We start from the raw sequence: 57116 nt of genomic DNA, 5'->3' as shown, positions 1-57116 counted from the left end.
CTGGTTCGAGGACGTGGACGACGTCGAGGAGACGTTCGAGCGGATGAAGAGGTTCGCCGCCTTCCCCGCGATCTGCAATGTGACCGGCCAGCCCGCCGTGAACCTGCCCCTGCACTGGACCGTCGACGGGCTGCCGATCGGCGTCATGCTGGCGGGCCGCCTGGGCGCCGAAGGCACACTGATCTCACTGTCGGCCCAGGTCGAGTCGGCCAGGGGCGGCTTCTGGGGCGACCGGCGACCGGCGATCTGGTAGCCGTGTCGTGCCGCTGGCGTGATGGTCGGGGGCCGAGTCCGCAGAAGAAGCGGCCCATGGCGGGCTTGCGCCGCCACCCGGTCAGGCCCTCCTGTGCCCGCGCCGTCACCCGCTTCCGCCCTACCACCAGGGTCTACGCCTGCACCTCCACCTGCAGATGCGTCCGCGCCCGCATCTGCACTTGCGTCCGCGTCCGCGTCCGCATCTGCACCTGTGGCAGCACGGCCGCCCTGATCGGGGCCCGGCTCGACGGCTCTCTCGGATCGCATCCCACAGTTGAGTTGACCTTGTCTGGGGGATCTTGAGTCAGACTCTCTCACGACCGGGTCTGGCCGGACAGCCGAACCGGGATTACGTTCTTGGGTGTGGACAGCGCGCTGGAGATTCTGGCTTTTCTCTTGGGGGTTTCGCTCGCTCTGTTCGTGCTGATCAGCCTGGCGGTCATGGTGCCGGGGCGGGGTTCGGCGCGGAGGATGGAGACGGGCCCGGTGTGGCTGGGCGGTCCGTCCGGGAGCGAGCACGGCGTGAGCACCTCGGGCCTGGTGCTGGCCGACCGGGTCGCTCATTGGGCGCCGGCGCCCGAGTCCGACTGGGTCGCGATGGCGGAGACGGCCGAGCCCGGCAGGCGCGTCGGCGGCGCTTCGGCGGGATGGTGATGGCGATGCGCGGACTGACCTCGGCTCAGGCCGACGACATCAGGCAGGCGCTCCACGTCGCCGAGCGGCGCAGCGGCCTGCGCTTCGGCGCCTTCCTCGGCGCGCCGGTGGGCGGCCGGCGGCACTTCGCCGAGCGGCTGCACGCCGCGCTCGGCGAAGAGGCCGACGAGGCCGTGTTGATCTTCGTGGACGTCGCCGGCCGGGCGCTGGAGATCGTGACCGGCGAGAACGCCCGGCGGCGGCTGCCCGACACCGCGTGCCGGCTGACCGCCATGTCGATGGCCACGGCGTTCAGCGCGGGTGACCTGGTGGGCGGGCTGCTGTACGGCATCGGCATGCTGGGTGAGCAGGCCACCGCCAGGCGGTAGATCGGGCGTCGCCTGCGCCCCCGCGGTAGGCGACGCCCACCCCGCCTTTCTAAGCGAGGCGGGCGACGCGGTCAGTCTGGAGGCTTCCAGGGTGCCCCCGCCACCCCAGGCCCAGGGGGCAACGGCAACCCCAGGCCCAGAGGTCAGCGTTGGAGCAGGCCGGCGACGTGCTCGCTGACGCCCGCCAGCAACGTGGCGGGCACGATCGGGGTGCGGCCGATGGCCGAGAACAGCGCGGGCAGGCCGGGCAGCGGGAATCCGTCATCCTGGAGCGCGGCCGAGCCGATCTCGTTCTTGTCCAGCGCCGACCGGCTGCGCTGCCAGGCATCGAGCACCTCTTCCGGCGAGGGCACGCCGAAGCCGTGGCCGACGGGCGCCGCGTGCCGCAGGCGTACGAGCGGCGTTTCCGCGAACGCCAGCGCGGTGCGGGCCCGTACGTGCAGGTCGGCGCGTTCTTCCGCGTCGATCCAGTGCATCGCCGTGCACGGGTTGCGGCAGTCGGCGACGCAGACGGCCATCGCGCCGGCCACCTGGCTGTGCTGCCGGTCGAAGTACGCGCGCCAGCCCTCGGGCGGCTCGCTCGCCACCCGCAGGGTCCGGTTGGTGGCCGACTGCTCGGACTTGGTGTGGTCGCACTCGCGGTCGCCGATCACGCCGAATCTGCTGCCCGGCGCGCTCAGCCCCGCGGGCCAGCGCGCGGGGTCGCCGGCATGCCCCAGGTGCGGCTCGTAGGCCAGCAGCGGCAGGTATTCGCTGGCGATGTGGACGGCGGCGATCATCGAGCTCAGCTCGCGGCGCTGCCAGCGGACGGCGATGACCTCCAGCAGCAGCCCGTAGGCGGGCCGCAGTGACTCCAGCGCGCCGCGTGGCTGCTCGCGCGGGGTCTGCGGCATGTGGCAGGCCCGTGCCCGCCGCCGCAGGTCCGCAGGCACGGCCTTCGCCTCGACCGCGAAGTCCTCGGCGTCCAGCGAGAGCAGCCGGCTGCCGAACTCGCACACGCCGGCGATCTCCTCGGATGAGGCCAGTGCTCCGAGGTCGGAGAAGGCGTAGCGGCGGGCCAGCGCTACGAGCAGATCGCGAGTGGTATCCACCCGATCACCCTACTCACGACCGGATAGTCGCCTGTCCGGCCGAGACCGTCAGGAGGGCGGCTAGGTGTGGCAGGGCGCCTTGATGCACTGGATGGTGTCGGTCGGTGGCTCGCTGACCGGGGGCTCGATCGTGGGCGCCGTCGGCTCGGGTGTGGTGGGCTTGTCTGTCGGCTCGGGGTCGTCGGAGGTCGGGGTGGCCGTTGGGGCGGTCACGGTCGGGCGGGCGGTGGCCGTCGCGGTGGCGGTCGGTGTGCGGGAGACGATCGGCCGCGCGGTGGGGGAGCGCTTCGACGGAGGCGCCAGCGGCTTCTTGCTCGGCGTGGCGGGGGTCGAGCGTGTGCTCGAGGCGGTCGTGACGGGGGGCAGGACGCTGCCGCTCTGCTCGGCCGCCTGGTCGTCGCGGATCCACACCGACCCGGCGACCGCCACGGTCACCAGGACCGCGACGGTCACCGCCAGCGCGGCGGCCAGCGCGCGGCGGCCGCGTGGCGTCGGCGGCAAATCCGGCGTGGGTGGCAGGTCCGGCAAGTCCGGCGTAGGCGGCAGGGCCGATGAGCCCAGCGAGTCAGGCGCGTCATGGGCCTTCCTCGCCGCCTCGGCCATCAGCGTGGCCGTCGGCCAGCGCCGGTCCGGCGTCTTTTCCAGCGCTCGCGTCACGACCTGGCGCGGCCCCGGCGGCACGTCGGCGGGTAGGTCCGGGACGGGGGCGTGCAGATGCTTGTAGATGATCTGGACAGGAGTGTCGCCATCGAACGGCAACCGCCCGGTCAGGCACTGGTAGGCGACCACGCCGAGCGCGTAGATGTCGACGGCCGGGGTGACGTCGCTGGCCGTGGCCATCTCGGGGGCGCAGTAGCCGGCCGAGCAGAGCATGGCGCCGGTGGCCGTCAGCTGAACCGCGGAGACCGAGTGGGCGATGCCGAAGTCGGTGAGCGCCACGCTGCCGTCGGGCCGGACCATCAGGTTGGCCGGTTTGACGTCGCGGTGCACGATGCCCTGCGCGTGGGCGGCGGCCAGCGCGTCGCCGACCTCGGCGACCAGTCGCATGGTGGCCGCCGGGCCGAGCGCCTCGCGGCGCAGGACGCGGTCGAGCGACTCGCCATCGACGAACTCCATCACCAGGAAGCTCACCTGGCGCCCGTCGACCTCGGAGGTGCCGTAGTCGTAGACGTCGACCACGCCGGGATGCCGCAGCGTGGCCATCGCCCTGGCCTCGTTCTGGAAGCGCTGGGCGAACTTCGGGTCCTCGGTCAGGGCGGGGATGAGCACCTTGACCGCCACGGTCCGGCCGAGCACCGTGTCGGTGGCCCGCCAGACCTCGCCCATGCCGCCGCCGCCCACGCGGCTGCTCAGCGTGTAGCGATCGTTGAGGCTGGTCCCGGATCCGAGCACGTCTTCGAGGCTAACACCGCGACCTCGATGGACGCGCCGGATCCGGCGCTCAGAACGCCCCTGTGGTAGTGCCTCCCGTTCCCGAGGCGGGGCTGGTGAAGGTGGTGTTGCCACCCGGTTGCCACTGGTCGGCGGTGTCGGGGAAGTTCGTCTCCTGGCGCTTGACGCACTTCCACTCGATGGAGGTGTTCGGCGGCAGCTTGCCGATGGTTCCGGTCCAGGTCGGGTAGGCGGTCGGCGACAGTTTGACCGCGCCGGCCACCGACCAGCCGCCGAGCTGCGGGACACTGCCCACGGCGTAGACGGACTGGCCCGTGGTGGTCGTGCCGTTGTCGCACCTGAACGTCATCGACGCCGGAGCCTGCCCGAGCGTGAACGCGAACGTCTTGGCGGTTGTGACGCTCGTGCTCGCCGACTTGGCGACGATCAGGTTGCCGCCCGCGTTGTACCAGCCGCTGGTCGCGGCGTCGAAGGCCGCCTTGGTGGCGTGCTGGGTGAGCGTGGTGCCGTTGAGCGTGACGGCGGACGCCTGGGTGTCCGAGACCAGCTCGACCACGTTCGTCCTGCTCGCGGGCGCGCCGGTGTAGGTGCCGCTGGAGGCGGCCACCGTGACGGTCGCCGTGCTACCGCTGAGCTGCTGGCTCAACAGCGTCGTGCGTACGGCGCCGCTCTGGTAGCCGGTCGTCGCCCCGTCGTCCTCGTACAGGGTGAAGTTCGAGGCGGCCGGGTCGGTGTAGACCCGGGCCACCAGCTCGTTCCTGGTGGTGGCGTCGGTCCGCTTGCCCACGACGTTCATGGTCTTGTCGTCCACGTACATCTTCGGGATGATCGCCCCCGCCCTGGCGAACGCCGGCAGCCGGAACGCGCCGCCGACCCAGAGCGGCCGGTCGGTGAACCACTGGCCGGTGCTGGTGAGCTTCTCGCCCGAGGCGTAGTCGAACCAGGAGCCCGCTGGCAGGTAGACGTCCCGTTTGCGCTCGTTCGCGCCGGCTACGACGCCGACGAGCAGGTCGCGGCCGATGAGCTTCTCGTGCCCCATCTCGCGGACGTTCGCGTCGTTCTGGTACTGGTACACCAGCGGCGGCACCACGGGCTCGCCGTACAGGTAGGCCCGGTGGGCCAGGGAGTAGTAGTACGGGGCCAGCTCATACCGTTGCCGGAGGTTGGCGAGGTTGCTGGCCGTGTGCCCGATCGCGTCCGGCGAGGTCTGGGCGCAGTTGCACAGGTTCTCGGTGTGCGGCCGGATCGGCACCTCGAACCAGGCGCCGTCGGCGAACCACTGGGTGTAGAGCTCGTTCAGGTCGGAGTCGAGCATCTCGCGGCGGAAACCGCCGATGTCGGAGCCGTAGTAGTCGATGCCGGACATCGACATGTGCAGCTGCGCGTTCTGCTGCTGGGCGAGCGCGGTCAGCTTGGAGCCGATGTCGGCCGACCACATGGCCACGCCGTAGCGCTGCATCCCGGCGGCGCCGGAGCGGGCCAGCACGAACGGCCGCTTGGTGCTCGACGCGTAGCCCCTGGCGATGCTCTCGGCCCACTTGAGGTTGTAGACGTTGTGGTAGTCGGCGTGGGCGTGCTTGCCGGGCAGCACGCCGGACGTCCAGTCGGCCGCGTCGTACATCTCCGGTTCGCCCAGGTCCAGCCAGTGGCCCATGATGCCCTGGTCGATGAGCGGCTGGCGCTTGGTCGTCTGCCAGTAGTCGGCCGCGGCGTCCTGCGTCCAGTCGATCATGCCGCCGCGGCCCCACCAGTCGTTGGCGGTGAGGTAGACGGGGGAGCAGGTCGCGCAGCCGGACCTGACGAGGTAGCCGCGGTTGGCGAGGTCGGCGTGCTCGGCGAGGTTCTTGCCGACGTACGACTCCTCGATGGTCATCAGGCCGATGCCCTTGTTCGCCTGATAATTGGAAATAGTGGTCGCTGGGTTGGGGAAGTTGGCCGTGTCCCAGGAAAGCGTGCCCATGCGGGTGTTGTCGGACCCGGCCGTCACGCCGCCGAACCAGGGCAGATCCAGGACGAACCCATCCACGGGGAACTTCGCCGCCCGCAGCCCGTTCAGCCGGCTGTCGATCTCGGCCCAGTTGTCGTAGCCGAACTCCGACACCCACATGCCGAACGCCTTCTTCGGCGGCACCGGCGGCCGGCCGGTCAGCTCCATGTAGTCCTTGCGCAGATCGGGCAGGTCCGGTCCGGTCATCGTGTACCACCTGAGCTGGTCGCCCCAGGTGTCGACCGTCCACGGGTCGCCGGTCAGGTTCCACTCCTGCTTGTAGACCTGGTCGAGCAGCAACCCGTAGTTCAGGTTCGACGCGCCGACCCCGAACAGCACGGGGATCTGCGCGTTGCCCACCGGGCCGTTGTCGGTGTCGTAGGCCATGGCGTTGCCGTACGGGCCTCCCGGGGTGCGGGAGCGCCCCACCCAGTCGCCGTCGGAGCTGCCGCCCATGAAGAACTGCTCGCCCAGCCCGTACGCGTTCTGGATCGAGCCCTTGGTGATCGTCAGGCCCTTCCACGCCTGGGTCAGGTTGCGCGGGCACGCCTCGTACAGCTGCCTGACCGGGTCCGAGACCCGCACGCACAACGTGCCGGCCGTGACCTCGACCTTCATCGAGGCCGTGGTCAGCGTGTTGCCGCTCTGGCTGAACGAGGACGGACCGGTGTAGTCCTTCTTCGCCACCTGCGGCGTGGTGAAGAGCGCCGAGCCGGTGCCGGGGCTGGTCCCTGAGGCCAGCTCGAAGTGGACGAGGTCGTCGTCGAGGAACTCGACGATCAGATAGGTCGATCCGCTGGTGAACTGCACCCGCTGGACCGCCGCCCGAGCCTCCCCCGCGACGAGGAAGGTGCCCAGGAGCACCGTCAGAAGGACGAGAGCGCGTTTCATGGCCGGCCCACCACCAGGTTGTCGAGGTTGATGCCGCCGGTGTTGGCCGCGTCATAGGCGATCTTGACGGTGTGCGCGCCCGCGGTGAGGGTCGTGGTGAGCGAGGCGGTGCCCCAGGTGTCCCAGTTCGCCTGCGCGGGCAGCGTGAGCGTGCCCGCCGAGACGCCGTCGACGTAGACGGTCCTGGTGCCGGCCACCGTGGTCGAGTAGCGGAACTTGAGCTGGTGGCTGCCCGCCGCGTCCGCCTTGACCTGGAAGGTCACCGCGTCACCCGAGCTCGCGAAGTTGTCGACGAACCCGGTGCCGGTGTAGCCCGCGTGGTCGGTGTTGGTCGTCGTGCCGGTGCCCGTCCCGAACTCCGCCTCGTACGCGGCCTTGTCCACGCCGTTGAGCGTGACGGTCCTGCTGGAGGCACTGGCGGCCAGCTTGACATAGGTGAGCTGCCGCACCGGGTCCCACCACCAGCCCTCGGCCGCCGCCTGGAGCGCCGCCAGCGTGGCCCGCGCGGTCGCGCTGGTCACCGTCGTCGGCTTCGTGCTCGCCACCTGCAGCGTGCTGGTCGTGGTGAGCGTGGGCACTGTGAGCGTCACCGAGTGTCCGGCCCAGTTCTCGGCCGCGCTGATCGTCCGGCTGGCGTTCGCCGAGTCCTCGAAGTAGGAGTAGGAGGAGCTGCCCGACGGGTAGATCCGGAAGACCAGGTTCGGATAGCTCGTGACGCTGTTGCCGATCTCGCCGCCGAGCTCGTAGTCGGCGTTGAGGTTGAGCGGGATGATCGCGCCCGGCCTGGCGTAGACCGGGATCGTGTCGAGGGCCGTGGCGTAGGACTTGGTGCCGGGGCCGGTGAAGCGGCCGCCGTTCCACAGGTCGTACCACTCGCCCGCGGGCAGGTAGACGTTCCTCGTCGTCGCGCCCTGCGTGGTCACCGGCGCGACGAGCAACTGGGAGCCGAACAGATACTGCTGGTCCTGCGCCGCGGCCGTCGCGTCGCCGGGGAAGGCGAAGCTCATCGCCCGCATCATCGGCGCCCCGGTGGTCGAACTGGCCTTGGCCTCGGTGTACAGGTAGGGGATCAGGTTCATCCGGACGTTGGCGAACTTCCGGAAGGTCGGCACGACCGTCGTGTCGCCGCTGCGCGCCTGGACGTTCCACGGCGTGCGGGCCTCGGACGTGCCCGGGTTCGACTTCTCCGAGTGATACTGCATGACCGGCGAGAACGTCGCCTGCGCCGCCGCCCGCAGGTAGAGCTCGGCGCTGGGGAAGTCACCGGTGAAGCCCGCCAGGTCCCAGGCCGTGTACGGCACGCCGGACTGCCCGGCGCTGAGCTGGGCCCTGACCGCCTCCTGGAAGGCGGAGAAGCTGGAGTTCTGGTCACCGGCCCAGAAGATCGAGTTCTTCTGACCGCCGGCGGTGGCCGCGCGGCTGAAGATGACGTTGTCCGCGCTCTCGGCCTTGACGTAGTCGCTGTAGGCCTTGGTGTAGCTGTTGGGGTAGGCGTTGTGCATCTCGTCGCCCTTGCGGCCGTCGGCGAACGTGACGCCCCGGCCGAAGATCGCCTCGCTGCCGTCGGTCTTGAAGCCGTCGATGCCGACCTCGTTGATCAGGTAGTCGCGCTTGCTCATCCACCAGGTGGTCGCCGCCGTACTGGTGAAGTCGGGGACCATGCTGTCGCCGAACCACTGTCCGGTCGGAATCCGATACGGCGCGTTGGACGGATTTTTCGCGACAAAGCCCTGCGCCTGGGCGTAGCTCTTATCGTTGAGATGCTGCTGCGGCGCGGTCGGGGGATTGGTGTCGAAGTTCTCCTTGAAGACCGGGATCTGCCAGAGGATCATCTTGATCCCCTTGCCGTGGGCGTTGGCGACCATGGCCTTCGGGTTCTGCCATTCGCCGCCCGCCGGGAACGTCAGGTCGCCGTAGGCGAGCTTCCCGCTGCCGGCGCTGGGCGTGTACGTGGCGCCGTGCCACAGGTAGAACGTGGCCTCGTCGCTCCACTGCTCCAGCACCATCGCCGTGTGCGGGATCTTGTACGTCCCGACCTTGTCCAGCTCGCTCTCCACCTCGGCCTGGGTGTTCCACTCGTTGGCCGACATCCACACGCCGAACGCCCACTTGGGCGGCAGCTGCGGCCGGCCGCTGACCGCGGTGTAGTCGTCCACGATCTCCGCGGGGGTGCCGGCGAAGAAGTGGTAGTCCAGCGTCGAGTCGAGCGCGCCGCTCGTGTCGACGGTGAACCCGGCCAGGTCGGCGAGGTGGGTGTTGAGGTTGAAGATCGCGTAGCGGGTGCTGGGGAGGTAGACCCCGTAACCGGCCGAGTTCAGGAAGAACGGCACGCTCAGGTAGGTGCGCCGGGTGCTGCCCTGGTCGCGATACTGGTTGTAGACGTAGTTGTGCACGTCGGTGCCGCGCTGGTCGAGGCGGTCATAGCGCTCGCCGAAGCCCTCGAACCGCTCGCCCGACGGCGACATGAAGTGGTCCTCGATCTTGGTGACCGTGGTGGCGCCGTCGCTGGCCCAGCCGATGTTCCTGAACGTGGCGGGGTCGTACTGCCGGGTGATCAGCGTCGTCCCGTCGCCCTTGTAGACCGACAGGCGGTAGGGCGACTTCTGGATCTTCAGCACCAGGCTCGTGGTGGAGAGGGTGAGGGTGCTCGCGGAATCCGTCACCGTATAGCCGGACACTCCGGAAATGTTCAGACCCTGGCCGCTGGGGGCGATCTGCGTGCGGAAGCGGTCGAGCGCCGGGAAGGCGAAGCGGATCTTCGGCGTGAAGCTCCCCGCGCTGTCACCAGTCGTGACATCTACCGACGTGCTGTTGTTGGTGTAGCCGGTCACGTTCGTCACCGTGCTCCACGAGGTGACCGTGAACGCGAACGGGCCCGTGCTCTTCTGCCCGCCCCCGTTCACGTCCGCGTTGACCGTGTAGGAGATCTTGTCGCCTCGGGCGAAGGTGCCCAGGTTGATCTTCCAGTAGCTGTTGTTGCCGTTGTTGTGGTCCCAGGCGGCGCCGATCGGGGTCTGGGCGGTCCCGTTCTTGGTCCAGGTCACCCAGACGGTCTGGCCGGACTCGATGGGCCAGGTGGTGGCGTTGATCTGGACGGCGTCCCCGGCCATCGGGTCACGGGGAGCGCGTTCGGTCGGCTCGCTGGAGTAGAGGTCGTCGATCCCGGTCGGGTTGTGAAAGATGCCGTCGAGCGCGTACGCGGGGACGGTCACGAGGGAGGCCAGCAGGGCGATCACCGCGACGATGACGCCCGACCGTAACCGGATCACGGGGGAGCTCCTATCAGGTGGCGAACACGGGTGAGAGATGAGGCCAGTGCTCCGCCGCGCAGAGGACCGGCGGACGGTCGAGCGGCGCGGGCAGCGTGACCTCGCGCCCGCCGCGATGGGCGCGGCCGGTCCAGACATCGACCCAGTCGCCTGCGGGCAGGTAGACCGCCTGCTCCGCGACCCCGGGCGCCGTCACCGGGGCCACCAGCAGCGCATCGCCCAGCTTGTACTGCAGCGGACGCTCCCAGACGCGCGGGTCGTCCGGGTGGTCGAAGAACAGCCCGCGCATCAGCGGCGCCCCGCCGCCGACCGCCTGGCGGGCCTGACCGGCCAGGTACGGCACGAGCCGCTCGCGCACCTTGGCCAGCCGCCTGAAGACGGGCAGCACCCGGTCGTCGCCGGTCCGCTCGGCCACGTTCCACGGCGTGCGGTCCCTGAGGGGCAGGCGGTGGTGGTTGAACTCCGAGTGGTACTGCATGATCGGCATGAACGCCGCCGCCCCGGCCGCCCGCAGATAGAGCTCGGCATCGGGCAGGTCACCGGAGAACCCGGCCAGGTCCCAGCCCCAGTAGACGATCCCGCAGGCCGAGGCGGTGATCCCGGCCCTGATGGACGACTGAAACGCCGCCCAGGTCGAGTCCTCGTCCCCGGCCCAGAACACGCCGTGCGGCTGGGATCCGGCGAACCCGGCCCGGCTGAACGTCACCGGCGCCTTGCCGTAGCGCTCCAGCAGCTCGCCGAAGGCACGCGCGTAATGCACGGGGAACAGGCCGTTGCCGTCGTCACCCCTGCGCCCGTCGGCGTAGCGCAGGTCGTGGCCCCACGCATGCTCGCCGCCGTCGGTCTTGAACCCGTCCACGCCCACCTCATCCACCAGGTAGGCGCGCTTGGCCGTCCACCAGTCGCGGACCTCGGGCGAGGACAGGTCGGGCATGAGCGCCAGCGGGAACCACCAGCCCCGGTTCCGGTACGGCCGGCCGTCGGCCTCCCTGACCCCGTAGCCGCGCTCGACCAGCTGCCGGGCGTCCACGGCCGCCTGGTGCCGGGGGTGCGGGCGCATCTTCTGCAGCGGGATCTGCCAGAGCAGCACCTTGACGTCCCGCTGGTGCAGCTCGTCCACCATGCCCTTGGGGTCCGGCCACGGCCCGTCCGGCGGGAAGACGTAGTCCGCCAGCCGGTGCGGCTCCTCCGACGGCTCGTATTCGGCCCCTCGGAACGCCGTGAACGTCGTCTCGTCACTCCACGCCTCGATGACCAGCGCCCCGACCGGGATGTCGTGCTCGCGGTGCCGGTCCATCTCGGCCATCACGCGTTCCTGCGTGTTCCACTCGTTGCCGCTGGCCCACAGCCGGAACACCCACGAGGGCAGCTCCGTCGGCCGCCCCACCTCGTCCAGGAAGTCCCGCAGCACGTCGGCCGGGGTCGCGCCGTCATAGAGCCGGACCGAGGGCTCGCCGTCCGGCCCCACCTCCGCCTCCACGACCAGCCGGTCCGGGGTGGACGCGCCGACGTCGTACCAGGTCCGCCTGGAGGTCTCGACGTGGAACCCCCAGCTCGCCGCCCCGCCGACCACGAGCGCGAACGGCATCGGCAGGTACGTCCTGCCGTGCGCCCCTTGCGCCTTGTACTGCTCGAACACCACCGCGTCCAGCCGCCGCCCGCGCTGGTCCACCGCGTCGAACCGCTCGCCGAACCCCACCACGTGCTCGCCGTCGGCCAGCGCCAGCTCGAACCGCACCCGCCGCGCCCCGTCGCCGCCGACCAGCCACCGCACGCTCCCCGGCACCACCCGGTCGGCGCCGCGCACGACGAGCTTCCCGCCGCTCCGGCCCCACGCCGCCGCCGTCACCTCGAACCACCTGCTGGTACGGCTCCCGCCACCGTCCAGCGCGGCCCGGAACCGGTAGGCGTACCGGTGTCCGGCGCGCAACACGGGTGAGCGCGCCACCCATGATCCGGCGGCGGCCCGCGCCGCCCTGGCTTGCGCCGCGGCCAGATGCCCGCCGTCAACGGTCTCCGCCTCGGCTGCCTCCGCGGCCTCCGCCGCCTCCACTGTTTCCGCCATGTCCGGGTCCGGTGCGGCACCCGACCTGGCCAGCGGCAGGTCGACGGGCGCCTTCCCGTCGGTGGCCCACTCGCACACCACCGAGACGACCTTGGCCGAGGCCCGCACCCGCAGCTCCACCGCCTCGCCGTCCATCGGCCAGGCGGGCACGCGCTGGTCCTCGGTCGTGGCGTACGGGTGCCCGGACCCGTACGGCCGATGCCGGATCATGCCCGCACCCCCTGCTCGTCAAGCCCGCCCTGCTCGTCCAGCTCGTCCAGCTTGTTCAGCTCGTCGGCGAGGATCAGGTACATCCCGTGCGACCACAGCAGCGGCGTGGCCACGGCGCCCCATCGGTCCCGCCACTCCTGGAGCCGGTCGGGCGCCAGCAGCAGGTCGGACACCTGCTCGGGCAGGTCACCCTCGGCGGTCGCCTGGGCCGCCATCCAGTCCAGATACCGCCGGGCCTCCGCACGCCGCCCGGCCCGCGCGTGGTTCCAGCCGAGGAACCCGGCCAGCAGCACCCAGCGCCCGCCGCCGTAGAAGGTGTCGGCCCGGTAGCGGTACACGCCGCCGTCGACGGCGAGCTGCCGCTCCACTTCGGCCACCGTCGCCGCGCCGACCGGGTGATCGGCCGCGTAGAGCCCGAACGGCTCGACGCACGCGAGCAGACTGGCGTCCACGGCCTCGCTGCCCAGCCATTTCGTGAGATATCCGGACTTCTGAGCGGCGGAGCCCGAGACGCCCTCGGCGGCCACCAGGGCCGCGATCCCCTCCACCGCCCGCCCCGCCGCCTCTGACTCGGCCCCGCTCAGCACACCCAGCCCGACGGCCGCCCGCAGCCCGGCGTGCACCGCGCCCAGCGTCGCCACGTGCCGCTGCTCGACATGCTCCTCCCACCAGTCGTAACACGGCATGTCCCAGAACGAGGTGAGATACCGGGCCGCCGTCCGCACCCCCTTCTCCACACCCGAGACCGCCCGGCCGTGCCGGAAGGAGTGCTCGCGCAGCGCCCACAGCCACGTGCCGTACCCGTCGAGCTGGAAGTCCCACCAGTCGACGTCCCCGTCCACGCCGTCGAGTGTGAACCGCGTCGGCAGCATCTCGGCGGGCGAGACCGGTTCACCGCGTCCCGCGCGCGAGACGAGCGAGTCGACCTGTCCCGCCCGGTCGCCGATCACCCGGGCGCACCAGGTGTGGAAGGCGTCCGCGCCGGCGGCGTCGCCGTGCCTGCTCACCCCCTCGGCGATGAACGCCCCATCACGCAGCCACGAGTAGCCGCGATAAGCGGAGAAGGTGGGCGAGGCCGGGTAGGCGCCGGTGGGGGACTGGAGCCGCTGGATCAGGTCGAGGCTGTGCGAGACAAGGGACAACGAACTCTCCTAAGACAGCAGGGCGTCTACGTCGGCGGCGGCGGTCTTGAGCGCCTCCTCCACCGGCTTGCGCCCGGCGGCGGCCTCGGTCAGCTGCTTGGTCACGGCGTCCTGCATCTCCTGCTGGCGCTTGATGACCGGCGGCAGCGCGATCGACTTCAGCGAGTCGAACACCGCCTGGCGGTTGGCGGGCTTGGGGTCCTTGAGATAGCCGGACAGCACCGCCTGGTCGGCGACCGGCGGCAGCTCCCACGACGACTCGACGCGGGTGGTCGCCGCGGTGTTCGACGACGACAGGAACCGGGCCCAGGCCCAGGCCTCCTTGCCGTGCTTGGTGCCGGAGGAGGCGGCGACGGCGTTGTGGAAGACGGCGCTGGCCTTGGCGCTGTCACCGGGCTCGACGACCACGTCCCAGGTGAAGGCGGCGTCCTTCAGCCCGGCGAACTGCCAGATGCCGTTGTGCCACATGGCGAGCTTGCCGGACTTGAAGAGGTTCGTGTCGTAGTCGGCGGTGCCGCCGATCTCCGCCTCGGTCGGCATCGTCTTGCCGACCTTGGAGACCAGCCACCGCGCCGCCTTGACCCCGGCCGGGCTGTTGAACGCCGACTTCTTGCCGTCGGCCGACAGGAACTCGCCGCCCGCCTGCTTGAGCGTCTTGTAGAACTCGAAGAACTGCACCGGCTGGAAGTCGCCGAACACGCCCTTCTTCTTGTCGGTCAGCTTCGCGGCGGCGGCCTGCTCGTCGGCCCAGGTCCAGTCGGCCGTCGGCGGGGCCACTCCGGCCTTGTCGAACAGGTCCTTGTTGTAGAAGAGCACGACCGTGGAGAACGAGGCGGGCAGCGCGTACTGCTTGCCGTCGCGCTTGAACGCCTCGAGCGACTCCTTGGCGTACACCGACGGGTCGCCGTCGCCCTTCACCGTGTCCAGGTCGAGCAGGGAGCCCGCGCTGGCGTAGGTCACGAAGTTCTCGTAGTTGAGCTCGAAGGTGTCGGGCGCGGTGCCGCCGGCGATGCTGGTCTGGAGCTTGGTGAAGTACTCGTCGAAGGGGGCGGTCTCCACCACCACGTCGACCTTCGGGTTCTCCTTCTCGAAGGCCTTCTCGATCTTGTCCAGGTCCTTCACATGGTCGGGCGCGGCCGAGAACGTGAAGTAACGCAGCGTCACCTTGCCGCCCTCGCCGGACGGGGCCTTCGTCGCCGACCCCTGGGAGCAGGCGGTGGCGAGCAGCGCGGCGGCCGCCAAAGAGGCGGCGACCCTGATCTTCTGTGACATGGGGGGACTTCCTTTACTTGTGCACAACTACTTGAGCCCGCTCTGCGCGACACTGGCGATGACGTGCTTCTGCGCGAAGACGTAGAGGATGAGGATCGGCACCACGCTGATCACCGAGCCCGCCATGACCACGTCCCACTCGGTGGTGAACTGGCCGTGCAGCGTGGCCAGGCCCAGCGGCAGCGTCATGAACTCGGGCGACTTGATGATGATCAGCGGCCAGAGGTAGCTGTTCCAGCTGGCCATGAAGCCGAAGATGGCGAACGTCGCCAGGGCCGGCCTGATCAGCGGCAGCACCACGTACACAAAAATCCGGAAATGTCCGGCGCCGTCCAGCACGGCCGCCTCGTCGAACTCCCTCGGCACCTGGTTGATGGCCTGCCGCAGCAGGAACACCCCGAACGCCGAGGCGATCGTCGGCGCCAGCAGCGCGAAGTACGTGTCGACCAGGTTGAAGGTGCGCATCTCGATGAACAGCGGCACGACCAGCACGGGCAGCGGCATCATCAGCGTCGCCAGATAGACGGCGAACAGCGCGCTCCGCCCCGGGAACGGCAGCCTGGCGAAGGCATAGGCGGCCATCGCGCTGGTGAGGAGCTGCAGCGTGGTGGAGGCCGCCCCGATCCAGGCGCTGTTGGCCACGATCCGCCAGAAGGGCAGTGTGTCGAGCAGCTTGCCGTAGGCGTCGAGGCTCGCGTTGTCGGGCGTGAAGTCCGGCGGTACGGCCAGCACCGCGTCGCTCGGCGTGATCGACGTGATCACCGCCCAGGCGAACGGGAACAGCATCACCACCGAGCCGAGGCCCACCAGCAGATAGCGGATCGCCTTACCCATAAGTCACCCACCGCCGCTGTCCCCGGATCTGCACGATCGTCACGAGCAGCACCAGGGCGAACAGCAGCCACGACAGCGCCGAGGCCGCGCCCGCCCGGCCGTACCGGAAAGTGAGGTCGTAGATCTGCGACACGACGACCTGCGTCGCGCCGCCCGGCCCGCCACCCGTCATGATCTTCACCTGGTCGAAGACCTGGAAGCCGTTGATCAGCGAGATCACCACCACGAAGAACGACGACGGCGACAGCAGCGGCAGCGTGATGTGCCTGAACCGGCGCACGGCGCTCGCCCCGTCGACCATGGCGGCCTCCTGGAACTCCTTCGGGATGGCCTGCAGCCCCGCCAGCAGGATGATCATCACGAAGCCCAGGTCCTTCCAGGCCGAGGCGAAGATGATCGACGGCATCGCCCAGTCGGGATCGGTCCACCAGCCGGGCCCGCTGACACCGAACAGCCCCAGCGCCCAGTTGACGACCCCGCTGGCCGGGTTGAGCAGCCACTTCCACATCAGCGCCACGACGACCCAGCTGGTGATGACGGGCAGGAAGTAGACGCCGCGCAGCAGCCCGCGTCCCGGCATCGCCCGGTTCAGCAGCAGCGCCAGCCCCAGCCCGCCCAGGTAGACGAGCGGCAGGTAACCGGCGATGAAGTACAGCGTGTGCAGGAACGCGGCCCGGGTCCCGGCGTCGCCGAGCAGTTCGATGTAGTTGCCGAGGCCGACCCAGCGCATCTCGGTGATGAGGTCCCATTCGTGGAGGCTCGTCCAGAACGAGGCGACCATCGGGATCAGCGTGTAGAGCGTCAGCGGGATCAGGCTGGGCAGCAGGAACACGGCCACGGTCCCGGCGTACCGCCAGCGCCGCCGCGGCGCCCGCCGCTCCTGCGTGCCCCCGGCCTGCGGCCGGACGGCGGTGAGGGTCATGCGCTCGCTCCTCTGTAACTGGCTCATGGCGTCGTCCCGATCAGGCGGGCCCGGACCAGGCGGCCCTGCTCCCCGGCGGCCCCGGCGGCGTCGAAGGGGGTGGCCAGTACGAGGGCCGCCGCGCCCTGGGCCCAGCTGGTGTCGTCCCAGCTCTCCACCTCGATCGAGATGTCCCTGCGCCCCGGGTACAGCTGCGCCCTGACGGCCGGGTCGAAGCCCACCTGCCAGAGCGGCCAGTCGGCCGTCCCCTCGCCGAGCACCACCACGACCTCGGGATCGACCACGTTGATCAGCCCCGCCGCGGCCCGCCCGAGCACGGCCCCCGCCTCGGCGAACACCTCCCGCGCCGCCGGATCGCCCGCCGCCCCCAGCCCGGTAAGACCGGCCCAGCCGCCGTCCTTGGCAAGAGCTGTCGCCAGCGGCCCGGCCGAGCCGCCGTTCTTGGCGCGGGCCGCCGCCAGCAGTCCCGCCGAGCCGACGTACGCCTCCAGGCACCCACGCGCCCCGCACCCGCACACCGGCCCCGCCGGATCGACGGGCACGTGCCCGAACTCCCCGGCCCCGCCCCTGGCGCCCCGGTAGACCCGCCCGTCGGCCACGATCGCCGCGCCGACGCCGCGCCCGATGGTCAGCACCAGGAAGTCTCGGTGGGTACGCCCCCGGCCGTAGAGCCGCTCGGCCGCCGCCAGCGCGTTCACGTCGTTCTCCACCAGCACGGGCAGCTTGAGCCGCCGCCGCAGCCGCTCGCCCACCGGCATGGCCTGCCACCCCAGGGTCGGCGCGTTGACCGTACCGACCGCCTGGTCCTCCACGCTGCCGGGCACCCCGACACCGATCCCGAGCAGCGGCGGCGCCTGCCCGTGGTCGGCCGAGGCGGACGTACGCGCCGTCAGCCCGCGCCCGCTGCCCGAGACCACCGCCTCGACGGCGTCGGCCAGCCGGTCCAGCGCCTCAGGAGACGACGGGTCGAACGCGCACTCCCAGGCCCCCAGCACCTCGCCGTCGAGCCGCACGTCGACCAGCACGAGATGGTCGGCCGTCACCTTCACGCCGAGCGCGCGCCCCGCGCTGCCCACCAGCCCGAGCCGCTGGGCCGGCCGCCCGCCGCGCGACGGCTTGAGGTCGAGCTCCTCCAGCATCCCGTAACCCATGAGCTCGCGCGTGAGCTGCGTGACGGTCGCCGGGCTCAGGTCCAGCTCGCGCGCCAGCTCGGTGCGGCTCAGCGGCCCGACGGTGCCGAGGAGCGCGAGGATCGCCGTCCTCGTGAGATCACCGCGATCAGTGCCTGCCATGTGATGAGAACGACTTTCTTTAGAAATAAAGTTAGTGGTGAAAATATGAAGCCGCAGCACGCCGCTGTCAAGGGTCCGGGAACGCGAAAAGGGGCCTCCGTCGCCGGAGACCCCTTCTCAAGAGCTGTTCGCTAGGACGCGTCCTTCGCGCGGTTGCGCAGCGCCCGGCTGACGCCGTCGGCGCCCTCCAGGATCATCCGGCGCAGCGCCTGCGGCGGCTGCTCCTTCTCCAGGTAGGACTCCGCCGCCCGCACCGTCTCCGGCTCGATGAGCAGCGCGGGGAAGCAGCCGACCGTGAACGTCTGCGCCTGGTCGAACGTCCACTCCCGGTAGATCCGGCCGATCTCCGCGAAGTACTTCTCCCGGTAGGGGGCCAGCAGCTCCGGGTGGTGCGGATCCTGGAAGCCGTTGACCGTCGTACGGGCGATGTGGTTGGCCAGCTTGCCACCCACGATCGAGGCCCACGCGGCGGCCTTGCCCTCGGCCGTCGGGATGGCCGCCCGGCACAGCGCCGCGGAGCGCTCGCCGGTGGCGGTGGCGTCACGCGCCAGCTCGGCGTCGATGTCGGCGCCGTCCAGCCGGCCGCCCACCACCAGCGCGTGGACGAGCGTCCAGCGCAGGTCGGTGTCGACGGTCAGCCCCTCGGGTACGGCCGAGCCGTCCAGGATGCCGGCGATGATCGCCAGGTCGGCCTCGGAGGTCGCCGTGGGCGCGAACGCCTGCAGGAAGGCGAGCTGGTGGTCCGAGCCCGGCTCCGCCGTGGCGAGCAGCGTGCGCAGCTCGGTGGCCAGCAGCGACAGGCCCTCGGCCCGCCACGCCGGGTCGGCGTACTGCTGAATGGCCATCCGCGCCTGCCGGAGCACGGCCTGCAGGACCGTGATGTCCTTGACCGTGCCGACGCCCGAGACGACCAGCTTGACGTAGTCGCGGGTGGACATCTCGCCGTCGCGGGTCATGTCCCACGCGGCCGACCAGCACAGGGCCCGGGGCAGCGACTCGGTGAAGCCGGCGATGCCGCCGTCGACCAGGGTACGCAGCGACCGCTCGTCCAGCCGGATCTTGGCGTAGGTCAGGTCGTCGTCGTTGACCAGGACCAGGTCGGGCTGCTCCTCCCCGACCAGCTCCGCGACGCTCGTCTTGGCGCCCACCACGTCCAGCTCGACCCGCTTGGTACGCGTCAGCACACCGTCGGCCAGCGAGTAGAGGCCGACCGCGACCCGGTGCGAGCGCAGCGTCGGGTAGTCGGCCGGCGCCTCCTGCAGCACCTCGAAGGTCTCGAAGCGGCCGTCGGCGACCGTGAACGACGGGCGCAGCGTGTTGACCCAGGCGGTCTCCAGCCACTCCTTGGACCACGACGACAGGTCGCGCCCCGAGGTCCGCTCCAGCGCCCCGAGCAGATCCTTCAGCTCGGTGTTGCCCCAGGCGTGCTCGCCGAAGTAGTCGCGCACCCCGGCCAGGAAGTTGTCCAGCCCGACGTACGCGACCAGCTGCTTGAGCACCGAGGCGCCCTTGGCGTACGTGATGCCGTCGAAGTTGACCTCGACCGCCTGCATGTCGGGGATGTCCGCGGCGATCGGGTGCGTGGACGGCAGCTGGTCCTGGCGGTAGGCCCAGGACTTCTCCACGTTCGCGAACGTCGTCCAGGCGCCCTTGCCCCAGCGGGTCGCCTCGGCCTGGGCGAGCACCGACATGTAGGTGGCGAACGACTCGTTCAGCCACAGGTCGTCCCACCAGCGCATGGTCACGAGGTCGCCGAACCACATGTGCGCCATCTCGTGCAGGATCGTCTCGGCGCGCCGCTCGACGACGGCGTCGGTGACCCTGGACCGGAAGACGTAGTCCTCCAGGAAGGTCACGCAGCCGGCGTTCTCCATCGCGCCCGCGTTGAACTCCGGCACGAACAGCTGGTCGTACTTGCCGAACGGGTAGCGGACGCCGAACACCTTGTGGAAGAAGTCGAAGCCCTGCCGGGTGACCTCCAGGATGTTGTCGGCGTCGAGGTGCTCGGCGAGCGAGGCGCGGCAGTAGATGCCCAGCGGGATGCCGTCGTGCTCGGAGGTCACCTTGTGGTACGGCCCGGCCACCAGCGCGGTGATGTAGGTCGACATGACGGGCGTGGCGGGGAACAGCCAGCGCCTGGCCGCCTGCACCATGCCGTGCTTGCCGGCCTGCTCGGGCAGGTACTCGACCGAGGAGGCGGCCGCGTTGGAGACGACCTCCCAGTCGGCCGGGGCCAGCGCCGTCAGCTGGAAGCTGGCCTTGAGGTCGGGCTGGTCGAAACAGGCGTACATGCGGTGCGCGTCGGCCGTCTCGAACTGGCTGTGCAGGTAGACCTTCTGGTCCACCGGGTCGACGAAGCGGTGCAGCCCCTCGCCGCTGCGCATGTAGACGCAGTCGGCGTCGACGCGCAGCTCGTTGGACTCGGCCAGCGAGGGGAGCGGGAAGCGCCCCTTCTCCGCGTCGTAGGTGGAGACGTCGAGGTCGGCCCCGTTGAGCGTGACCTTGCGAACGTGCGCGCCGTGGAGATCGATGAACGTGGCCGAGCCCGGGCGGCTGCTGCTGAACCGGACGGTCGTGACACTCTCGAAGCGCTCGTCTCCCTCGGTCAGATCGAGTGCGACCTCATACGACTCGACCTTCAACAGCCGGGCGCGCTCGCGAGCCTCGTCCCGGGTCAGGTTGCCTGCCAAGTTCCACTCCTTTTCGCACTTCTTTTCGCCACTTTATGGAGGTTTGTCGGTATCCTGCCACGCGGGGAATAGGACATCGACACCCCAGGTTATGGCCCTCGTGACTGACACGACCCCCGTAGACCTTTGGTTCGATCCTTTCTGCCCATTTGCCTGGGTGACGTCACGATGGCTGCTCGAAGTCGAGAAGGTTCGACCGATCGAGCCTCGCTGGCGCATCATGAGCCTGCAGGTCCTCAACGAGGACAAGGACGTCTCCGACGAATACCGTGCGTCGTCCGCCCGGGGCGCGAAGCTCATCAGGGTCATCGCCACCGCCGCCGACCGCTTCGGCGAGGAGTACATCGGCCGCCTCTACACCGAGTTCGGCACCCGCCTGCACAACGAGGGCCGGGGCCGAGACATCGATACCCTGCGCCTGATCGCCGAGGAGTCGCTCGAGGCCGTGGGTCTCGACAAGGGCCTGGCCGCCGAGGCCATGGAATCGACCGAGTACGACGACGCCATCCGCAAGTCGCACAACGAGGGCATCACCCTGGTCGGCCAGGAGGTCGGCACCCCCGTCATCCGCGTCGGCTCCAACGCTTTCTTCGGCCCGGTGGTCACCACCATCCCCCGGGGCGAGGACGCGGGCCGGCTCTGGGACGGCGTGCTGCTGGTCACCGAGTTCGACGACTTCTTCGAGCTCAAGCGCTCGCGTACCCGGCGGCCGAGCTTCGACTGACTTTCACCTCGCAGTGACTTGTAGCGGCGCAATCCGCGCCTATCCGGTGTGTCCGGCCGTACTCTTCTGAAAGAGCAGCACCCTTCTGAAAGATGCAGCCGAACGAGGCGCCACGCCCTCGCTCAGCGACGGCCGGCGCGCAAGGATGGGGGCTATGCGTCAGCTGTACATCGGCGGTGTCTGGACCGCTTCGGTCTCCGGCGAGCCCATCGAGGTCGTCAACCCGGCCACTGAGCAGATCATCGACCGGGTGCCGGCCGGCGCCCCCGACGACGTCGAGGCGGCCGTACGCGCCGCCCGGAGCGCCTTCCCCTCCTGGTCCGCCACTTCCGCCGCCGAGCGCGGCAAGCTGCTGGCCGCCGCCGCCGAGCTGCTGACCGAGCGCGCCGGCGACATCGCCAAGACCATCGCGACCGACATGGGCTCACCCCTGGGCTTCGCGCTCAAGGTGCAGACGCTGATGCCCGCGGGCGTACTGGCCGGCTACGCCCGGCTGGCCGAGAGCCATCCGCGCGAGTCGCGCGTCGGCAACTCGCTGGTGCTCAAGGAGCCGGTCGGCGTGGTCGCCGCCATCACCCCGTGGAACTACCCGCTGCACCAGATCGTCTGCAAGGTCGCCCCGGCTCTGGCCGCCGGATGTACGGTCGTGCTCAAGCCGTCCGAGGTGGCGCCGCTGGCGGCGTACGCGCTGACCGAGATCTTCCACGAGGTGGGCCTGCCCGCCGGCGTGTTCAACCTGGTCAGCGGGCGCGGACCGGTGGTGGGCGAGGCCATGGCCGCGCACCCGCAGGTCGACATGATCTCCTTCACCGGCTCGACGGCCGCCGGCCGCCGGGTGGCGTCGCTGGCGGTCGAATCGGTCAAGCGGGTGGCGCTGGAGCTCGGCGGCAAGTCCGCCAACCTGATCCTGCCCGACGCCGACCTGGGCGCCGCCGTCAAGGTCGGCGTCGCCAACTGCTTCATCAACGCCGGCCAGACCTGCTCAGCGTGGACCCGCATGATCGTCCACCGCGACCAGTACGACGACGCGGTCCACCTCGCCGTCGACGCGGCGCGCCGCTACACCGTGGGCGACCCGTTCGACGAGGCCACCCGCATCGGCCCGCTCGTCTCCGAGGCCCAGCGCGACCGCGTGATCCACTACATCAACCGGGGCCAGGAAGAGGGCGCCAGGCTGGTGACCGGGGGCACCGAACGCCCGCACCCGCGCGGCTACTACGTCGAGCCGACCGTCTTCGCCGCGGTCGAGCCGGGCATGACGATCGAGCAGGAGGAGATCTTCGGCCCGGTCCTGTCGATCATCCCCTACACCAGCGAGGACCAGGCCGTCCGCATCGCCGACGACACCCCCTACGGCCTGGCCGGCGCGGTGTGGGCGGGCACCCAGGAGCGCGCCGTCGCGGTGGCGCGCAGGCTGCGCACCGGGCAGGTCGCGATCAACGGCGGCGCGTTCAATCCGCTCGCACCGTTCGGCGGCTACAAGCAGTCAGGCATCGGCCGCGAACTGGGCGAGCACGGGCTGGAGGAGTTCCTCGAGGTCAAGTCGCTGCAGCTCTGAAGCCGTCGCGGCTCCGCAGTCGTCGCACCGCGGAAGCCGTCGCACCGCGGAAGCCGTCGCACCGCGGAAGCCGTCGCGGCTCAGAGGAGCAGCCCGCCGGCCGCCAGCAGGTTCTGGCCGGTGATCCACCGCCCGTCGGGTCCGGCCAGGAACGCCACCACGGCCGCGATGTCGTCCGGCTGCCCCAGCCGTCGCAGCGCGGTCATCGCGGGGATCTGTTCGAGCGCCTCCGGCGGATTGCTGCCGTGCAGCATGTCGGTGTCGGTCGCGCCGGGCGAGACGATGTTGGCCGTGATGCCGCGCCCGCCCAGCTCACGCGCCGCGACCTTGGTGAACTGCTCGACGGCCGCCTTGCTCCCCGCGTAGAGGGAGATCCCCGGGCCGGGCACGCGCGTGTTGAGCGTGGAGATGTTGATGATCCGCCCGCCGTCGCGCATCACCCGCCCGGCCCACTGGATGGCCAGGAACACCGAACGCGCGTTGACCGTGAACACCCGCTCGTAGGACTCGTCCGTGATGTCGGCGATGAGCCCCTGCCCGGTCTCCGCCGCGTTGGCGACCAGGATGTCGAGCCCCGGCAACAGCTCCTCGGCCGTGGCGAACAGCCGGTCGAGATCCGCCCTGCTCGCCTGATCGGCTTGTACGGCATGCGCTCCGGTCGCCGTGGCCACCTCCTTGGCCAACTCCGCGTTGCCGCGATAGGTGAAGACCACTTCGGCGCCGTCGGCGGTCAGCCGTTCGACGATGGCCCGGCCGATGCCCCGGGAGCCACCTGTGACCAACGCGCCTTTCCCCGAAAAAACTTGTCCCGAAGATTCACTCATACCGCCAACCTACGTTCTGAGCATGATCTTGCGCGCCTCCGGCTTCGGCAGCCGGTCGACGTACAGCCGCCCGTCGAGGTGCTCGGTCTCGTGCTGGAAGCAGCGGGCCAGTGAGCCGCGTGCCTTGACGCGCTGCGGGCGGCCGAGCCGGTCGAACCCCTCGACGGTCACCCCCGCCGCCCGCGCCACCGGGGCGTAGATCGGCGTGCCCGTCTGCCGGTCAGGCACCGACAGGCAGCCCTCCTCGTCCAGCACCTCTTCGGGATCGTCCACGGTCAGCACGGGATTGATCATGTGACCTTTGCGGCGGTTGATGTCATAGACGAACAGCCGCCGCGGCACGCCGATCTGCGGGCCGGCCAGGCCGACGCCGTCCACCGCGTACATCGCCTCGAACATCTCGTCGATGAGGCGGCGCAGCTCGCGGTCGAAGCCTTCGACGGGCTCGGCGGGTGTGCGCAGCACAGGATCGCCGAGGACGCGGATCTCGCGCATGATGCTCTACTTCCGTAACTTCCGTAAGGGATGGATAACCGATGAGGTCCTTACTCTAGCCAGCCGACGCGCTGGTGCGAGGCCCGTGTGCGGCGCTGTGGAAGACTGGGCGCGTGCGTGTCTATATCGGTGCCGACCATGCCGGCTATGAGTTCAAGAACCACCTTGTGTCCTGGCTCAAGGACAACGGGCACGAGGTGACCGACTGCGGTCCGTTCGTCTATGACGCCGAGGACGACTATCCGGCGTTCTGCCTGCGGGCCGCCGAGGGCGTCGCCGGCGATCCGGGCAGCCTGGGCGTCGTCATCGGGGGGTCGGGCAACGGCGAGCAGATGGCCGCCAACAAGGTGCGCGGCATCCGGGCCGCCCTGGCCTGGAGCCAGGAGACGGCCAGGCTCGCCCGCGAGCACAACAACGCCAACATCGTCTCCATCGGCGCGCGCATGCACTCCGACGACGAGGCGACCGGCTTCGTGGAGACCTTCCTCGCCACGCAGTTCTCCGGCTCGGAGCGGCACGCCCGCCGCATCGCGCAGGTGGCGACCTACGAGACGATCGGCCAGCTGCCCTCTCTGCCCTAAGCCCGCCGCTTGGGCTCGCGTCTGGGCATCTCGTCACGCAGGGGCCGCCTGTCGGCGGCCTCCTGCTGCTCCTTCGAGGGCCGCGACACGTCGCGGGCCCGCATCGCGGTGATCGCGGTGATCTGCAAGCTCTGCAGTGCCATGCCCGCGAGCCTACGTCAGAGGGGCCTGTGTCGGATGGGACGGCGTCAGAAGGACAGTCCGCCCCACGGCTTCGGGCTCCACGCCATGGCGGCGTCGAGCCTGCGCACCGAACCCGCCGAGTGCTCGCGCAGGAGCCCCGCGTCGAGCTGCGCCGAGAGCAGGCCGTCGCCCATGTACGCCGAGCCGAGCGAGGAGACCCGCAGCGACATGTCGGGCTCGTCCTCCACCGGCTTGCACTCCGCGCCGGAGGTGTCGGCGCTGAGCCGCCAGCGGCGGGCGTTCCACGGGCACACGTCGTCCTCGACCTCGATCACCACGTCGACGGCCGACGAGTACGCCCGCGAGGTCAGCGCCCGGTCCACCTCCACGAGGCGTACCCACAGCTCGTCGGTGCAGCTCGCCCGGAGCTGCCGTGGGTCGGCGAGCAGCGCGAGGAGCGCGTCGTCCACCGGCCGGCTGCCCTCCACCCGGGAGATCAGGTCGCGGTCGAGCACGCTGCGCCACAGCAGCGCGCGGGCGGCGGGGTCGGCCGCCTCCAGCTCCGCCAGCTTCAGCAGGCCGTTGGGCACGCCGTTGTCGTCCCAGCTCGCCTTGACCCTGAACAACGCGTAACCGCGTACGCCCCGGTCGTCCTCGGCGATCACCGAGCGGAGAGCCCCGTCTCCATGCCGGTCGAACTCCTCGTCGGCCAGTAGACCATCCCAGAAGTGCTTGTTACGGAGATAGCGCCCGGGACAGGCGGTCACGACGGAGGCGAACAGCCGCTCGAACTCGGCTCGGGCCTCGGCCGGCTTGGCCACCCTGAGGCGCAGCGCGGGGTCCGTGGGGGCGTTCGCCACGAACGCCGAGCCGTGCTTGGCGACGCTGAATCCCATCTCGGTCGACGCCCTGCCGTACCCGAACCTCCCATAGATGACGGACTCCGAGGCGTACAGGGCGGCGACGGACTCGCCCCGGTCGCGCACGTCGGACAGCTGCCTGCGCATCAGGCTCGACAGCACGCCGCGACGGCGGTGGGAGGGGAGCACACTGACGGCCGTCACTCCCGCGACGGGTATCTGCGCGCCGGGGACCGTCATGGTGAAGGAGAAGACGGCGGTGACACCGGCCATGACATCGCCGTCGAACGCGGCGAGCGTCCGATCGAACTCGGTCTGCGCCTTGGCTCGTTCGAATTCCTGGGGATGCGGCGTCCAGTTGAAGCCTTCGGAGAGCACGTCGGCGAACTTCGGCCACTCGGCCTCGTCCACCGGACGGATCGGATACGTCATCCGTCCACGGTAGGAGCGGGCAAAGGGGAGGGGCCACCCAATATACGTGCTTAATGATCAAGGCCTTGGTCAAGTGGGCTGCCCAAAGGGAGGCCAGAGCGCTACAGTCAGGCGCATCATGAGTTCCCGTTCGGCGCTGCAGATACCGCCACGGCTCCGCGCGCTCCTGGTGCGGGTGCCATTTCTGGTGTCCGTCGTCCGGTTCCTCAGGAGAGGCTCCTTGGCCCGAGACCGCAACCTGCTGGTCACGTTGACGATGCTCACGCTCGTCATCGGGCTGCTGGCCGCGCAGATCTCGACCGAGTGGTTCTCGCCCTCGCTGCTCATCCTCATCCTTCTGGTGGGCGGCCTGCAGCTGCGGCTGAACAGCCTGATCAAGCTGCTCGTCGCGGTGATCATCTCGCTCGGTTACATCGCCGGCACCCTCGGGGTCGGCCAGATCGGCCTCGGGCTCATGGTGACGATCGGCTTCACCACGGTGCTGGCGGTGCTGATGGCCCGCACCCGGGGCAAGCTCGGCGTGCAGGGGCTGCGCGGCGACGCCATGCTGCTGGAGCTGCGCGACCGGCTCAGGAGCCAGGGTGAGCTGCCCGCGCTGCCCAAGGACTGGGGCGGCAAGGTCGTGCTCAAGCAGGCCGGCGGCTCCTCCTTCGGCGGCGACTTCCTGGTCTCCATGCGCGACGAGGACAAAGTGGAGATCGCGCTGGTCGACGTGTCGGGCAAGGGCGTCGACGCGGGCACCAGAGCGTTGCTGCTGTCCGGAACGTTCGGCGGGCTGCTCGGCTCGGGCGTCGACTTCCTGCCGGCCTGCAACACCTACCTGCACCGCCAGCGCGGCGACGAGGGGTTCGTGACGGCCGTGCACGTACGCCTCGACCTGGCGACGGGCGACTACACGATCACCTCGGCCGGCCACCCGCCGGTGGTCAAGTTCGACGCGGGCACGGGCAACTGGCAGGTCGCCACGGCCAAGGGCGTCGTCCTCGGCGTGGTCCCCGACCTGCACTGCGAGCCCGACAGCGGCACCCTGCGCAAGGGCGACGCGCTGCTGCTCTACACCGACGGGCTGATCGAACAGCCGGGGCGCGACATCGACGCCGGGCTCGACAAGCTGCTCGGCGAGGCGGAGCGGCTGCTGCCCTCGGGTTTCCGTGACGGCGCGCGGGCCCTGGTCAACGCCATGGCGTCGGGCCACAACGACGACTGCGCGCTGGTGCTCATCTGGCGTCCGTGACGAATCACACGGGTCAAGGCGTGAACAAGGTCACTGGCAGCGCTTGATCGACTTTGAGATCCTCGAAGAGTTCACCACTCCGGGTCCCGGCGGAGCGGCGCGGCTTCACCGGGATCCGGTCTTCGCCTCCGGCTCTCAGAGCCAGCCTGAGTCGCTCGCGATGCGTACCGCGTCGAGGCGATTGCGGGCCCCGGTCTTGCACATGATGCGCGACAGATGGTTGCGTACGGTGCCCACCGACAGGAAGAGCTGGTCGGCGATCTCCGTCGACCGGGCCCCGCCCGCCGCGATCCGCAGCACGTCGAGCTCGCGCCTGGTCAGCGGGTTGGCGACCGACTGGAGGGCGGCGATCGCCAGGTCGGAGTCGACCGCGCGGCGTCCGGCGGCGACCAGCCGCAGGCTTTCGGCGAGCTGCTCGGGCGCTACGTCGAGGCTCATGAACCCGAGCGCGTGCGTGGCGAACGCCCTGCGCACCTGGCCGGGATTGGGCTGCGCCGACAGGATGAGTACGTGACAGCCCCGCTCGCGCAGTCGCGCCGCCGGGAACAGGCCGCCTCCGCCGGGCAGGTCCAGATCGACGATCGCCGTGTCGGGCGCGCACGCGGCCGCCGCGGGCAGGACGCCGTCCGCGTCTCCCACCTCGGCGACCACCCGCAAGTCGGGCTCCGCGTCGAGCGATGCCACCAAACCGCGCCGGACCAGCGGCAGATGCTCGGCGACCAGAATCCGGATCAAGGCTCCCACCTCCGTCATCTCCCAGAGTGATCGCCCGATCGCGTACTGTCAACGGAATGTGGCGCTGCGGCAAAGGGTGCGCAAGCCATCGAGGTGTGATGACTTCGACTACTCTGGGGCTGTCGGGACCTTCTGTCTGCCCTGGAGCGGGACTAGATGAACTGGCTTTACCTCGCGGGGATCGTAGTCTTCCTGATCGGGCTGATGGCGTCTGTCGCGTTGCACGAGCTCGGCCACTTCGTGCCCGCCAAGATCTTCGGTGTCAGGGTGCCCCAGTACATGGTCGGCTTCGGCTCGACCGCCTGGTCCATCCGGCGAGGTGAGACCGAGTACGGCATCAAGTGGATCCCGCTGGGCGGCTACATCCGCATGATCGGCATGCTGCCGCCACGGCCCGGCGACGATCCCACCAAGCTCAGGGGTTCCTCCACCGGCCCGTTCCAGGGGCTCATCGAGACCGCCCGCGACGCGGCACAGGAAGAGGTGCGGCCGGGCGACGAGGAGCGGGTCTTTTACCGGAAGAAGTGGTGGCAGAAGGTCATCATCATGTCCGGCGGCCCGTTCATGAACTTCGTGCTGGCCTTCATCCTCTTCTCGGTCCTGCTCGTCGGCATCGGCCTGCCCGCGCTGACCCCGGTGGTGTCCCCGCAGACCAACACCTGCGTGATCCCGATCAGCGAGCAGCGCACCGACTGCCGCGCCTCCGACCAGCCGACGCCCGCCGCCAAGGCCGGCATGAAGCCCGGCGACCGGCTCGTCTCCTTCGGCGGCCAGAAGATCGCCTCCTGGGACGACGCCACCCGCTTGATCCGCTCGCACGGCGCCGGCCCCGTCGCCGTCGGCATCGTCCGCGATGGCAAGCCGATGACCCTCAACGTGACGCTCATCTCCCAGGACCGGCCGTCGCCCACCGACCCGACGAAGATCGACAAGAACGTCGGCTTCCTCGGCGTCATGCCCACCGAGGTCATGGAGCAGCAGAGCCTCGGCGTCGTGATCGGCTACATGGGCCAGCTCACCGGCCGGGTCGCCGACTCGCTGCTGAACCTGCCGCAGAAGATGGTCGGCGTGTGGCACGCCGCGTTCTCCGGCGACAAGCGCGACCCCGAGGGCCCGGTCGGCGTCGTGGGCGCCGGACGCATGGGTGGTGAGATCCTCTCCTCTGACCTGTCGGGCGAGAAGAAGGTCGCTTTCCTGGTGAATCTGCTGGCCGGGTTCAACCTGGCGATCGGCATGTTCAACCTGATCCCGCTGCTGCCGCTCGACGGCGGCCACATCGCGGGCGGCCTCTGGGAGGGCCTCAAGCGCGCCTTCGCCCGTGTCACGCGGCGTCCCGAGCCCGCGTACGTGGACATCGCCAAGGTGCTGCCGCTCACCTACGCCCTGGCCTTCGTCATGATCATCATGGCCGGCCTGCTCGTCTACGCCGACCTGATCAACCCGCTCACGCTCACCGGCTGACCGTCGCAGAGCACCCCTTCACGAACTTCTCCAATGCCTTCGAGAACACCCGCGCTACGTCGATCTCGGTGTCCCCACTGGTCGGCGGGCTGCCCCTCAACGTTGCTGTGAGCTAGATCACGGTTGAGGTTGACCTTGGGTCAGGGTGGAAGCTCGGCGCAGCGGCACGACGCCGCCCCGGACGTAACACTCTCGAAGGATCGAACCACCATGACGATCACCCTTTCCGACCAGGACAAGAGCACCCTGCGGACTGCCGCGTACGGCGCCGTGTCGCTGATGGCCGCCGCCGGCGCCGCCGGCAAGCCCCACAAGATCGCCGCCAACGGCGGTATCGCGCTGGGCTCGGCCACCGGTCTGATCGGACACGTGCTCGCCGACTACCCCAAGGGCAAGGACCTGGCCGGCAAGTCCGTGGCCGAGATCGCCGACCGCGTGCTGCCGGCCCTGACCGAGGCCATGAGCCTGCTGAGGAAGCAGGACCCGGCCGAGGCCGACAACTTCCGCGGTACCGTTCTCATCGCTGTCGAAACCGCCCAGATTCACCAGGACCAGCCGAGCCCTGCCGCGGTCGAGATGGCCCGCAAGATCACGGCAGCCCTCGACGCCGCAAGGGTAGCCACTGCCGACAACGGTGCGGCTGCCGGGCAGGATCGCCCGGAGCTGCGGAAGGCAATCGAGGAGATCGTCGAGTCCGGATTCGTCGGGGTGTCGCTGCGCGTACACGATGAGCGGGGCGAGTGGGCCGGTAGCGCCGGGGTGGCCGAGCTGGGCGGGACCGCCAAGCCGCCGGTCAACGGGCATGCCCGGATCGGCAGCAACACCAAGACCTTCACCGCGACCCTGGTGCTGCAACTGGTGGCCGAGGGCAAGATCGAGCTGGACGCCCCGGCGGCGGACTACCTGCCCGAGTTCGTCTTGGACGAGCGGATCACGGTGCGGATGCTGTTGCAGCACACCAGCGGGCTGTTCAACTTCACCGGCGAGGTATACGAGGACGGGTCGATCGTGCACGGGATCCCCGTGCCCTACGGCACCACGGGCAAGGAGTGGGTGGACAACCGGTTCCACACCTACCGGCCCGAGGAGCTGGTATGTCGGGCGCTGTCCAAGCCGGCCCGGTTCGAGCCGGGGACGGGCTGGAGCTATTCCAACACCAACTATGTGCTGGCCCGGCTGCTGATCGAGAAGGTCACCGGCCGCTCGCTGGCCGAGGAGATGCAGCGGCTGATCCTGGGGCCGCTCGGGCTGTCGGGCACGGTGGTGCCGGACGCCTCGCCGGAGCTCCCTGAGCCGCACGCCCACGTCTACTACCGCTACGAGGAAGCCGGCCGGCAGAAGACGATCGACATCACCCGCCACAACCCCTCCTGGGTCTCCACCGGCGGTGACATGATCTCGACCAGCCAGGACCTGGCCACGTTCATCTCCGCGCTGGTAGGCGGCAAGCTCCTGCCGGCCCCGCTGCTGGCCGAGATGTGCACCCCGCACGCCACCGGCCTCCCGAACATGGACTACGGGCTGGGAGTGTTCGTCCAGAAAACGGATTGCGGCGGCACCGTCATCACCCACAACGGCGGCACGGTCGGCTCCATGACGCTGATGTACAGCACGCCCGACGGCAGCAAGACCCTGACCGCCGTACTGAACTGGGTGGACGACGCCGACCTGTCCATAGCAACAAAGGTCCAGAACGCCCAGCAACGGCTCGTCAACGAGGTGTTCTGCGGCGAGCAGGCCGATCCGGCTCAGCCGTCGGACTGAACACCTGTGACCCGCACGCCTCCAGAGGCACCCCCTTCCGGTTGTGCATCAGGGAGAAACCCGAACGGGGCCACGCCGAGCTCGTCGACCTCGGCGTGGCCTGTCCACATGCTCGGCTGTGATCCGCCTAGTCGCCGAGCTCGAGCACAAGGCAGGATTGCGCAGATGAACGGAGTCACGATCGGGCAGGCAGCGGCATTCGTCGGCGTCACAATGAAGACGGTGCGCCACTACCACAAGCTCGGCCTGGTCAAGGAGCCGGAACGCGACAGCTCCGGCTACCGCAGGTACGGATCGGCCGAGCTGTTGCGGCTGGTGCAGGTCCGGACGCTGGCCGTCGCCGGGGTGCCGCTGGCCGAAGTCGGGCCCCTGCTCGATGCCGACGCCGCCCAGTTCGCCGCCGCGCTCGCCGACGTCGAGCGGCAGGTCACCGAACGGATCGAGGAGCTGATCGCGCGCCGTGACATGCTGCACCGGCTCGCCGACGGAGACCGGGCTCTGCTGCCCGACCGCGCCGTGGCGCTGCTGGAGCGGATGTCCGGCCTCGGCCTCCCCACGGAGGAGGTGGCGGCCACCAGGGAGGGCTGGGTGCTGGCCAGGGCCCTGGTTCCCGAGGGCTTCGACGACTTCCTCACCCATGTCGAGCACGCCCTCGACGACCCCCGCTTCGTCGCGTTGATCAAGCGCGCCACCGAAGCCACGGCATGGCAGCCGGACGACCCGCGCCTGGCCGAACTCGCCACTGCCATCGCCGACCACTTCCTCGCCAACCCCGCACACCTGAAGATCGTGACCGGCCTGCAAGCCCGCACCGACGCCGCGGCCCGATACCACCTGATCGCCCACTACGGCGAAGAGCAGGGATCGGCCACGGCCCAGGGGATCGCGCTCGTCGAGACCAAGCTCCGCGCCGCCGGCGTCCACATCCCCAGACCAGGCACCCACTGACTGACCTGCTCCTGCGACCGACGGTTCGGCGGCCATAGGGGAAGAGCCGCCGCTGGCGGAGGGTCTTATTCAGAGCGTGGGAATTCTTAGGTCGGCCGAAAGCCGAGCGTGACTCAGTCTCAGCTGTGGATCGGGTAAGCGGCCTGGAAGGTCAGCCTATGGTCAGCGGTGTCGCCGATGTGGGTGAGGAGTTCGTCGAGGGCGGCGTATTCCTCCCACGGCTGCCGGCCGGTCGCCTGGGCCAGGTGGGTCACGATGAGGTCTTCGAGGTCCGGGACGCGCTTGTTCTTCCAGATCTTGTCGGCGAGGCTCACCAGCAGGTCTTCGAGGGTGATGTCGGTGTCTGCCCAGGACGCGTGAGTGGCCGCGAAGCGAGCGCGGGCGTCATCGAACCCGTAGCGGATCAGCAGGTCCCGGCCGGCGGGCTCGTGCGCCGAGCCGGGGCCGGAGAGTTCGGCGACGTGCAGGGACTTGCCGATGTCGGGCGTAACGGTGGCCCGGCGGGGTCATTCAGTGCGTGTGCGAGTGCGGCGGAGTTCGTCGCCGTGGGCTCGTTCAGCCCGGGCCGGGCGAGGTGCTGTCTGGCCTGGATCCAGATCGCCTCGAACTCCTGGCGGGTGATCTCGGCGGCTTGATCGGCGTCCTGCCAGCCTTCGAGGCTGCCTTCGGCGAGAACGCCGAAACGATGCTCGTAGGCCTGAAGCTCGGCCAACCCGTGCTGATCGCGAAGCCGGAACACTTCGTCGAGGGCTGCCGCTGCGGTGGGGCGCTGGTCAGGGCCTTGAAGATCGATCTGTCGGACGGCCCATTCCTGGTCATCAAGTTCGTAGTAGAACCAGGTGTCTTCCGCAGGATGATAGAGGCGTATCCATCGAGCCATGGCGCCATGGTGTCACGACCGGACGCCCCTTCAGCGTCCGGTGAGCACCAGGTACGCCGCGACCTACGTCACCCCGAACACCCCCTCACACCAGATGCGAGAAGGTGCCCGGGCACCCTAGAACATCGAGATGTGCACGTGGTCGAAGTGGTTCTGGGTGATGCTGCCGCGATCGGACATCGAGCTCCACCCCGAGCCCTGGTTGATGCGCTGCTTCCAGATCACGTACTTGACCCCGAGCTTGTCCTTGTTCTCCAGCGCCCAGGCCGCCACGCGGTCGCCGAGTGCCTGGTTGGCCGCGCTGGGCATGCTGCCGCCGGTGCTCATCATGAAGTCGCACGCGCGCCCCAGCGGGTGCTCGCCGCCGCCGCCCGAGCGGAAGCAGCCCACCTCGTACGGCAGCGCGAAGTCCTTCTGGATCAGCCCGCGGATCACCCGCATCCGGGCGGTGATGTTGTCGGTGCCTGAGGGCAGTTCGGGCGCCCAGCTGCCGTCCGAGCGGCGGCCGGGGCCGAACGGGATGAGGCCTTTCAGCTTCTTCTGGATGTCCTTGATGACGCCCTGCGCGTCGTCGCGTTGCTTGGCGACATTGGCGGCGTCCTCGCGGATCTTCGCCTCGAGGGCGGCCGCCTGGTCCGCGGCCGCCTTCTTCTCGTCCCGAGCGGTGGCCACGCCCTGCACGACCGCCTGTTGCTCGGCCGCGAGGTGGTCCAGCAACGCCGCGCTGGAGGCATCGGTCGGGAGGGTGAGGTTCGGCAGCGCGCCGGTGCCGTTCTGGTACTGCAGGCGCGCGAGTTCAGTGACGCGTTTCTGGGCGGTGATGAGCTGGGCCTCCGCCGTGGCCAGCCGTTTCTTGGTCGTTTCCGAATCCTGTTTGGCCTTGGCGAGTTCGACGCGCTTGAGGTTGTAGGTCTCGATGAGCTTGTCGACCTTCTTGTCCAGCTGCTTCAGCTCCGCGCGGAGCTGGGCCTCGCTGGGCTTGGGGGCGGCAGCGGCGGGCGTGGCCGTGAAGGCGCCGAAGGCTATGGAAGCGGTGGTGATGAGAGCGATGGCGAGACTCGAGGGGGACGCAGCCGCCACGAAGGGTTTCCTCTCCCTATGCCGGCCGGGTTAGCTGACGGGTTCGGGCAGGGAGATGCCGCCTTACCACCTGAGTGGATTCACCCCAAGACGCGATGGGTCCCCGGCTCCCGGGCCACGCACCCGGGATTAGGCCAGCACCGACCGTTTCGGTCGGCGCTGAAAAGGGATATTAGTGGTAAAACCAAGGTCATGCGACTCCAAGCGGCAACCAATTAGAGATCTACCTGTGATTTAAGCATGCGTGCGGCTTCCTCCGGCAGGACATCGTTGACGAACGCGCCCATAGCCGACTCCGAGCCCGCCAGATACTTGAGCTTCCCGGGCGCCCGTCTGATGCTGAACAGCTCCAGGTGCAGATAAGCCAGGTCACGATCCTGCCGCACCGGCGCCTGGTGCCAGGCTGAGATGTACGGCATGGCGACGCCGAACAACCCGTCGAGCGCTCGCAGCACAGAGGTGTAAAGCGGGGCGAAGGCGGCGCGTTCCTCCTCCGACAGCGCGGCCAGGTCCGGCACCTGCCGGTGCGGATACACATGCACCTCGAACGGCCAGCGGGCGGCGGCCGGCACGAAGGCCGTCCACAGCTCGTTGGCCGCCACCACGCGCACCCCGGCGGCCCGCTCGGCCGCCAGCACGTCGGCGAAGAGGTTGCCGCCCCGGTGCCGGGCGGCCGCGCCGAGCTGGAGTTTGGTCCGCGGGGTCACGTACGGGTAGGCGTAGATCTGCCCGTGCGGGTGCGGCAGCGTGATGCCGATCTCCTCGCCCCGGTTCTCGAAGCAGAACACCTGCTCGACGCCCTCGATCGCGGACAGCTCGGCCGTACGGTCGGCCCACGCCTCCATGACCAGGCCCACCTGCTCGTCGGAGAGCCGCGAGAACGACGACGAATGCTCAGAGGTGAAGCACACCACCTCGCACCGCCCCACCCCCGGCCGGACCTCACTCAGCCCCCCGACATCCCCGTAAGTCCCGAAATTTCCGGAAAACGAGGGGAAGCGGTTCTCGAACACCGCCACGTCATAGTCGTACGCCGGGATCTCCGAAGCCCTCGTCTCGGACGACGGGCACAGCGGGCACTCATTGGCCGGAGGCAGGAACGTACGCGTCTGGCGGTGCCCCGCCATCGCGATCCACTCCTCGGTGAGCGGGTCGTAGCGCAGCTCCGACGCCATCGGCCTGGGGTCGAGCGCTCGCCGGTCGATCGCGCTCCGGTCGGCGTCGTCGCGCCGGTCGAAGTAGATCAGCTCTCGGCCGTCGGCCAGGTGGGTGATGGTGCGTTTCACTGCGAGTCCTCCGCGATGATCAGTTCGCCGGCGCGTTCGCCCAGCTCCATGCGTGCTTCCTCAGGTAGTCCCGAGTCGCTGATGACCGCGTCTGCCTCGGTCAGATCGGCGATCGTGCTGATGCCGACCGTGTTCCACTTGGTGTGGTCGGCCGGGATGACCAGCCGGTGCGCCGCGTGCACCAGCTCCCTGTCGGTCTCCGACTCCAGCAGGTTGGGCGTGGTGAACCCGGCCCGCACGCTCATCCCGTGCACGCCGAGGAACAGCGTGTCCACGTGCAACCGCCGGATCGCGGCCACCGCGATCGGGCCGACGAGGGCGTCGGACGGCGTGCGTACGCCGCCGGTCAGCACGACCGTGCGGTCGGCGCGCGGGTTGCGGTGGAAGACGTCGGCCACCGGGATCGAATTGGTGATGACCGTGAGCTCGGGCACCGAGATGAGGTGGTGGGCCAGGGCCCAGGTGGTGGTCCCGGCCGACAGGGCGACCGCGGTGCCGGGCCGGACGAACTGGGCGGCGCGGCGCGCGATGGCCTCCTTCTCCTGCTGCTGGCGGGCGGACTTGGCGGTGAAGCCCGGCTCCTCGGTCGAGCCGGGACCCAGCGCGGTCGCGCCGCCGTGCACCTTCTCCAGCAGCCCGCGCTCGGCGAGCACCTCGAGGTCGCGGCGGACCGTCATGTCGGAGACGCCGAGCTCGCGAACGAGGTCGGCCACCCGAACGCCGCCGCTGCTGCGCACGCGTTCGAGAATCGCCTGCTGGCGCTGCTGTGCGAGCACGCCCCCGCTCCTTCCAACAGATTCCACCAAATTATGACACGGCTTTGTTGGGGAATGTTAGGTCGTACGGGTTGTGCGGTAGACCACAGCGCGAGACGTTGGGAAGCGGACCGATCACTGGAGGTATCCATGGCGAAGCGATCTCGCAAGACCAAGGCGCGCAAGAAGAAGAAGGCCAACCACGGCAAGCGCCCGAACGCGAACTGACGGCCGGCCGGCCGCGGTGAGCTCCTTCACCTCGGCCGGTGCGACGGCTCAGCTCGGGAGACCGTGCAGGGCCTCGTCGATGCGCTCCTGCGGGAGCGGGTAGTCCTCCATGCGCCCCGACAGGTAGCGGTCATAGGCGGCCAGATCGAAGTGGCCGTGCCCGCACAGCGCGGTCAGGATCACCTTCTCCTCACCGCTCTCCCTGCACCGCAGCGCCTCGGCTATGGTCTCGGCCAGCGCGTGCGTCGGCTCGGGCGCCGGGACGATGCCCTCGGTACGGGCGAAGCGCACACCAGCCTCGAAGCACTCGGTCTGTGACTTGGTGACCGCCTCGAACAGGCCCAGCTCGTACATGTGCGACAGCAACGGCGACATGCCGTGGTAACGCAGCCCGCCCGCGTGGATCGGGTCGGGCACGAACCCGTGGCCGAGCGTGTGCATCTTGAGCAGCGGAGTGAAGCCCGCCGCGTCGCCGAAGTCGTAGGCGTAGACGCCCCGCGTGAACGACGGGCACGCCTCGGGCTCCACGGCGCGCAGCGTGACGTCGAGATTCCCGGCCAGCTTCTCGCGCAGGAAGGGGAAGGTGAGCCCGGCGAAGTTCGAGCCGCCTCCGGTGCAGCCGATGATCAGGTCCGGCATCTCCGCCAGCTGGGCCAGCGCCTCCTCGCCGATGACGGTCTGGTGCATGAGCACGTGGTTCAGTACCGAGCCGAGCGCGTAACGGGCGTCCGGGTTCGCGCCGGCCACCTCAACCGCCTCGCTGATCGCGATGCCGAGGCTGCCGGGCGAGCCGGGGTCGTCGGCCAGCACCTTGCTGCCCGCCCCGGTCACGGTCGAGGGGCTGGGGTACACCGTCGCGCCGTACACCTGCATGAGCGAGCGCCGATAGGGCTTCTGGTCGTAGGAGGCGCGGACCATCCAGATCTGGCACTCCAGATCGAACTGCGCACACGCGAACGCCAGCGCCGACGCCGGCGCGCCCGGATGCAGCGGCGGAGGCGGCGGCGCCGGCAGATCGGGCACGACGTTGTACCAGCGACTGGGAATGCTGGAGCTCATGGCCTCAGTGTGCGCTGGTTACCGTCCGTCCTCAATCAGGATGGCCATTCGTCCGGGATGGTCCGCGCGTACGGCCACATCGGCGGTCCGCAGCGGATCGGCCTCCCGCTCGTAGCGCGCGTAGGCGGGCAGCCGCCACCGCTCGTCCTCCCCGGTCATGCGCCCCAGCGCCCCCTCGGACAGCCACAGATGCGCACTCACCTCGAACGGCAGCCCGCGGCCCAGCAGCAGCGTCCCGTCGAGCAGCAGCACAGCCCCCTGAGGCAGCGTCTGGTACGGCAGGCGGTACGCCCGGTCGGCCCGGCTGTCCCAGAGTGCCGGCAGCACCTTGCCGGTCCCCTGGGGCCCCAGCGGCCCGAGCACCTCGCGGGTCAACCCGCCGGTGTCGAGCCAGTCGTCGTAGAAGGCGTCGGGGTCCGTCCGGCCGTACTCGAGCCTGAGGGACGCGGGCCGCAGGAAGTTGGCGGCGGACACCCGCAACACGGCCCTGCCCCGCGTCCTGAGCGGCGCGACCAGCTCGTCCGCCAGCCGTTCGGGATGGGCGGGCGGGGCTCCGTCGACGGCGACCCGCGCGTAGGAGTCGCGCGGCAGGCCCGCGATCCGCTCGGCCAGCTCCTCGACCAGGGCCTCTCGGGAGATCGCTCGCGCACGCATCACCCAGAGCCTACGCGCTCACCTCGCGACTCAACCCAAGCCCAAGCGCTCGTCCCGCGACCGCTCAGGTGGCGCCGGGACCGCTGGGGCTCTCTCCGGGGCCACTCGGGCGGTTGCGGGACCGCTCAGGTGGGCCCGGGACCGCCCAGGCGGTGGTTGGGGGCCGCTCAGGCGGTGCCGCGTGACCACGAGGGCCTTCAGGCGGTGCCGCGTGGCCAGGTGGGCCCGTCGTCCTGCCTGGCGTGCCGCCCTCGGCGCACGCAATCGGGGCACACAGGTTCCCGCCGCGACCGAGCCAGGGCTTCCGGCGTGGGCTCACGCTGTGTACCTGCGGGAGCTGAGGTGTCGAGGTCGACCAGGAACATCGTGACGCGTTCCGGGTCGTAGCCGAAGGTGCGCTTGCAGCCGTAGCACCGGCCTATCGTCGTGATCCCTTTGTCCGCCATGCGGCCTCCCTATCGGGCACGCCCGGTACCGAGATCAAGAGCGTAACCGAGCTTGACTCACGAAGTGCGATATCAGCCGAAACCACCACAAGATCGTCTGGCACGGACCGCGTGCGCGGGAGGCCTGACGCGCGCACTCGCATGATGGCTACGTTGATCTCTATGCGCTCACTGACTTTGGCGGATATAACCACGGCATTAGACATGGCGCTCGAGGCGCTCGGAGCTGCGAACGCCAACCCGGCATATCGCGTGTGCGGCACAAGCGCCGCACTCCTGCAAGGCGTCCCACTCCGCGCTGGGGACATCGACATCCTGCTCGCCAGCCGAGAAGACGTAGAAACGTTCGCCGGGGCGCTCTCCTCGTTCCCCTGCCTGAATGCCGCCTCATGGCTCCCCGAATCTTCCCAATACTTCACCAGGTTCGAGGTGAATGGCGTCGAAGTGGAGCTCAGCACCGTCGAGCGGCAAGTCGATTCGGACGGTTGGGAATGTGTGGGCAGCGGCCCATGGCAGCATTACGTCCTGGTCGCCTGCGGCTCTCACCAGGTGCCGGTAGTCCGGCTGGAGCTCCGGTTGGTCACGGAGCTCCTACGAGACCGGGCTGATCGATACGACCCGCTCCTCGACCACATGAGCACGCACGGATTCGATTCCGCTCTGTTGCAACGGTCGATGAACGCCCACCACATCCCCGCTCACCGCCGGCGTCAGGTCCAAGACCGCCTCACGCGGTCTTCCCATGGCACCCCGTCCCTGCCCCCTGCCTGACGCTTCCCGTCTGCCTGGACATGGCGGCCGGTCGCAGGAGCGCGACCGGGTCATCGCACAAGTGCTCGAGGCCGATCGGCCGCACAACGGGCGAAACAGAACGAAGATCGCAAAGGCCAGGCTCCCCGTACTGGATGACCTGGCCTTTTGCCGTTACCGTCCTGCACCGTCCACACTGTGCGGTGGGATGCGACATCGCGAAAGAACGCCGCCGCCTGTGCCCCACTCTGACTCACTCCGACACGGTACCTATGACCGAAGTCGTGCGTAATGCACGCATCGGTTGCACATAGGAGCGTCAGGCCTCACCTCAGCCACTCATCCACCGGTCACCGATGGTCGCGATCATCCCGGAGCCGAGCGCCCCCGCCGGAGGCATGGTTGTCCTTTCGCCGTTCGGTGACTGCGCAAACGAGCGCTCCGAGCATCATCCCGAATCCCACCTTCACCGTAATATCGAGGGTTTCATCGCTGGCGGCGAAGGAATTACCGAACAAGCCAGATGAGCTGACCAGGGCAAGAAGAAACAAAGCCACGCCAGCGCCGAGGAAGCCGGTTCGGAAGGTCGTAACTACGGCGCCAGGATTCTTGCCAGCGCGCCATATGGCGTTGCCGAGAGCGGTCAGAGGGAGAGCGACGAGGAGCACGTCAAATAAGGTCGTCACGGCGGCTGATCGTAGGGCAATGGTGCCGGGACCGGAATAGTGGAGGAAGGTAGCGCATCCCGATTGCGGCCCGAGTGGCGGACCGCACGCGAGAACGGTCCCCAGACCGCACGCGCAGCACGCGGCCCGAAGGGTGGCCGGCTGCGCCGCTCGGCCTTCCGGCGCATCTGGAACAAAGTCCAGATCACGGTGAAGCTGCCCGACCTTCACTTCCATGACCTCCGGCACGCGCGAAACACCCTCGCCGCGTCCACAGACGCGAGCCTCCGCAAGCTGATGACCCGGATGGAGCACTCCTCCACCCGAGCGGCGCTGATCTACCAGCACGCGACACAGGACCGTGACCAGGCCATCGCGCAGGCGCTCGGCAAGGCGCTGAAGGAGCACGGAAAGAAGGCATCGGGCACGCGACAGGCACGGAAGATCGAGAAGAAGTGGCGGAGATCGCAAAGGCCAGGTCGCCTCATGGGGCTGACCTGGCCTTTCGCCGTGAGAGCGGACGACGGGAATCGAACCCGCGTAGCTAGTTTGGAAGACTAGGGCTCTACCATTGAGCTACGTCCGCGCGAACCGGTCGAAGTCTGGTCTAGACTTCATCCGGTCGTCAGGGCGTAAGCGTACCGGAGTCACGGAGCGCGTGCGTACCCGGCGAGACGGGGCGTGGCGCAGCTTGGTAGCGCGCTTGCTTTGGGAGCAAGAAGTCGCAGGTTCAAATCCTGTCGCCCCGACCAGCCAGAAGGCCACCCACCAGGTTGGTGGGTGGCCTTCTGCGTGACTATCGTTCCGCGCCGGCCAGGGTTCGGGGTCTATCTGCGGACGTATCGCGCTGGGCATGGAACGGCTGATCGCAAGGCCCTGGACCCGCAGCCGGGACGCGGTGTCCCGGCGGGGTGTCGTCGCCACCGGCTACGGGGTGGACTGACCGGTGTCTCCCGGCGGGGTCTCTTCGTCGGCACCCTCATCGGTGGCGGGATGTTCGCTGCGCCGCCTGCGTCCGTGGTACTCCGAGTCAGGGTCGCTCTCCGCCGGGGCGAAGGGGTCGAACGGGGAGGTCTCCGGGAGGTTGACGACGCTATTGCTCGGTTCGGAGCTGAAGAGCGACTCCAGGGGGCCGGGGGGATTGAGGGGCTCGAATGCTGGAGTCCAGGCGGCGGTCTCCTGAGGGTCCGTGGCGGAGCCGAGTACCGGCGAACTGCTCTCGGGTCGCGGGTTCTCCTGTCCGTAGCGTGCGTCGGGTAGGACATTTTCCCGTCGGTCAGCGGCGGCGGCCTCGATGGCTTCCAGGAGTTGCCGCCTCCACTGGTCGCCCTCGTCGGCCTCGGCGGTGCTGTGGTGGGGGGTGGACATGGATGGGATGGGTTCCACGTATCCGGCGGTGGCCAAGCGCGTCCTGTGGCGGGCCTTGGCCACAAGCACGGTGAGCACAGCCAGCAGGGCCGCCACGACCACCACGGCCGAGGTGATCATCGTTGGAGTGGACAAGCTCGGCAGCGGGTCGGTGACCGCGGCGTTGACGTGTGTGGGGAGTGCTCTTTGAGCCATGGTGCTGGACGACGTCGGCGTGGCTGGGGTGTCCTCCGCAATGGCGGGCTCGGTTGTGGAGCTCGTGGTTGGCATGGGCGAGGACGAAGTCGTGGTCGTCGCCTCAGCGGAGGTGGCGGCCGGCTCGGCTTCGGAGGTGGCTGTGGCTGACGGCGAGTCCGACGTCGTGGCGGTATCCGAGGGCGAGGGCGAGCCGGATGTTGTGGGGGTGGGGGTGACTGACGATGAATCCGACGGCGTAAAGGTGGGGGTGGATGACGGTGAGCCTGACGATGTAGGGGTGGCAGCGGGGGAGGACGAGTCCGACGCGGTGGCGGTGGGCGTGGAGGAAGGCGTATCGGAGGTGGGGGTGGCAGTCGGTGCATCTGAAGTTGGCCGTGGAGTAGCCGTGGTTGAAGATGCGTCGGATGCCGAGGTGGGTGTGTCTGAGGAGGGCGTCGGTGCGGTCGCGGATGGCGGCGTGTCCGAGGCGCGGGTCGGTTCAGGTGTGGGGCGGGTCGCGCTCGGCGACGGGTTGACGCCCTCGTGGTGGGAGCCGTTTCGGCTGGTGCCGTCTTCGTCGGGGCTCGCTGGGCCGGTCGGCTTCACCTGAGTGCCCTGACGGTTCTCGTGAGAATCCTGGCGGCCTCCGGCATCCGTAGGCGGTTGCTGAGAGGGCTGGCCCGCCGGCTGGCCCGCGTGGTCATCGGCTGCCTGTGGAGCGGTCGGGGCAGTTTGGTGCGTCATGGAGTCGTGGGACCTCCGGGACGAGGCCGGATTTACCCATACAGATCCTGACAGAAGTGATGACTATGGACTGATGTGGCTAAACCGGAAGCTTGTGGTAGGGCGAGAGTACCTCGCCGTTTCCGCAGGTCAAGTGCCTCTAAAGAGGTAGCTGGGGGCTCTGTCGAGAGTAAAAGACCAGGTCAAGGACTGTGTCGGAAATATCGTATAACGGGAAGTATGTGTAGAAGATCTACCAATTTTTCGTAGCCCCGCACCCGTCATCAGCAACCCGTAGACACGTGGGCTCTTCATTTGGAGATCGCCCGGCATCAAGCTTCCCGGCCTTTCGCTCCAAGGCAGCACCGAGAGACAACCTCGCGCCCGAGTTGGCCCGGGGAGTGAGTGACAAGCAGCGCGGACGATCATGGACGTGGGCGTACGCCAGGGCCCCGCTGACGTCTGTTCCAACAGCTCAACCCACGATCGAGCGCGCATTCGATCGATCCTCCTACATGTCGTCAAAGCCGCCGCCCGATGGGGCGGCGGCGCGGGCGTGCGGCCTCTCCTAGCCGGTTCGCCTCGACCGCTCCGCCGTACATCGACCGCAGACCCTGTGCCGTAAATAGGCATGAACCCTCGCATCCCGCAGTGTTACGCTCCGCACATCCCGACAACAGGCGCACGAGGGCGCCCGAGGCTTCGGCCGAACCGGTGGGTGTAAGAGGCGGTAGGCGGGAGGTCCGCGCGATCGAGGCGCACGACCGGCGCTCTGAGTAGTCCCCTCCGGACCTCGCCAAGCCCCAGGAGCCCACGGCGGATCGCGGACCTCTCCAATCTGGAGCAGCGCTTGTCTAATGCCTTAAGACCTCTGACGCCGTCCGCTTGCCATTTGCCAGACGTCGCGGCCTTCTACGTCGCTCAAAGCGGCTTTTCCACGCCAGGCGGGCTGGCCACGCTCTATGCCGACCTGCCGATGGATCTGGCCCGGCTCGCAAGCATTGTCCGCGGTCTCATGATCCATCGATGGGAGGGCGACCGCTTCCGGTACGACATCCCGAGGGATCGGCTCCACAATGATGCCGAGACGCGCTATGCCGACGACATTCTGGCGATCATCGTCGGACGGAACGATGAGCCCTTGGCGCGGCGTCGCGAGCCTGATGACCGGTTCGTTGGGGTCTGCCGGGATTTCGCGCTGCTGTACTGCTCGTTCCTGCGTCACGTGGGGATACCCGCGCGTCTACGGTCCGGCTTTGCCGCCTATCTCGGCCCCGCAGGCTTCCATGTGGACCACATGGTTACGGAGTACTGGGACGACGAGCGTGGCTGGTGTTTGTCTGATCCGCAACTCGCCGACGTAATGATCGCTGAGCCGCTCCGGGTGGACTTCGACCCCCTGGACATCCCGCGCGACCGCTTTCTCGTCGCAGGCAGAGCCTGGCGGATGCTTCGTACGGGTGAGGCGGATCCACGAGCCTTTGGGCTCCACTTTCCGGGCCGGATCATGTCCGGGGAGGGCTTCGTGGCCGGGAATCTGCTGCTCGACATCGCAGCGTTGAACAAGATGGAGACGCTGTTATGGGACGTCTGGGGCGCGATAGCCGACATCGACCATGGGATCACGGAAGCCGACAGGGAACTGTACGACCACATCGCGGCGCTGACGGCCGACGATGTGCCGTTCGGTGAGGTGCGGAAGGCGTTCGTGGAGAACGAGAGGCTGCGGACCCCGGCAATGGTGCTGTCGCTGGCGCCGTTCAACGGACCGCGCGACGTGACCCTCCGCGAGGAGGTCTTTGCGGATGTGTGACGCCGGGCGCGCCATGCCGTCCGCAGTCCTACTCCGCCACAGTGATCGACAAATGTTCGTCGAGGGCAGAGATGAGCCGGTCAGCCAACCCTGGGGCGGCGGCGGTGGCCCATCGCTGGGCGAGGTCGAGGAATCCGGTGAGTCGCTGTTGTGCCGTGGCGAGCAGGTCTGAGAGCTCGCTGCGAGTGATCTCGATGGGGACGCCCTGATCGTCTTGCCGGAGTTGGATGGGCGTCGGTCATGCCGGCGGCGTGGACGACTGGGATGTGGTTGTAGCTGAAGATGACGGCCATGGCCGTTCCGACTTCGGCGGGGGACATCTGGCCGGAGAGAGCGAGCAGACGGTCACTCGACGGCTCTGCGATCGGCCAGGCCGTGAAGTCCACCGCGTCGTAGGTTTCCAAGACGACGTCGACGATGACCATGACCGCCAGTATCCAGTCATCCCGCGCATGGACGGCAACGAAATGTCGGAATCCGTGTCGCGGCTGTCATCCGGTTCAGGCCCCCAGAGAGTAATGACCGGTGATGGATGGATTCGCGGAGTATGTGACAGCCCGCTCGGGCCGGCTGCGCCGTACCGCCTACGTGCTAACGGGCGACTGGGCTACAGCCGATGACCTGGTGCAGACCACCCTGGCCAGGGCATGGCAGGCGTGGCGCCGCATCAAGGGCGACCCCGACCCGTACGTCTACCGCATCCTGACCAACACGCACGCCTCCTGGTGGCGCAGACGATGGCGCGGCGAGGTGCCCACGGAGTCGCTCCCCGACACGAGCGCCCGCGGCGACTTCGCCCGCGAGCTCAGTGAGAAGGACGCGCTCTGGGCGGCGATCAGAGGGCTGTCGGACCGTCAGCGGGCGGTCATCGTCCTGCACTACTTCGAGGACCTGACGCTGCCGCAGTGCGCCGACGTGCTCGGCTGCTCTCTGGGCACGGTGAAGACCCAGCTCGGGCGGGCGCTGACGCGGCTGCGGGTGCATCCGACGATCCAGCTGATGGGGGTGGAGCAATGAACCATACCGAAGATGATCTGCGCGAGCTGCTCGTCGAACGTACGACGTACGGACCCGGAGGGGACATGGACGTGGCCGAGATCGTACGGAGAGGCAGGCGCGGCCGGTTTGCCCGGTGGAGCGTGGGCGCGGTGCTGGCGGGGGCCGCCGCGACCGCCGTGGTGTGGGTGCTGCCGGTCCCGGCGCCCGCACCGGTGGCTCAGTTCGTCGCTCCGGCCAACCCGTCGAGCGCGGCCTCCACGCTACCGTCGCGCGTGCCCGATCTGCCGGCCACTCTGGACGGACTGACCAGTATCGGGGCTGTGATGAACTCGATGTCCGCGACCGGACATGACCTCCAGATCAAGCCGACCAGCCACGCCACCACCGTGGCCGTCATCTGTGCGAACCCGCGGTCGTGGGTGGTCACGGCCGTCAGGGGCAGCCGCGCGGGACAGGTCAGCCGGTGCCAGGGCGGCACGGCCCGGCACACCTACAACCGGCGGTCGCTCCCCTCCGGATGGTTGAACGGGAGCCAGTCCATCCGCGTATGGGTCTTCCCTCCCACCGAGCTCATCGGGCAGGCGTCACTGGACGGCTGCGCCGTGCCCGACAAGCGGAAGGGGACCTGCAACGGCAGGTACGCGGCCCAGGAGCTGATCAGGTACGACGTCGCCCTGGAATTGGCCGCCGACCTGGGAGCCAGGCCCGGAACGTGGTCCGCCGGGGTCTACGACAAGAGCTGAGGGAAATGACGCTTACCAGGAGTTCTATATCGCCATAAAGCATGACGTACTACCGTGGCGCGGTGCATTCGATCATTTCCCTCTTACTCACCGCGGCGGTAGCCGTGCCGGGCGCACCCGACAAGGGGCTCTCGGAGCCGGTGGCGGACCCGGTCTACCCCGCCTACGGCAACCCCGCGATCGACGTCCTCCACTACGGGCTGAAGCTGGACTGGAAGCCGTCCAAGCGCCTGCTCACCGGCACGGCCCGGCTCACCGTCAGAGCCGTCAAGAAGATAGACAAGATCTCGCTCGACTTCGGCCGCGCGTTGCGCGTGGACGGGGTGACGGTCGCCGGGAAGACGGTCAAGGCCCGGCACCCGGGCGACCACCTGGTCATTCCACTGGCGATGGCGGCGGACAAGCGGGTCGAGGTGTCCGTCCGCTATCACGGTGTTCCCAAGCCTGTACGCACGGGGCAGTACCGGTCGGACACGAGCAAGCTCGGCTTGCGCTCGGCCGCCGACGGGTCGGCGTGGGCGCTGCAGGAGCCGTACGGGGCCTTCACCTGGTTCCCCGTGAACGACCACCCGTCCGACGAAGCCCGCTACGACGTGGCGGTCACAGTGCCGCGCGGGTGGGCCGCGGTGGCGCACGGACGCTTCGAAGGCCGTAAGGGGAACACCTACCTCTGGCGGTCGACCGAGTCGGTGGCCAGTTACGTCACGCTGCTCGCCGTCGATCGCTACCAGCGCTTCGACGCCAAGGGGCCGCGCGGGATCCCGATCACGTACTGGCTGCGCCGGGGTGACCGGAAGGAGTACCTGCCCGTCGTACGGCAGACGCCGGCGATCCTGCGCTGGCTGGAGAAGCGGCTCGGTCCCTACCCCTTCAACAGCGCGGGGGTGGTCGTCACCAGCGACTCCGGGATGGAGACCCAGCAGATGGTGACGCTGGCCCCCGAGTTCCTCACCGCCAATGTGGTGGCGCACGAGATGGCGCACCAGTGGTTCGGCGACGCGGTCACGCCCCGGACCTGGCGTGACGTCTGGCTTAACGAGGGCTTCGCGATGTACTTCGAGTGGGCGTGGTACGCCGACCACGGCGGCTCGAAGCTGGAGAGCTACCTCCGCGACGCCCGGGCGCTCGACGGGAGGCTGCGCAACCAGTTCGGGCCGCCCGGGCATTACCAGGCGAGCGCGTTCGGGGCGAGCAACGTGTACTACGGTCCGGCGGTGATGCTGCACGAGATCCGCAAGCGGCTCGGGGACGAGCGGTTCTTCGCGACCCTGCGTGCCTGGGTGCAGGAGCACAAGGGGACCACGCAGGACCGGGCGTCGTTCGTGAAGTGGCTGAACGAACGGACGGGGGACGACTTCACCGCCCTGGTCGACGACTGGCTCGACTCGCCGACCACACCGACCGTCCAGTAAGAGGGACTACCCCATGAGCCGCCGCACCCGTACGTGCACGTGCGGGTGCGTGGCCATCAGGGAGCCCTTCTTCGTACGGCAGGCCACCAGCCCCAACGCCGGCACCCCGCGCCGCAGGTCGGTCAGCGGGATGCCGTCCTCCGCGTGCACCTTGAGCAGCGCCGAGGCGAGCAGCCCCGGCTGGCCGAGCAGGTCGGCGGCGGCGCGGTCGGCGGCCAGCTCCCTGGAGCGGCTGAGCCAGCGCAGCGGCAGGTGCGCGAGGTAACTGGCCAGCCCCGCGGCGGCCCCGCCCGTCAGGATCGCCAGCCCGACGAACAGCCCGAAGGGGAACTCCTCGAAGAACAACCCCGGAGCCTCCACCGCCGCCCGCCCTGTGCCCTTGGCGAACGCCGCCAGCGCGATCGCGAACGAGCTCGCCAGCGTCATCACCGCCACGTCCCGGTGCTGGATGTGCGCGATCTCGTGGGCGAGCACCGCCGTCAGCTCGTCGGCCTCCAGACGGGCGCGCAGCCCTTCGGTGACGATGATCGTCGCGCTGCGCCGCGAGCGGCCGACCGTGTAGGCGTTCGGGGCGGGGGAGGGGCTGATCGCCAGCCGCGGCTTGGCCACGTCGCTCAGCGCACAGAGCCGATCGAGTACGGCGTGCAGCTCGGGCTCCTGCTCGGCCGTGACGTACCGGGCCCGGGTCATGCGCCGCGCCAGTACCTCGGTGTACCACCACTGCACGAGCAGAATGAGGGCCGCCCCGAGGGCGACGTACACGACCGGAATCCCGAGCAGCACCAGACCGGCCAGAACGGCCGAGTAGATGGCCGCGAGCAGGGCCATGGGGATGAGCATGCGCACCTTCGGAACCTCCAGCCGACGACGATGGGCCGGAAGGTCTCCCTCGCCACACAGGGCCCACCTGACCGGGCCGCGCGGGCCGTCATGACGATCAGGCGTGTTCGGAGGTACTCCCCTTCACTCCAAGAAAGAGTAATAAATCAGGAGTCAGTACGGAAGAGGGCCCACACGGCTTTGCCGCCACGAGCCAGCGGGTCCCAGCCCCAGCATTGGCTGTAGGTCTCGACGATGTAAAGGCCACGCCCGTTCTCGGAGATGAAGTCGGGCTCCTTGGGCGTGGGAATCTTGTCGCTCGGGTCGGCCACGGCCAGCAGCACGTGGGGGACGACCCGCATCAGCAGCAGCTGGATCTCTCGCCGGCCACGCGCGTACATCGCGTACCTGACCGCGTTCGTCACCAGCTCGGACACGACCAGGGCGGCGTCGTCGCCCAACTCCGGCAGGCCCCAGCCGCGTAACGTGGAACGGGTCACGTCCCTGGCGGTCTTCACGGAGTCGGCCTGGAAGGGCAGCGGACACGAGGTCGTGTACGGCTTGCCCGAGCTCAACAGGCTGTCGAACCCCACTTCACGGGTGATCTGCAGGCAATCGGCAGTGGCCAAAGGGTCCTCCACCATCCCGCCGATACCTCCCGATTGTTCCTGGGTTCGTGCATGTTTGGCCCAATATGCACTAGGCCATCATGGATCACGATCCCCGGCCGCTGCAAGACCCAAATGCACGTGCATGTGCAATGTGCAGCAGCATGAGCGGCTACGGGTAGGGGTATCCGAATCGGACACCAGGTTGAGACCTTGTCATACCCGGCAATGTGGTGTCACTGTGTGTGCGGACCTTGATAGGAGGCAGAGTGACGCAGAACCAGCCGGGTTCCGGCCCTACGGCGCTGCGCATCCTCCTGGGCTCCCAGCTGCGCAGGCTCAGGGAGGGGAAGGGCGTCACCCGCGAGGAGGCAGGCCACCTCATCAGGGGCTCCGAATCCAAGATCAGCCGCATGGAGCTGGGACGCGTCGGCTTCAAGGAGCGCGACGTGGCTGATTTGCTGACCCTTTACGGGGTGGTGGACACCCAGGCGCGCGCAGCCGTACTCGACCTGGTGGCCACGGCGAACGAGCCCGGATGGTGGCACCGGTTCAACGACATCCTGCCCACGTGGTTCCAGGCCTACGTCGGGCTCGAAGAGGCCGCGGCCAGGATCAGGACCTACGAGGTCCAGTTCGTGCCGGGGTTGTTACAGACCAAGGAATACGCCCGGGCGGTCGTCACGGCCGGCTCGGCAGGCATCGGCGCGGAGGAGATCGCCCGCAGGGTGGACCTCCGGCTCGAACGCCAGCGCATGTTCGACCGGCCCGACGGCCCGGTCTTCTGGGCGGTCATCGACGAGGCCGCGCTGCGCCGCCCCATCGGCGGCGCCGAGGTGATGCGGGCCCAGCTCGAACACCTCATCGATCTGATGCGCCAGCCCAACATCACCATCCAGGTCATGCCGTTCAGCTTCGGGGGCCACAGCGCCGAGGGCGGCGCGTTCAGCGTCCTGCGCTTCCCCGACCACGACCTGCCGGACGTGGTGTACGTCGAGCAACTCGCCAGCGCCCTCTACCTGGACAAACGCGAGGACGTCGACCGCTACACCGAGGTGATGGAGCGGCTCTGCGCCGTCAGCACGACGCCGGACGAGACCATCGAGCTCCTGCGGGTGATCGCCGAGGAGTTCTGAGGGTCGTCACGTCGTTGTTGGGTACGCATCTACCCTAGACTGGCGAACGGCGCTTGGATCCCGCCAAGGCGGAGCATGCCCAGCGCCGCTCATGTGGGCGCGGCGCGTGAGCCGTACCAAATCTGGACGCGCCCGCGATCACTCGAAGCTTGATCAAGGAGACCACCCCGTGAAGACCGCTGTCGAGGAGCTCAGCCCGACCAGGGTGAAGCTCACTGTCGAGGTGCCGTTCGAAGAGCTGCGCCCGAGCCTGGATGCGGCGTACAAGAAGGTCGCGCAGCAGGTGCGCGTCCCCGGGTTCCGCCCTGGCAAGGTTCCGGCCCGCATCATCGAGCAGCGCTTCGGCCGCGCGGTGGTGCTGGAGGAGACCCTCAACGACGCGGTGCCCAAGCTGTACGGTCAGGCCGTCGACGAGGTCGACCTCTTCCCGGTCAGCCAGCCCGACATCGAGATCACCAAGATCGAGGATGGCGAGCAGGTCGAGTTCACCGCCGAAGTCGACGTCCGGCCCGCCTTCGAGGTCCCCGACTACGCGGGCACCGAGGTCACGGTCGACTCCGCCGAGGTCGCCGACGCGGACATCGACGCCCAGCTCGACGCGCTGCGCCAGCGCTTCGCCACGCTGACCGGCGTCGAGCGCGCGGCCGCCGCCGGCGACTTCGTCGTCATGGACCTGCGCGCCGAGATCGACGGTGCCAACATCGAGGAGCAGCAGGCCAACGAGGTCTCCTACGAGGTCGGCGCCGGCTCCGTGCTGCAGGGTCTCGACGACGCCCTCGCGGGCATGTCCGCGGGCGACGAGAAGACCTTCAAGACCGAGCTGGTCGGCGGTGAGAACGCCGGTGAGGAAGCCGACGTCATCATCAACGTCAAGACGGTCAAGGAGAAGGTCCTGCCCGAGCTGGACGACGAGTTCGCCCAGCTGGCCAGCGAGTTCGACACGCTCGCCGAGCTGAAGGACAGCATCCGCGAGCAGGCCCGCCGCAACAAGCTGGTCGACCAGGTCGTCCAGGCCCGCGAGAAGGCCCTCGACTCGCTGCTCGACAAGATCGAGATGCCGATCCCCGACAGCGCGCTCAAGGCCGAGGTCGACGCCCGCAAGCACAACCTCGAGCACCAGATCGCCGAGAGCGGGCTCAGCCGCGACGCCTTCTTCCGCCTCTACCAGACGACCGAGGAGGAGCGCTTCGCCGAGTTCGACAGCAGCTCCGCCAAGGCCATCAAGGTCGGGTTCGTCCTCGACAAGATCGTCAAGAGCGAGGACCTGGGCGTCTCCGAGCAGGAGCTGACCAACTTCGTCGTCCGCCGCGCCATGGAGATGGGCGTCCAGCCCAACCAGCTGGCCCAGCACCTGGCCGACAACGACCAGCTGACGCTGGCGATGGTCGAGATCGTCCGTGACAAGGCCAAGTCCGTCATCGGCGACGCCGCCAAGGTGGTCGACACCGACGGCAACGAGGTCGACCTCAAGGCCATCTACACCGAGATCAACGGCGAAGAGCCCACCGAGGAGCCGGCCGACGAGCCGGCGGCCGAGGAGAAGGCCGACGCCTAGCCCCAGAAACGGCACCAAGCCCCCGATCCGGACGGTTCGGGGGCTTGGCGCTGCTCTGGGCGGCCTTACCTGCGCCGTCAGCGAACAGTAGGCAGACCGGGCATGAGCTGTGTGCCCCGCGCGTTAGGGTCACAAGCAAAGCCAATCGATTACGACGCATCGGAAGGTGACGCTGTGACCAGCCCGCCGACCTTCTATCAGCCTGAGTCGCGAGGCCGTGAGAACGGCTCGTCCTTCCGGCTTGAGGACCAGCTTTACCAGCGCCTGCTGCGCGAGCGCATCATCGTGCTGGGGCAGGAGGTCAACGACGAGATCGCCAACCGCATCTGTGCCGAGCTGTTGCTGCTCGCGGCCGACGATCCCGACCGTGACATCTGGCTCTACATCAACTCGCCTGGCGGGTCGGTGACCGCCGGCATGGCCATCTACGACATGATGGAATATGTGCCCAACGACGTGGCCACGGTCGCCATGGGGCTGGCCGCCTCCATGGGGCAGTTCCTGCTGTCGGCGGGCGCGAGAGGCAAGCGCTACGCGCTGCCCCACGCGCGCATCATGATGCACCAGCCGTCCGGTGGCATCGGCGGCACCGCCGCGGACATCGCCATCCAGGCGGAGCAGATGCTCTATGTGAAGAAGACTCTGGCCGAGCGGATCGCGCACCACACGGGCCAGTCGCTCGACCAGATCGAGTCCGACTCCGATCGAGACCGCTGGTTCACGGCCGAAGAGGCCAAGGACTACGGCTTCATCGACCACGTCGTGCGCAGCGCGAGGCAGGTGCCCTCGCAAGGCGCCGTCTCCTAGGGGAGTTGAAGTGAACATCGAAAGCCGGTACGTTCTCCCCTCCTTCGTCGAACGCACGTCCTATGGCGTGAAGGAGATGAATCCGTACAACAAGCTCTTCGAGGACCGCATCATCTTCCTCGGAGTGCAGATCGACGACGCGTCGGCCAACGACGTGATGGCTCAGCTGCTGACGCTGGAGTCGCTCGATCCCGACCGTGACATCAGCATCTACATCAACTCGCCGGGTGGCTCCTTCACCGCCATGACGGCGATTTACGACACGATGCAGTTCGTCCGGCCGGAGATCCAGACCGTCTGCCTGGGGCAGGCCGCCTCCGCCGCGGCCGTGCTGCTGGCCGGCGGGACTCCCGGCAAGCGGTTCGCGCTTCCCAACGCCAGGGTGCTCATCCACCAGCCGTCCACCGAGGGCGGCGGCCAGGGAAGCGACATCGAGATCCAGGCCCGCGAGATCCTTCGCATGCGCTCCCTCCTGGAGGAGATCGTGGCGAAGCACTCCGGAAAGCGCCCTGCGGAAGTCCGAAAGGACATCGAACGCGACAAAATTCTCAACGCGGACGAGGCAAAGGCGTATGGTCTGATCGACGACATCATCCCGTCGCGGAAGAAACGAGCTCAGGCCGTCGCTTCCTGATGAGATGTGACGCACCGGAGCGCTGCCCAATAGGGCACGTTCCGGTGCGACTCGCCGCCAGGGGGCTCACTGAGGGCCCAGAAGACGGTAACGTCGAAACCTGAGCGGTTCGGACCCGGTCCGGAGGATACGGATCGCGGGAGCAGGGCGGTCCCACGCAAAGGAGTATCTGGGGTGGCACGCATCGGCGACGGGGGAGACCTGCTGAAGTGCTCTTTCTGCGGGAAGAGCCAGAAGCAAGTCAAGAAGCTCATTGCCGGTCCAGGCGTCTACATCTGCGATGAGTGCATCGATCTCTGCAACGAGATCATCGAAGAGGAGCTCTCGGAGTCCTCTGAGCTCAAGTGGGACAACCTGCCCAAGCCGAGGGAGATCTACGAGTTCCTCGACGCCTACGTCATCGGTCAGGACAAGGCGAAGAAGGCGCTCTCGGTGGCGGTCTACAACCACTACAAGCGGGTGCAGTCCGGCGACCGAGGTAGAGACGACGGTCTAGAGCTGGCCAAGAGCAACATCCTGCTGCTCGGCCCCACGGGCTCGGGCAAGACGCTGCTCGCGCAGACGCTGGCGAAGATGCTCAACGTGCCCTTCGCCATCGCCGACGCCACCGCGCTCACCGAGGCGGGCTACGTCGGCGAGGACGTCGAGAACATCCTGCTCAAGCTCATCCAGGCGGCCGACTACGACGTCAAGAAGGCCGAAACCGGCATCATCTACATCGACGAGGTCGACAAGATCGCTCGCAAGAGCGAAAACCCGTCGATCACCCGCGACGTCTCCGGTGAGGGCGTCCAGCAGGCGCTGCTCAAGATCCTGGAGGGCACGACCGCGAGCGTGCCGCCGCAGGGCGGGCGTAAGCACCCCCACCAGGAGTTCATCCAGATCGACACGACGAACGTGCTGTTCATCTGCGGCGGTGCCTTCGCCGGTCTGGAAAAGATCATCGAGTCGCGCATCGGCAAGAAGGGCATCGGCTTCAACGCCATCATCCGGTCGAAGGAAGAAGTCGACATGGCCGACATCTTCTCCGACGTGATGCCCGAGGACCTGTTGAAGTTCGGCATGATCCCCGAGTTCGTCGGCCGTCTGCCGGTCATCACCTCGGTGCACAACCTCGACCGCGAGGCGCTCATCCAGATCCTCACCGAGCCGCGCAACGCGCTGGTCAAGCAATACCGCAAGCTGCTCGAGCTCGACGGCGTGGAGCTGGAGTTCACCGACGGCGCGCTCGAGGCCATCGCCGACCAGGCGATCCTGCGCGGCACCGGCGCGCGCGGCCTGCGCGCCATCCTCGAAGAGGTGCTCCAGTCGGTGATGTACGAGGTGCCGTCGCGCCAGGACGTGGCCCGCGTGGTCATCACCCGCGAGTCGGTGCTCGAACACGCCATCCCGACGCTCGTACCCCGCGACCAGCTCGCCGCGAAACAGCAGCGCACGCCGCGGGAAAAGTCCGCCTGATCCTTCCCTTACGGCAAGCGCCCCGCGGAGACAAACTCCCTGGGGCGTTTCGCTTTCCACCACCTCCCTAGAATTGGTCACTGTGACAACGCCAGAGCTGCCCACCCAGTACACCCCGGCCGACGTCGAGACCCGGAGCTACGAGCGCTGGGTATCCGAAGGCTATTTCCACGCAGACCCGGGCAGCCCGCGCGAGCCGTACAGCATCGTCCTCCCCCCGCCCAACGTGACCGGCGTCCTGCACATCGGGCACGCGCTCGACCACTCCATCCAGGACGCGCTCACCCGCAGGGCCCGCATGCAGGGCCGCGAGACGCTTTGGCTGCCCGGCATGGACCACGCCGGCATCGCCACCCAGAACGTCGTCGAGCGCGAGCTGGCCAAGGAGGGCCTGTCGCGCCACGACCTCGGGCGTGAGGCGTTCGTGGAGCGTGTCTGGCAGTGGAAGGAGGAGTCCGGCGGCCGGATCCTCGGCCAGATGCGCAAGCTCGGCGACGGTGTCGACTGGGAGCGCGAACGCTTCACCATGGACACCGGCCTCTCACGGGCCGTCCAGACCATCTTCAAGCGGCTCTTCGACGACGGCCTGATCTACCGGGCCGAACGCATCATCAACTGGTGCCCCCGCTGCCTCACCGCGCTGTCCGACATCGAGGTCGAACACAGCGAGGACGACGGCGAGCTCGTCTCCATCCGCTACTCCGACGAGATCGTGGTGGCGACCACCCGCGCGGAGACCATGCTCGGCGACACCGCCGTGGCCGTGCACCCCTCCGACGAGCGCTATGCCCATCTGGTCGGCACGCTCGTCGAGGTGCCGCTCACCGGCCGGCAGATCCCCGTGGTCGCCGACGAGCACGTCGATCCGGCCTTCGGCACCGGCGCGGTCAAGGTGACGCCGGCCCACGACCCCAACGACTTCGAGATCGGCCGGCGGCATTCCCTGCCGTCGCTGACCATCATGGACGAGCGCGGCGTGATCACCGCGCACGGACCGTTCGAGGGGCTCGACCGGTTCGAGGCGCGACCCGCCGTGGTCGCCGCGCTGCGCGCCGATGGCAGGATCGTCGCCGAGAAGCGCCCCTACGTCCACTCGGTCGGCCACTGCTCGCGCTGCAAGACGGTGGTCGAGCCGAGGCTGTCGCTGCAGTGGTTCGTCAACGTCTCGCCGCTGGCCAAGGCCGCCGGCGACGCGGTGCGCGACGGCCGCACCCGCATCCACCCGCCCGAGCTGGCCAAGCGCTATTTCGACTGGGTCGACGACATGCACGACTGGTGCATCTCGCGCCAGCTGTGGTGGGGGCATCGCATCCCGGTCTGGTACGGCCCGGCCGGCGAGGTCGTGTGCGTGGGCCCCGACCAGGATCCGCCCGCCGGCTACGTCCAGGACGCCGACGTGCTCGACACCTGGTTCTCCTCGGGCCTGTGGCCGTTCTCCACGCTCGGCTGGCCGGACGCGACACCGGAGCTCGCGCGCTTCTACCCGACCTCCGTGCTGGTCACCGGTTACGACATCCTGTTCTTCTGGGTCGCGCGCATGATGATGTTCGGCCTGTACGCCATGGACGGCGAGCCGCCTTTCCGCGTGGTGGCGCTGCACGGCATGGTTCGCGACCAATACGGCAAGAAGATGTCCAAGTCGTTCGGCAACGTGGTCGACCCGCTTGACTGGATCGAGCGCTTCGGCGCCGACGCCACGCGCTTCACGCTGCTGCGCGGCGCCAACCCCGGCGCCGACGTCGCGGTGAGCGAGGAGTGGGCGGGCGGCTCGCGCAACTTCTGCAACAAGATCTGGAACGCCACCCGCTTCGCGCTGATGAACGGCGCGACCACCGGCTCCCTCGACGGCCTGGACCTGACGGCGGCCGACCGGTGGATCCTGTCCCGGCTCCAGAGCGTGATCTCCACGGCCGACGCGGCCTTCGAGGAGTTCGAGTTCGCCAAGGCGTCCGACCTGCTCTACCACTTCGCGTGGGACGAGGTCTGCGACTGGTACCTGGAGCTGGCCAAGATCCAACTCGGTGAGGGGCTGGAGCACACGCGGCTCGTGCTGGGTCACGTGCTCGACACACTGCTGCGGCTGATGCACCCGCTGGTGCCGTTCGTGACCGAGGAGCTGTGGCGAGCCGTCACGGGCGGCGAGTCGGTCGCCGTGGCAGCATGGCCGCAGGTCGATGCCGCCCGGACCGATCCGGCGGCCGAGGCGGAGATCGTCGCTCTGCAGGAGCTGGTGACGGAGGTGCGCAGGTTCCGTTCGGATCAGGGGCTGAAGCCCGGTCAGAAGGTGGCCGCGCGGCTCGGACTGACCGGCACGGCTCTCGCGGGGCAGGAAGGGGCCATCCGCTCACTCCTGCGGCTCACGGAGCCGTCTGACGCCTTTTCCGCCACTGCCCGCTTCACTGTGGGCGGGGTGACCGTGGAGATCGACACCGCCGGCGCCATCGACGTGGCGGCCGAACGCAAGCGGCTGGAGAAGGATCTGGTGGTCGCGCGCAAGGAGGCGGCTCAGGTCGCGGCGAAGCTCGGCAACGAGCAGTTCATGGCCAAGGCGCCCGAAGATGTCGTTGCCAAGGTCAGGGGGCGTGCCGAGCAGTCGGCGGCCGACATCGTGCGGCTCGAGGCGCAGCTCGCCAGCTTGGGTGTTTGAGCGAGACACACCGGGGGAAGACCTATTCGTTACCGAAGTTGGGTCTTCTCCCGCACCAGGACTGCTAGAGTCTTCAACGCGGGGCAAGTTAGCCCGGCAAAACCCAGTGATCTCTCCCGAACTTCGGGCTGTGTCCGCATGTGATTGGACATGAGTCAGAACTTCAGGTAAGTTAGCAGGGTTGCCCGGAACGTACCGGATCGGCCGATTTGACAAGGATCGCGCGGATCTGATAAACTGGGCGAGACGAAATGTGCGCCTCTCGCAGGTTGGGGAGTACGCGTCCGTTTCTTGAGAACTCAACAGTGTGTTAAAAGCCAGTGCATGATGCACAACCCCGT

Annotated in this window: 51 protein-coding genes, 2 tRNA genes and 1 riboswitch (1 of these 54 running past the window's edge); of the genes, 25 read left to right on the top strand and 28 right to left on the bottom strand. The window is 68.8% G+C overall.

What is annotated here, in order from left to right:
- The 3 genes from ACGFJ2_RS11260 to ACGFJ2_RS11250 all read left to right on the top strand — a co-directional run.
- Positions 1 to 253: the 3' end of an amidase gene (locus ACGFJ2_RS11260; RefSeq protein WP_393467113.1), read on the top strand. 1154 nt of this gene lie to the left of the window's left edge; only the last 253 of its 1407 coding nucleotides appear in the window; its start codon lies beyond the left edge, outside the window; the stop codon is at positions 251 to 253.
- Between the two features lie 365 nt (positions 254 to 618).
- Positions 619 to 909, top strand: coding sequence for a hypothetical protein (locus ACGFJ2_RS11255; protein ID WP_357953528.1), 291 nt, complete (start codon positions 619 to 621; stop codon positions 907 to 909).
- A gap of 5 nt (positions 910 to 914) precedes the next feature.
- Positions 915 to 1277, top strand: coding sequence for a DUF5130 family protein (locus ACGFJ2_RS11250; protein WP_357953526.1), 363 nt, complete (start codon positions 915 to 917; stop codon positions 1275 to 1277).
- 143 nt (positions 1278 to 1420) lie between these two features.
- On the opposite strand, the gene ACGFJ2_RS11245 is transcribed toward ACGFJ2_RS11250, so the two are convergent.
- From ACGFJ2_RS11245 to pepN, 11 genes are all read right to left on the bottom strand, one after another.
- The gene (locus ACGFJ2_RS11245) at positions 1421 to 2368 is read right to left on the bottom strand and encodes a hypothetical protein (protein WP_357953524.1); all 948 of its coding nucleotides are present in this window, start codon (positions 2366 to 2368) and stop codon (positions 1421 to 1423) included.
- Between the two features lie 60 nt (positions 2369 to 2428).
- The gene (locus tag ACGFJ2_RS11240; RefSeq protein WP_393467108.1) at positions 2429 to 3760 is read right to left on the bottom strand and encodes a serine/threonine-protein kinase; all 1332 of its coding nucleotides are present in this window, start codon (positions 3758 to 3760) and stop codon (positions 2429 to 2431) included.
- 49 nt (positions 3761 to 3809) lie between these two features.
- The gene (locus ACGFJ2_RS11235; RefSeq protein WP_393467105.1) at positions 3810 to 6638 is read right to left on the bottom strand and encodes a TIM-barrel domain-containing protein; all 2829 of its coding nucleotides are present in this window, start codon (positions 6636 to 6638) and stop codon (positions 3810 to 3812) included.
- Complete coding sequence (locus ACGFJ2_RS11230; RefSeq protein ID WP_393467102.1) at positions 6635 to 9907, bottom strand: TIM-barrel domain-containing protein; 3273 nt, start codon at positions 9905 to 9907, stop codon at positions 6635 to 6637. The genes ACGFJ2_RS11235 and ACGFJ2_RS11230 overlap by 4 nt, the downstream gene beginning before the upstream one ends.
- 13 nt (positions 9908 to 9920) lie before the next feature.
- Positions 9921 to 12182, bottom strand: coding sequence for a TIM-barrel domain-containing protein (locus ACGFJ2_RS11225; RefSeq protein WP_393467099.1), 2262 nt, complete (start codon positions 12180 to 12182; stop codon positions 9921 to 9923).
- Positions 12179 to 13324 carry a glycoside hydrolase family 15 protein gene (locus ACGFJ2_RS11220; protein WP_357953513.1) on the bottom strand — a complete coding sequence of 382 codons (1146 nt, stop codon included), beginning with the start codon at positions 13322 to 13324 and terminating at the stop codon, positions 12179 to 12181. Before ACGFJ2_RS11220 ends, ACGFJ2_RS11225 begins: the two co-directional genes overlap by 4 nt.
- 9 nt (positions 13325 to 13333) lie before the next feature.
- Positions 13334 to 14596 carry a sugar ABC transporter substrate-binding protein gene (locus ACGFJ2_RS11215; protein WP_357953511.1) on the bottom strand — a complete coding sequence of 421 codons (1263 nt, stop codon included), beginning with the start codon at positions 14594 to 14596 and terminating at the stop codon, positions 13334 to 13336.
- Positions 14597 to 14623: 27 nt separating this feature from the next.
- Positions 14624 to 15430: a carbohydrate ABC transporter permease gene (locus tag ACGFJ2_RS11210; protein WP_357953508.1), complete on the bottom strand. Its 807-nt coding sequence runs from the start codon at positions 15428 to 15430 to the stop codon at positions 14624 to 14626.
- Positions 15423 to 16352, bottom strand: a complete 930-nt coding sequence (locus tag ACGFJ2_RS11205; protein WP_357953506.1) for a sugar ABC transporter permease — start codon at positions 16350 to 16352, stop codon at positions 15423 to 15425. Before ACGFJ2_RS11205 ends, ACGFJ2_RS11210 begins: the two co-directional genes overlap by 8 nt.
- 23 nt (positions 16353 to 16375) lie before the next feature.
- The gene (locus ACGFJ2_RS11200) at positions 16376 to 17644 is read right to left on the bottom strand and encodes an ROK family protein (protein WP_393467094.1); all 1269 of its coding nucleotides are present in this window, start codon (positions 17642 to 17644) and stop codon (positions 16376 to 16378) included.
- A 131-nt stretch (positions 17645 to 17775) separates the two neighbouring features.
- Positions 17776 to 20334 (bottom strand): aminopeptidase N, encoded by a 2559-nt coding sequence (gene pepN / locus ACGFJ2_RS11195; protein ID WP_357953502.1) that lies wholly within the window; start codon positions 20332 to 20334, stop codon positions 17776 to 17778.
- Positions 20335 to 20425: 91 nt separating this feature from the next.
- Between pepN and ACGFJ2_RS11190 the strand changes: the two genes are divergently transcribed.
- Both ACGFJ2_RS11190 and ACGFJ2_RS11185 read left to right on the top strand, forming a co-directional pair.
- The gene (locus ACGFJ2_RS11190; protein WP_393467091.1) at positions 20426 to 21058 is read left to right on the top strand and encodes a disulfide bond formation protein DsbA; all 633 of its coding nucleotides are present in this window, start codon (positions 20426 to 20428) and stop codon (positions 21056 to 21058) included.
- A gap of 154 nt (positions 21059 to 21212) precedes the next feature.
- Entirely contained in the window at positions 21213 to 22616 is a 1404-nt protein-coding gene (locus ACGFJ2_RS11185; RefSeq protein ID WP_357953498.1) for an aldehyde dehydrogenase family protein, read from the top strand.
- An 80-nt stretch (positions 22617 to 22696) separates the two neighbouring features.
- Here ACGFJ2_RS11185 and ACGFJ2_RS11180 read toward each other — a convergent pair whose 3' ends face one another.
- Positions 22697 to 23398: an SDR family oxidoreductase gene (locus tag ACGFJ2_RS11180; RefSeq protein WP_357953496.1), complete on the bottom strand. Its 702-nt coding sequence runs from the start codon at positions 23396 to 23398 to the stop codon at positions 22697 to 22699.
- Positions 23399 to 23449: 51 nt separating this feature from the next.
- On the bottom strand, positions 23450 to 23935 hold the full coding sequence (gene def / locus ACGFJ2_RS11175; RefSeq protein ID WP_357953494.1) for a peptide deformylase: 486 nt from the start codon (positions 23933 to 23935) through the stop codon (positions 23450 to 23452).
- Positions 23936 to 24048: 113 nt separating this feature from the next.
- Between def and ACGFJ2_RS11170 the strand changes: the two genes are divergently transcribed.
- A complete protein-coding gene (locus ACGFJ2_RS11170) occupies positions 24049 to 24516 on the top strand; it encodes a ribose-5-phosphate isomerase (RefSeq protein ID WP_225292568.1) in 468 nt (155 codons plus the stop codon).
- Here the strand turns inward: ACGFJ2_RS11170 and ACGFJ2_RS11165 are convergent.
- Positions 24513 to 24659 carry a hypothetical protein gene (locus tag ACGFJ2_RS11165; protein WP_357953492.1) on the bottom strand — a complete coding sequence of 49 codons (147 nt, stop codon included), beginning with the start codon at positions 24657 to 24659 and terminating at the stop codon, positions 24513 to 24515. The genes ACGFJ2_RS11170 and ACGFJ2_RS11165 overlap by 4 nt on opposite strands.
- A gap of 45 nt (positions 24660 to 24704) precedes the next feature.
- On the bottom strand, positions 24705 to 25931 hold the full coding sequence (locus ACGFJ2_RS11160; protein WP_393467086.1) for a GNAT family N-acetyltransferase: 1227 nt from the start codon (positions 25929 to 25931) through the stop codon (positions 24705 to 24707).
- Between the two features lie 118 nt (positions 25932 to 26049).
- Between ACGFJ2_RS11160 and ACGFJ2_RS11155 the strand changes: the two genes are divergently transcribed.
- Entirely contained in the window at positions 26050 to 27165 is a 1116-nt protein-coding gene (locus ACGFJ2_RS11155; RefSeq protein WP_358183124.1) for a PP2C family protein-serine/threonine phosphatase, read from the top strand.
- 135 nt (positions 27166 to 27300) lie between these two features.
- Here the strand turns inward: ACGFJ2_RS11155 and ACGFJ2_RS11150 are convergent, their stop codons facing one another.
- Positions 27301 to 27909 (bottom strand): response regulator transcription factor, encoded by a 609-nt coding sequence (locus tag ACGFJ2_RS11150; protein ID WP_357953486.1) that lies wholly within the window; start codon positions 27907 to 27909, stop codon positions 27301 to 27303.
- Positions 27910 to 28056: 147 nt separating this feature from the next.
- Here ACGFJ2_RS11150 and ACGFJ2_RS11145 point away from each other — a divergent pair, with 147 nt between their 5' ends.
- The 3 genes from ACGFJ2_RS11145 to ACGFJ2_RS11135 all read left to right on the top strand — a co-directional run bounded on the left by ACGFJ2_RS11145 (position 28057) and on the right by ACGFJ2_RS11135 (position 32073).
- Entirely contained in the window at positions 28057 to 29361 is a 1305-nt protein-coding gene (locus ACGFJ2_RS11145) for a site-2 protease family protein (protein WP_358183122.1), read from the top strand.
- A 210-nt stretch (positions 29362 to 29571) separates the two neighbouring features.
- Positions 29572 to 31125, top strand: coding sequence for a serine hydrolase domain-containing protein (locus ACGFJ2_RS11140; RefSeq protein ID WP_358183119.1), 1554 nt, complete (start codon positions 29572 to 29574; stop codon positions 31123 to 31125).
- Positions 31126 to 31290: 165 nt separating this feature from the next.
- The gene (locus ACGFJ2_RS11135) at positions 31291 to 32073 is read left to right on the top strand and encodes a MerR family DNA-binding transcriptional regulator (protein WP_393467081.1); all 783 of its coding nucleotides are present in this window, start codon (positions 31291 to 31293) and stop codon (positions 32071 to 32073) included.
- Between the two features lie 119 nt (positions 32074 to 32192).
- Here ACGFJ2_RS11135 and ACGFJ2_RS11130 read toward each other — a convergent pair whose 3' ends face one another.
- From ACGFJ2_RS11130 to ACGFJ2_RS11110, 5 genes are all read right to left on the bottom strand, one after another.
- A complete protein-coding gene (locus ACGFJ2_RS11130; RefSeq protein WP_357953479.1) occupies positions 32193 to 32387 on the bottom strand; it encodes a hypothetical protein in 195 nt (64 codons plus the stop codon).
- An 89-nt stretch (positions 32388 to 32476) separates the two neighbouring features.
- A complete protein-coding gene (locus tag ACGFJ2_RS11125; protein ID WP_393467078.1) occupies positions 32477 to 32953 on the bottom strand; it encodes a hypothetical protein in 477 nt (158 codons plus the stop codon).
- A gap of 117 nt (positions 32954 to 33070) precedes the next feature.
- On the bottom strand, positions 33071 to 34033 hold the full coding sequence (locus ACGFJ2_RS11120) for a coiled-coil domain-containing protein (protein WP_393467075.1): 963 nt from the start codon (positions 34031 to 34033) through the stop codon (positions 33071 to 33073).
- A gap of 5 nt (positions 34034 to 34038) precedes the next feature.
- Positions 34039 to 34179: riboswitch (cyclic di-AMP (ydaO/yuaA leader) on the bottom strand.
- Between the two features lie 69 nt (positions 34180 to 34248).
- On the bottom strand, positions 34249 to 35319 hold the full coding sequence (gene galT / locus ACGFJ2_RS11115; RefSeq protein ID WP_358183112.1) for a galactose-1-phosphate uridylyltransferase: 1071 nt from the start codon (positions 35317 to 35319) through the stop codon (positions 34249 to 34251).
- Complete coding sequence (locus ACGFJ2_RS11110; protein WP_393467072.1) at positions 35316 to 36095, bottom strand: DeoR/GlpR family DNA-binding transcription regulator; 780 nt, start codon at positions 36093 to 36095, stop codon at positions 35316 to 35318. The genes galT and ACGFJ2_RS11110 overlap by 4 nt, the downstream gene beginning before the upstream one ends.
- A 129-nt stretch (positions 36096 to 36224) precedes the next feature.
- On the opposite strand from ACGFJ2_RS11110, the gene ACGFJ2_RS11105 reads away from it, so the two are divergent.
- Complete coding sequence (locus ACGFJ2_RS11105; protein WP_372455117.1) at positions 36225 to 36302, top strand: 50S ribosomal protein bL37; 78 nt, start codon at positions 36225 to 36227, stop codon at positions 36300 to 36302.
- A gap of 48 nt (positions 36303 to 36350) precedes the next feature.
- Here the strand turns inward: ACGFJ2_RS11105 and ACGFJ2_RS11100 are convergent, their stop codons facing one another.
- From ACGFJ2_RS11100 to ACGFJ2_RS11090, 3 genes are all read right to left on the bottom strand, one after another.
- Positions 36351 to 37361, bottom strand: a complete 1011-nt coding sequence (locus ACGFJ2_RS11100; RefSeq protein WP_393467069.1) for a TrpB-like pyridoxal phosphate-dependent enzyme — start codon at positions 37359 to 37361, stop codon at positions 36351 to 36353.
- Between the two features lie 18 nt (positions 37362 to 37379).
- A complete protein-coding gene (locus ACGFJ2_RS11095) occupies positions 37380 to 38015 on the bottom strand; it encodes a uridine kinase (RefSeq protein ID WP_393467066.1) in 636 nt (211 codons plus the stop codon).
- 197 nt (positions 38016 to 38212) lie between these two features.
- Positions 38213 to 38461 (bottom strand): hypothetical protein, encoded by a 249-nt coding sequence (locus tag ACGFJ2_RS11090; RefSeq protein WP_357953459.1) that lies wholly within the window; start codon positions 38459 to 38461, stop codon positions 38213 to 38215.
- A 162-nt stretch (positions 38462 to 38623) separates the two neighbouring features.
- Between ACGFJ2_RS11090 and ACGFJ2_RS11085 the strand changes: the two genes are divergently transcribed.
- Positions 38624 to 39232, top strand: a complete 609-nt coding sequence (locus tag ACGFJ2_RS11085) for a hypothetical protein (RefSeq protein ID WP_393467063.1) — start codon at positions 38624 to 38626, stop codon at positions 39230 to 39232.
- A 704-nt stretch (positions 39233 to 39936) separates the two neighbouring features.
- Entirely contained in the window at positions 39937 to 40437 is a 501-nt protein-coding gene (locus ACGFJ2_RS11080) for a tyrosine-type recombinase/integrase (protein WP_393468495.1), read from the top strand.
- Here the strand turns inward: ACGFJ2_RS11080 and ACGFJ2_RS11075 are convergent.
- Positions 40392 to 40462: transfer RNA gene (locus ACGFJ2_RS11075), tRNA-Gly, on the bottom strand. The two genes, ACGFJ2_RS11080 and ACGFJ2_RS11075, sit on opposite strands and share 46 nt — an antisense overlap.
- An 89-nt stretch (positions 40463 to 40551) precedes the next feature.
- Between ACGFJ2_RS11075 and ACGFJ2_RS11070 the strand changes: the two genes are divergently transcribed.
- Positions 40552 to 40628: transfer RNA gene (locus ACGFJ2_RS11070), tRNA-Pro, on the top strand.
- A 175-nt stretch (positions 40629 to 40803) separates the two neighbouring features.
- Here the strand turns inward: ACGFJ2_RS11070 and ACGFJ2_RS11065 are convergent.
- Positions 40804 to 41439, bottom strand: a complete 636-nt coding sequence (locus ACGFJ2_RS11065; protein ID WP_393467060.1) for a hypothetical protein — start codon at positions 41437 to 41439, stop codon at positions 40804 to 40806.
- Between ACGFJ2_RS11065 and ACGFJ2_RS11060 the strand changes: the two genes are divergently transcribed.
- The 5 genes from ACGFJ2_RS11060 to ACGFJ2_RS11040 all read left to right on the top strand — a co-directional run bounded on the left by ACGFJ2_RS11060 (position 41438) and on the right by ACGFJ2_RS11040 (position 47111).
- Entirely contained in the window at positions 41438 to 42031 is a 594-nt protein-coding gene (locus ACGFJ2_RS11060) for a hypothetical protein (RefSeq protein ID WP_393467057.1), read from the top strand. The genes ACGFJ2_RS11065 and ACGFJ2_RS11060 overlap by 2 nt on opposite strands.
- 1005 nt (positions 42032 to 43036) lie before the next feature.
- Positions 43037 to 43957 carry a transglutaminase-like domain-containing protein gene (locus tag ACGFJ2_RS11055; RefSeq protein WP_393467054.1) on the top strand — a complete coding sequence of 307 codons (921 nt, stop codon included), beginning with the start codon at positions 43037 to 43039 and terminating at the stop codon, positions 43955 to 43957.
- Positions 43958 to 44485: 528 nt separating this feature from the next.
- Positions 44486 to 44974: a SigE family RNA polymerase sigma factor gene (locus ACGFJ2_RS11050; RefSeq protein ID WP_393467051.1), complete on the top strand. Its 489-nt coding sequence runs from the start codon at positions 44486 to 44488 to the stop codon at positions 44972 to 44974.
- Positions 44971 to 45699, top strand: a complete 729-nt coding sequence (locus ACGFJ2_RS11045) for a hypothetical protein (RefSeq protein ID WP_393467048.1) — start codon at positions 44971 to 44973, stop codon at positions 45697 to 45699. Before ACGFJ2_RS11050 ends, ACGFJ2_RS11045 begins: the two co-directional genes overlap by 4 nt.
- 62 nt (positions 45700 to 45761) lie before the next feature.
- Positions 45762 to 47111: a M1 family metallopeptidase gene (locus ACGFJ2_RS11040; protein ID WP_393467045.1), complete on the top strand. Its 1350-nt coding sequence runs from the start codon at positions 45762 to 45764 to the stop codon at positions 47109 to 47111.
- 6 nt (positions 47112 to 47117) lie between these two features.
- Here the strand turns inward: ACGFJ2_RS11040 and ACGFJ2_RS11035 are convergent, their stop codons facing one another.
- Both ACGFJ2_RS11035 and ACGFJ2_RS11030 read right to left on the bottom strand, forming a co-directional pair.
- Positions 47118 to 47951 carry a M48 family metalloprotease gene (locus ACGFJ2_RS11035; protein WP_357953440.1) on the bottom strand — a complete coding sequence of 278 codons (834 nt, stop codon included), beginning with the start codon at positions 47949 to 47951 and terminating at the stop codon, positions 47118 to 47120.
- Positions 47952 to 48097: 146 nt separating this feature from the next.
- On the bottom strand, positions 48098 to 48559 hold the full coding sequence (locus ACGFJ2_RS11030) for an ATP-binding protein (protein ID WP_357953438.1): 462 nt from the start codon (positions 48557 to 48559) through the stop codon (positions 48098 to 48100).
- Positions 48560 to 48807: 248 nt separating this feature from the next.
- Between ACGFJ2_RS11030 and ACGFJ2_RS11025 the strand changes: the two genes are divergently transcribed.
- The 6 genes from ACGFJ2_RS11025 to ACGFJ2_RS11000 all read left to right on the top strand — a co-directional run bounded on the left by ACGFJ2_RS11025 (position 48808) and on the right by ACGFJ2_RS11000 (position 56775).
- Positions 48808 to 49674, top strand: a complete 867-nt coding sequence (locus ACGFJ2_RS11025) for a helix-turn-helix transcriptional regulator (protein WP_225292604.1) — start codon at positions 48808 to 48810, stop codon at positions 49672 to 49674.
- A gap of 169 nt (positions 49675 to 49843) precedes the next feature.
- Positions 49844 to 51229, top strand: coding sequence for a trigger factor (tig, locus tag ACGFJ2_RS11020; protein ID WP_358183090.1), 1386 nt, complete (start codon positions 49844 to 49846; stop codon positions 51227 to 51229).
- A 174-nt stretch (positions 51230 to 51403) separates the two neighbouring features.
- A complete protein-coding gene (locus ACGFJ2_RS11015; protein WP_357953434.1) occupies positions 51404 to 52036 on the top strand; it encodes an ATP-dependent Clp protease proteolytic subunit in 633 nt (210 codons plus the stop codon).
- Positions 52037 to 52046: 10 nt separating this feature from the next.
- Entirely contained in the window at positions 52047 to 52670 is a 624-nt protein-coding gene (locus tag ACGFJ2_RS11010) for an ATP-dependent Clp protease proteolytic subunit (RefSeq protein WP_214637437.1), read from the top strand.
- Between the two features lie 174 nt (positions 52671 to 52844).
- A complete protein-coding gene (clpX, locus tag ACGFJ2_RS11005) occupies positions 52845 to 54128 on the top strand; it encodes an ATP-dependent Clp protease ATP-binding subunit ClpX (protein WP_225292608.1) in 1284 nt (427 codons plus the stop codon).
- A gap of 73 nt (positions 54129 to 54201) precedes the next feature.
- Complete coding sequence (locus ACGFJ2_RS11000; RefSeq protein WP_393467038.1) at positions 54202 to 56775, top strand: valine--tRNA ligase; 2574 nt, start codon at positions 54202 to 54204, stop codon at positions 56773 to 56775.
- The last annotated feature ends 341 nt before the right edge of the window (positions 56776 to 57116 follow it).

Source organism: Nonomuraea sp. NPDC049028, assembly GCF_043197735.1.
Taxonomy (GTDB): Bacteria; Actinomycetota; Actinomycetes; order Streptosporangiales; family Streptosporangiaceae; genus Nonomuraea.
The sequence above is the reverse complement of the archived record's forward strand: the minus strand, read 5'-3'. Positions and strand labels throughout refer to the sequence as shown.

Excerpts from the sequence above, each read along its gene's own strand:
- ACGFJ2_RS11200 (WP_393467094.1), bottom strand. The coding sequence starts at position 17,644 with ATGGCAGGCACTGATCGCGGTGATCTCACGAGGACGGCGATCCTCGCG.
- ACGFJ2_RS11235 (WP_393467105.1), bottom strand. The coding sequence starts at position 6,638 with ATGAAACGCGCTCTCGTCCTTCTGACGGTGCTCCTGGGCACCTTCCTC.
- ACGFJ2_RS11165 (WP_357953492.1), bottom strand. The coding sequence starts at position 24,659 with ATGGCACTGCAGAGCTTGCAGATCACCGCGATCACCGCGATGCGGGCC.
- ACGFJ2_RS11155 (WP_358183124.1), top strand. The coding sequence starts at position 26,050 with ATGAGTTCCCGTTCGGCGCTGCAGATACCGCCACGGCTCCGCGCGCTC.
- ACGFJ2_RS11085 (WP_393467063.1), top strand. The coding sequence starts at position 38,624 with ATGCGCTCACTGACTTTGGCGGATATAACCACGGCATTAGACATGGCG.
- ACGFJ2_RS11060 (WP_393467057.1), top strand. The coding sequence starts at position 41,438 with ATGGTGCTGGACGACGTCGGCGTGGCTGGGGTGTCCTCCGCAATGGCG.
- ACGFJ2_RS11205 (WP_357953506.1), bottom strand. The coding sequence starts at position 16,352 with ATGACCCTCACCGCCGTCCGGCCGCAGGCCGGGGGCACGCAGGAGCGG.
- ACGFJ2_RS11045 (WP_393467048.1), top strand. The coding sequence starts at position 44,971 with ATGAACCATACCGAAGATGATCTGCGCGAGCTGCTCGTCGAACGTACG.
- ACGFJ2_RS11145 (WP_358183122.1), top strand. The coding sequence starts at position 28,057 with ATGAACTGGCTTTACCTCGCGGGGATCGTAGTCTTCCTGATCGGGCTG.
- ACGFJ2_RS11185 (WP_357953498.1), top strand. The coding sequence starts at position 21,213 with ATGCGTCAGCTGTACATCGGCGGTGTCTGGACCGCTTCGGTCTCCGGC.
- ACGFJ2_RS11125 (WP_393467078.1), bottom strand. The coding sequence starts at position 32,953 with ATGGCTCGATGGATACGCCTCTATCATCCTGCGGAAGACACCTGGTTC.
- ACGFJ2_RS11095 (WP_393467066.1), bottom strand. The coding sequence starts at position 38,015 with ATGCGTGCGCGAGCGATCTCCCGAGAGGCCCTGGTCGAGGAGCTGGCC.
- ACGFJ2_RS11100 (WP_393467069.1), bottom strand. The coding sequence starts at position 37,361 with ATGAGCTCCAGCATTCCCAGTCGCTGGTACAACGTCGTGCCCGATCTG.
- ACGFJ2_RS11035 (WP_357953440.1), bottom strand. The coding sequence starts at position 47,951 with ATGCTCATCCCCATGGCCCTGCTCGCGGCCATCTACTCGGCCGTTCTG.
- ACGFJ2_RS11050 (WP_393467051.1), top strand. The coding sequence starts at position 44,486 with ATGGATGGATTCGCGGAGTATGTGACAGCCCGCTCGGGCCGGCTGCGC.
- ACGFJ2_RS11065 (WP_393467060.1), bottom strand. The coding sequence starts at position 41,439 with ATGGCTCAAAGAGCACTCCCCACACACGTCAACGCCGCGGTCACCGAC.
- ACGFJ2_RS11190 (WP_393467091.1), top strand. The coding sequence starts at position 20,426 with ATGGCCCTCGTGACTGACACGACCCCCGTAGACCTTTGGTTCGATCCT.
- ACGFJ2_RS11225 (WP_393467099.1), bottom strand. The coding sequence starts at position 12,182 with ATGATCCGGCATCGGCCGTACGGGTCCGGGCACCCGTACGCCACGACC.
- ACGFJ2_RS11250 (WP_357953526.1), top strand. The coding sequence starts at position 915 with ATGCGCGGACTGACCTCGGCTCAGGCCGACGACATCAGGCAGGCGCTC.
- ACGFJ2_RS11090 (WP_357953459.1), bottom strand. The coding sequence starts at position 38,461 with ATGGCGGACAAAGGGATCACGACGATAGGCCGGTGCTACGGCTGCAAG.
- def (WP_357953494.1), bottom strand. The coding sequence starts at position 23,935 with ATGCGCGAGATCCGCGTCCTCGGCGATCCTGTGCTGCGCACACCCGCC.
- ACGFJ2_RS11140 (WP_358183119.1), top strand. The coding sequence starts at position 29,572 with ATGACGATCACCCTTTCCGACCAGGACAAGAGCACCCTGCGGACTGCC.
- ACGFJ2_RS11210 (WP_357953508.1), bottom strand. The coding sequence starts at position 15,430 with ATGGGTAAGGCGATCCGCTATCTGCTGGTGGGCCTCGGCTCGGTGGTG.
- ACGFJ2_RS11105 (WP_372455117.1), top strand. The coding sequence starts at position 36,225 with ATGGCGAAGCGATCTCGCAAGACCAAGGCGCGCAAGAAGAAGAAGGCC.
- ACGFJ2_RS11135 (WP_393467081.1), top strand. The coding sequence starts at position 31,291 with ATGAACGGAGTCACGATCGGGCAGGCAGCGGCATTCGTCGGCGTCACA.
- ACGFJ2_RS11215 (WP_357953511.1), bottom strand. The coding sequence starts at position 14,596 with ATGTCACAGAAGATCAGGGTCGCCGCCTCTTTGGCGGCCGCCGCGCTG.
- ACGFJ2_RS11160 (WP_393467086.1), bottom strand. The coding sequence starts at position 25,931 with ATGACGTATCCGATCCGTCCGGTGGACGAGGCCGAGTGGCCGAAGTTC.